Raw genomic sequence first — 57,671 nt, forward strand, 5'->3', positions numbered from 1 at the left:
TATAGTCGCCACCTTGACAGGTAATAATGACATCCATCTGCTTCAGACTGTTAATATCTGATGCATCCATAAGTGCTGGGGCAGTCTTACCACCAAATGCTGGCGCTTCACCGCCTGCATTACTGGTAGAGAAATAAAATGGCTCAAAATGAGCAAAATCATTCTCTTCAACCATACGTTGCATTAGGACGGAACCGACCATCCCGCGCCAACCGACCAGACCTACTCTCATGTCACTTTGCCTCGGTGCGTTAAAAATTCTAAAGGGATTCGAGTGTATCAAAAAGGGACTCAACTGCAAGTGCTACACAATCAAAACATCAATATTCTTGAGCGAAATATCTGCTTTATGATACATACAAAATTGATAACGTCATTTTTCTTTCAGAAAAAATAATAACTTAATTAAGAGCACGCTTTATGATATGGGTTATCCAAATTGTGGCAATCATTGTCATTTGGTTAAGTTTCTGGTCACTGATCCCACGCGATGAATGGTGGATTCGAGGTGCGGATTTTCCACGCTTACAAATTCTGGTCTTGGGCTTTATTGCCTTTGTGCTGTTTTTGGTGGTGGAACATCCCTGGACTGTCTTGAATCAGCTGATTTTTGTGGCCCTGATTGCGGCTTTGGCTTATCAGCTAAAAATGGTATTGCCCTATACCTTTATCTGGAAAAAACAGGTCAAGCAGGTCAAACAGGATCAACTGGATCCGCAGCGGCAAATCTCCCTGATTGTTTCGAACGTACTGACCACCAATACTCAATATCATCGATTGATTGAACAGATCCAGACCCATCAGCCAGACTTGGTGTTAACGCTGGAAACGGATCAAACCTGGCAAAATGAACTGTCGGTGATTGAAGCAGATTATCCTTATCGTGTGCCTGTGCCCTTGGATAACCTGTATGGCATGCACCTGTATAGTAAACTGGAACTTCGTAATACCCAGGTCAAGTTTATTTTAAGTGACGAGATTCCGTCCATTCATACCACAGTGATTTTAGGCTCGGGACAGCCGGTGCAGCTGCACTGTCTGCACCCGAAACCACCGAGCCCAACTGAAGCCAAGGATTCTACTTTACGTGATGCGGAATTGTTAATTGTCGGGGATCAGATCAAAGATTTAGATGAAAGTTGCATCGTCATGGGGGATCTGAATGATGTGGCCTGGTCTCGTACTACGCGGCTGTTTCAGCGCATTAGCGGACTGCTGGATCCACGCGTCGGACGTCATTATGTAAACACCTTTCATGCAGATTATCCTTTTTTTCGCTGGTCGCTCGATCACGTATTTCACAGTACCGATTTTGCTCTGGTCCATATGGAGCGTCTGCCCCATATCGGTTCTGATCATTTTCCGGTCTTTCTGGTTTTACAAACTGGTCGGGTCTTTGAGCATATTCAGGAAGAATTGGAGCAAACCGATGAAGATGAGCAGGAAGCACAAGAGGCCATAGAAGAGGGGATTCAAAAAGCAGAGAAAGAGGAAAAAATGGTGACCGATGAAATTGCCATGGCTTATAAAGATGGCGGCAAAATTTCTTAACCTTTTAAGAGAAAAGTGTAAGAGATTGCTTACATCAGTTTGCGCTTCTTGCGGATGGGCAATCATGAGCAATCCAGGTATTCTAGGTTTATCAGCACAGGGAGTCGAGAAAGGATATTCTCATAAGGAAGACGAAGCTGAATGAAAACATCATGGATATGATGCTGAAAGGGAAATCACAAAAAATAGAACCAATTATAATAGATGAAAGCACAACCTCATTAACCCGGGTTTTACAGGATGTAGAACTCGGGTTAAATTATTTTTAGGATGAATTTTTTTAAATATTTAATTGATTGTTAAAGATAATTTTAGGTTTAAAGCTATATTTTTACAGTGCAGAATGGAAAATGTTATTGCCAGTGATGACTCAGTGAATGGATCAGAAATACTTCAGCTCTATCGTGCCAATCCATGGTCTGGTCACTGCACGTATAAATGGTCAGCTGGTCGGACTGGCGAATGCGATTTCAGATGGCTCTCTGGGGGTGTATTTCCCGCATTTATTGGTTGGTCTAGACTGGCAACGACAAGGCATTGGTCGGCGGATCATGCAAAGTATGCTGCAATATTATTCAGGATTTCATCAGCAGATTTTAGTGGCCGATCAGCAGACAATAGGAATTTTATCAGGCTTTAGGCTTCACGCGTGCGGGACTAACGGAAGCTATGTAGATCTATCAAGGTACAGATCATGAACAGGATTTTAAACTGTAGGAGCTGTAGCGATTTAAAGTCCGGGATCAAACAGATTTAGTAAATTTCCTTATAACCTTCAGGGCGAGTTTTAAAACGGCGGTGGAACCACATATATTGGGTCGGTGCGATGCGTAGCTGCTGTTCAATTATCAGATTCACGCGAGTAGCATCCTCGACTTCATTCTCACTAGGAAAATTCTCCAGTGTCGGTTCAATCAGTACATGGTAGCGTGGATTTTTGATATCGCCATGACGATAGAAATATAAAGGAATCGCGGCAGCTTTGGTCATTTTCAGTAAACGACGGTGCGCGGTGACGGTTGCCGCCGGTACACCAAAGAAAGGTGCCATCACCCCTTGTTTTAAACCATAATCCTGATCCGGACTGTACCAGATTGCATGGCCTTTTTTCAGATTACGTACCAGACCGCGCATATCATCATGATCAATTTGATGGGCATAAATCGTGGCGCGACAACGGTAAATCAGCATGTCCAAAAGTGGATTATTCTGTGGGCGATACACCACATCCGGTTCAAAATATTGTGCACACAGATATCCACCAGCATCCAGTAAGGTCGAATGCGTGCCTAGTAACAGCATACCCCGGCCTTCGGCTTGAGCATTCTGAATATGTTCCAGTCCTTCAATACTGACGCGATCCTGAAACCATTTCGGACTGTACCAGGCATTTAAGGTTTCAAAAACCCCCAGCATTTGATCGATAAAAACCTGACGCGCATTGTCCTGTATTTGCTCGGCAGACCATTCAGGAAAACAGACTTCCAGATTGCGCAGTGTGGTGTCGCGACGTGAGGGCAGATACTTAAAAGACAGATGGCCCAGCAGATAGGCCAGACGATACTGAATGGCCCATGGTAAAATCGCCAAAATCATCAGGAAAATAATACCCAGCCAATTGCCCCAGTATCGAGGTAACAGGAATGACCATTGAAATTCGCCGGGTTGATATGCAGGCTGGGTACTCATAGAACAATATAGGGCTAAAAGATTAAGTGCAGTCTAACAGAGAAGATTCTTGAAATAAAAAAAAGCATCTGTACGAATACAGATGCTTGAGCAAATACTCGTGGAATATTTAGCCGTTGCTAAGGTTATCCAGCTCTTCCCAACGTTCTAATTTTTCCAGTAACAGTTCATCAATTTCTGATAAACGCTGAGACAGTTGCATGGCTTTATCGGAATCACTGACAAATAAAGAGCCATCAGCCAGTTGTGTATTGATCTCGGCTTGCTCTTTTTCCAGCGCTTCCATTTCAGCCGGAAGTTGCTCGAGCGCGCGTTGATCTTTGTAGCTGAGTTTGACTTTTTTGGCAGCAACGGGTGCGGCTTCAGCTTTGGCCATGGCTTTTTTCACGGCACTTTTTTGATCGACCACGGTTTGATCCGGACGCTGTTCAAGATAATCCTGATAACCACCGACATATTCGTCGATATTGCCTTTACCATCAAAGACCCAAGTTGAGGTCACCACGTTGTCCATAAAGGCACGGTCATGCGAGATCAATAACAAGGTGCCTTTGTAGCCACCGAGCATTTCTTCCAGTAACTCTAGGGTCACCATATCCAGATCGTTGGTTGGTTCATCCATCACAATCAGATTCGATGGTTTCAGCAACAGTTTCGCCAGCAAGATACGGTTGCGTTCACCACCAGACAACGCTTTGACTGGGGTACGTGCACGTTCTGGCGAGAACAGGAAGTCTTGTAAATAGCTATAGATATGACGACGGTTACCATTCACATCCACGTGGTCAGAGCCTTCAGAAACGTTATCTTTGACCGACTTTTCCAGATCCAGTGCATTACGCAGTTGGTCGAAATAGGCTACTTCCAGCTGTGTACCGGTTTTCACCGTGCCGCCATGCTCAAGCTCGCCCAGAATGGCTTTAATCAGTGTGGTTTTACCGACACCGTTATCACCGACCAGACCGATACGGTCACCGCGTAAAACCAGTGCCGAGAAGTTGTTAATGATCGGTGCATTGTCACCGAATTTCACACTCAGGTTCTCAATCTCAAAGACCAGTTTGCCGGAACGGTTGGCATCCTGAGTCGCCATCGCCACTTTACCTTGTTGCGAACGGCGCGCTTTGGATTCTTCACGCAGTGCTTTTAGAGCGCGAACACGACCTTCGTTACGGGTACGGCGTGCTTTGATGCCCTGACGGATCCAGACTTCTTCTTCCGCCAGCTTTTTATCAAACAGCGCATTCTGCTTTTCTTCAGCTTCCATTTGCATGGCTTTGAGTTCTAAGTAACGTGAATAGTTACCTTCATAACTGCGCAATTGACCACGATCCAGTTCCACAATACGGGTGGCGATGCTATCGACAAAGGCACGGTCATGCGAAATGAATAACAGAGTTAAATTGTTTTGATCGAGCAGGAATTTTTCCAGCCACTCGATACTTTCAACATCTAAATGGTTGGTCGGTTCATCCAGTAATAAGACATCTGGCTGAGTCAGCAAGGCACGTGCCAATAGGACACGACGCTTACGACCACCCGACAAATCGGCAAGATCTGCATCTGGGTCCAGCCCCATTTTGCTTAAAATCGAATTGACCTTGGTTTCCAGCGCCCAGCCATCGAGCTGGTCCATTTTGTGTTGCAGATTGCCCATGCGGTCACAAGCGTCCATATCGCCCAGCACACAGGCTTCACTGGCTGCATGGTAGGCACGCAAAACTTCCGACGCTTCACCGGCACCGTCAGCCACGATATCCGCCACTCGGCCTGAGTCCATCGGTACATCTTGCGCCAGCATCGAAATCGTGATGCCATTTTGTAATGAAACTTCGCCGCTATCCGGCAGTAAACTTCCTTCAATCAGCTTAAGTAAGGTAGACTTACCCTCACCATTACGGCCAATCAAACACACTCGTTCGCCGCGCTCCAAGTTAAAATTCGCGCCGTTGAGCAGGGCGGGTCCACCAAACGCAAGTTGGACATCCCTAAGGGTAATATAGGCCATAATGTTTCCTGAAATCCCCAATGAGGACTTTAAATGACTAAACAACAAAATCTAAATGATCAGGCGTCATTTTCCGCACCCATTGAAGATTTGCAAGTGCGAATTGCATTTTTAGACGATTTAGTTGAACAGTTGAATGATCAGGTGGCTAAACAGACTCTGGAAATTGCCGATCTGAAAAAGCAAATGAGCCTGTTATATCAACGTGTTGAGTCCTCAGACCGCTCTGAAGGAATTGCGGATTTTGATCCAGTTGCTGATCGTCCGCCACATTATTAATTTGCAAGCAATCATTTAATAAAACCCTTATATGCGATAAGGGTTTTTTTATTACAGCTGCTATTTCACCGATGATTCGATTCATTTAATCAGCTCTCAGCCTGGAATCTAGCGATTTCTGACCTGCTTGCAGCAAGATCAAATATGTAATCTTCCACTCGGTTGGAATCTGGTAAATCCGCTGCAACCTGAATATTCACCATGAAATTATTTGACCTTTCACTCACTTCCTACTCTAATACTGGCTTTCAGGTACATTTCAGAAGCTTGTCCCATGCATCCAAAAGTTGTTCTACTCGACCTCGAAAATAATTTTCCGACGGCCAAGTTACTGCGTGAAATTGTGACGCATTATTCCAGCCTGTATCTGTTTAATTGTGCCGGAACATTTGAATTCTCCTTAGAGGATTTAACCGAGCTGGCCGGCTGGATTGCGAGTGGACAGATCATCATTCTGGATACACCTGAATCGCCCCAGAAAGAATATGAATATGCGGTCATTGTCGGTCAGCTGATGGCGTTGTTGGAGCCGGAAACCGAAGTCGAGTTGATCTCGGCGATGGACAGCAGCGAGATGTTGCAGCAGATGCTGCAAGCCTCTGATATTAAATGTAGCCTGATTCAGATTCAGCCCGATGAAGTCTCTATTCCAGCAGAGCATGTTAAAAATTACCTGCCTAGTCTGGAGGCGATCCGCAACAAACCGGCCTTGCAACTGGTGAAAAAGTACTGTGATGCTCTAGGGAAAATGAGTGGTAAGCCAAATACCTTGGAAACCTTAAAAAATTCAGTTGCCAATATTCTGCACGTCATGCCCGTGAAGGCCCAGCATGTGGTCGGCATGCTGATTAACCTGAAAATTGTCAAACGCTATGATGAGCAGATCAGCTTCCGTAAAAAAGTCCTGAAACAGTGGCTACAGCTCAATCTGGATGAACAAGATCCGCTTGAAAATCCAAAACTGGATCAGGTCATGTCCCGGCTCAAAGTTGATGATGCTCCAGTTGAAGCATTGCAAACTCCGATCCAGTCAGCCCAGCAAGACCTGTTTAAAAACTTTAACCGGATTGATCCGGTGCAACTGGAAGTCGCACGTAAACTGCGTGAATTGCAGGGCGATAAACCCAAAGACATTTATGAGTTACGTGATTTACTGGAACAGTTATTTCCAAAATCGGACATTCGCTTGCTGCTGAAGGAGCTGATCGAGAAGGGTTATATTTACTGGAATGGTCACGAAGTTTTATATAGTCATGAAATGTTCTTGAATTAATTTTATCGTGCAAACTTGCGTTTTATATTGTGCTTATGCAACTCTAATAATAGAACATAAAGGTTGAACTATGGAAAACACTGGAATTTGGGTAGCGGTGATCATCATCATTTTTGTCATGGGGTCAATTTTTGGCTTACGTGTCAGCCCAAGAGAAAAAGCGCTTGGCATCATGCGTGACAAAGCCCGCAAAATGGGTCTGCATCCACGTTTGGTGGTTGCACCCGACTGGACCAAAATTCCAAAGGCCACTGAAAGTCGTGCCAGTATGGTTGCGTACTACAGCGTACTCATGCCAGATGCGCGTTTACCCTTGATGCGTGCCCGTGTTGTCGATAATAAATTCGAAATTGTGCAGGGTGATGAGAAATTTAAAGATTTTCCCATTGCATTAAAAGGCATTTATGCTATTGATATGCAGGCCAACTGTGTCGGATTGTATTGGGATGAACATGCTGATTTAAGAGCAGCCCAACTCAACGATATCAAAGCACTATTACACGCTTTGGCTGAACTTTAATTTAGAAATAAACAGGATTAACGGTTAATTATGGCGAACGCTCCTCGGTCCACATCAAAAAGCAGCACAGCAAAGTCTCCCGACGCTGGAAGTAAGCGTGCCTTAGTGATTGTGGAGTCGCCTGCAAAAGCGAAAACAATCAATAAGTACCTTGGTCCAAACTACATCGTAAAATCATCAGTCGGTCATGTCCGTGACTTGCCAACAGGCGGCTCTGCCAAATCGACAGAGAAAAAGCCGGCGACACGCACCAAACTGACAGATGAACAGAAAGCTGAAAAATCACAGAATGCGTTGATTAACCGCATGGGTGTCGATCCGGAACATGACTGGAAAGCCAAATACGAAGTGCTTCCTGGCAAAGAACATGTGGTTGCCGAACTGAAAAAACTGGCAGCGCAAGTCGATGAAGTCTATCTGGCAACGGATATGGACAGGGAAGGGGAAGCGATTGCCTGGCATTTAAAAGAAGTGATTGGCGGCGATGAGTCACGTTATCAACGTGTGGTCTTCAACGAAATTACCAAAAATGCCATTCAGGAAGCCTTTAAGCATCCTTCACGTCTGGACACCAATAAAGTCAATGCCCAGCAGGCACGCCGTTTTCTGGACCGCGTGGTCGGCTTCATGATTTCACCACTCTTGTGGGAAAAGATTGCCCGTGGCCTGTCAGCCGGCCGTGTACAGTCGGTTGCGGTGAAACTGGTGGTTGAGCGCGAACGTGAAATTCGGGCCTTTATTCCTGAAGAATACTGGCAGGTGTTTGCCGATACCAAATCGAAAAAAGATGACATCCGTCTGGAAGCAGTCAAGCAACATGGCAAGACTTTAAAGCTTCGTAATAAAGACGAAACGGATGCACTTTTAAACCTGATTAAAGATGCGGATTATACCGTTTCTGCCCGTGAAGATAAGCCAACCAAAGTCAATCCAAGCGCGCCCTATATCACGTCAACGTTGCAACAGGCGGCCAGTACCCGTCTCGGTTTTTCTGTGAAGAAAACCATGATGCTGGCACAGCGCCTGTATGAAGCCGGTTTCATTACCTATATGCGTACCGATTCGACCTTCCTGAGTGATGATGCGGTAAGCATGGTCCGTGGCCATATCGAATCAGAATTTGGTGAGAAGTACCTGCCGGCCAAACCCAACCGCTATGGCAATAAAGCCGGCGCGCAAGAAGCGCATGAGGCAATCCGTCCATCTACTGTGGGCCTCAAAGGTGACAGTCTGGTCGGTGTGGAGCGTGATGCACAGCGTCTCTATGACCTGATCTGGCGCCAGTTTGTGGCCTGTCAGATGACACCGGCTGAATACCTGTCTTCAACCATTTTAGTCAATGCCAATGGCGTAGAACTGAAAGCCAAAGGCCGGACGCTGGTCTTTGATGGTTTTACCCGGGTGCGTGGTGCCAACAAAGCGGATGACGATATTCTGTTACCGGCAGTGAAAGTCGGTGAAGTGCTGAAACTTGAGAAGCTTGATCCATCTCAACATTTCACCAAGCCACCAGCTCGTTTTACTGAAGCCTCACTGGTCAAAGAACTCGAGAAAAAAGGCATTGGCCGTCCATCGACCTATGCTGCAATTATCTCGACCATTCAGGATCGTGGTTATGTGAAGCTCGATAACCGTCGTCTCTTTGCCGAGAAGATGGGTGAGATCGTCACCGACCGTCTGGATGAAAACTTCAATAACCTGATGAACTACGCCTTTACCGCAGATCTTGAAGGTCAGCTGGATAAGGTGGCAGATGGTGAACGTAATTGGAAAGAGCTGTTAGACAGCTTCTACGGCGATTTCAAGCAGCGTTTGACTACGGCACAAGGTGAGAACGGTATGCGCCGTAATCAGCCAGTGGAAGTGGATGCGGTACATTGTAAAGAATGTGAGCGCCCAATGCAGATTCGTACCGGAACCACAGGCGTTTTCCTGGGCTGTTCTGGTTATAACCTGCCACCGAAAGAACGTTGCAAGGGAACCTTGAACCTGACCCCAGTCGAGTCTTTGGCTGCACTGTCTGATGATGATGCGGCCGAAACCGCTGACCTGATGTCGAAGAAACGTTGTCCGGTGTGTGAAACGGCAATGGACAGCTATGTGATTGATGGCGGTCGTAAACTGCATGTTTGTGGCAATAACCCGGACTGTGATGGTTATGAACTCGAAGAAGGAGAGTTCAAGATCAAAGGTTATGATGGCCCAACCATTCCATGCGACAAATGTGATGGCGAAATGCAGCTTAAAACGGGTCGTTTTGGTCCATACTTCGCCTGCAACAGTTGTGACAATACCCGTAAAGTATTAAAGAGTGGTCAGCCGGCACCTCCGCGTGTCGATCCGATCAAGATGGAACATTTGCGCTCGACCAAGCACGATGACTTCTTTGTGCTGCGTGATGGTGCGGCCGGTTTATTTTTGGCTGCCAGCAAGTTCCCGAAAGTGCGTGAAACACGGGCACCGAAAGTTGCCGAGATTCGCTCTGTGGCTGAACAGCTAGATCCGAAATATCAGTTTATCTTGCAAGCGCCTGATGCAGATCCGGAAGGTAACCCGACTTTGGTGAAATTCAGTCGCAAGAACCAATCGCAATATATTGGCTCTGAAAATGCGGAAGGCAAGCAAACCAAATGGTCTCTGGTTTACCAGGATGGAAAATGGGTTGAAGCCTAAATAAAGTTTAAACTTGAAAAAAATGCTGACGAAAGTCGGCATTTTTTATTTATGATGTGTCGATATTTTAAAAAAAATAAATAAGGTTGCTTGGGGATATGTGGAAAAAGATTCGGATTCTGATTTTATTAAGTATTTTATTGATCGTTGCAGTCAATGCCTATCGTGATCAAAATCAGAACTGGTCAAAGCCGGTCATGGTTCTGTTGCATCCGATTAATGCAGATGGATTACCGACCACACAGCAATACATCCAGCAACTGTCAGTTCAGGATCTAGAAACGGCAAGAGACTTTCTACAAAAATCAGCACAGCAATATCGGAATCAACCCACTTATTTTTATTTTAATTTGGGTCGTGAGCTTAAAGTTTTACCGCCTAAAGTCCCTGAGCAGGCCTCAATTTTCGATACTGTTGTATGGAGTTTAAAGTTTCGATTTTATGCCTGGAAACAGCAACAAAGTTCGGACCCTTCTGCCAGTCTGACCCTGTTTTTAAATTATTATGATCCGGCACAAACCCGGCAATTAAAGCATTCAACTGCCTTGCAAAAAGGCCGGATTGGTTCGGTCAACCTGTTTGCCTCTCAAAAGCAGTCTGAACAAAATAAAATTGTTTTGGTACATGAGTTACTGCATGCCTTTGGTGCCAGTGATAAATATGATCTGGCCACAGGTCAGCCGATTTATCCAATAGGTTATGCATTTCCAGATCAGCAACCTGTGTTCCCACAAGCCAAGGCAGAACTGATGGCAGGACATATCCCGCTGTCCGAAACCACGAGTAAAATGCCGGGATCTCTGGATCAGACCCTGATTAATGAGATCACAGCAATTGAGTTGGGCTGGAAATAAAGACTTGTAGATTCTCTTGGATTTATCCAGAATCTAGACTTTATTGATAGATAAAAATAACCATATGCCGCTTACTTTTGTTCTTGCTCCAGATTCCTTTAAAGAAAGTATGAGTGCTGAACAAGCCTGTCAGGCCATGCAGCGTGGCATTCAAAACGTGTTGCCTGATGCTTTGTGCATTCATGTTCCTATGGCGGATGGAGGGGAAGGCACGGTCGATACACTGATCTCAAGTTCAAAAGGACAGCGCATTCCCTGTGAAGTGACAGGGCCATTGCCTGATCAGCGCATCCAGACGTATTTTGGCGTAATTGATGCAGGAAAAACCGCAATCATTGAAATGGCCAAAGCCAATGGCATAGATCTGCTGGAAGCTGCAAGGCGTAATCCTCTGCTGACCTCAACCTGTGGCACAGGAGAAATGATCAAGTCTGCGCTCGATTTAGAGGCCAGTAAAATCATCATTGGCTTAGGTGGCAGTGTGACGAACGATGCCGGTGCGGGAATGATACAGGCCTTAGGCGCTCGGTTTTTAGATGCCCAAGGATTAGAAATACAGGTTTGCGGTGGAAACCTGGATCAAATCATAGCAATTGATTTATCCGAACTGGATTCACGGCTGGCGGATATTGAAATTATCATTGCATCGGATGTGAATAATCCGCTGTGTGGACCCAATGGTGCTTCAGCGATCTTTGGCCCACAAAAAGGTGCGACACCGGAAATGGTCAAGCAACTGGATCAAAACCTCAGTCATTTCGCCGATCTGGTTGCTCGGCACATTGGACGTGATCATCGTCATGTTGCAGGTGCGGGTGCGGCAGGTGGACTCGGTTTTGGCTTAATGGCATTCACAGCTGCTTCTATTCGATCAGGTGTGGAACTCATCATTCAGCAGACAGATTTAGCCAATAAAATAGCTCAAGCCGATTATGTTCTGACCGGTGAAGGCAAGCTTGATCATCAAACTAAATTAGGCAAAACCCCATTTGGCGTGGCACAAGTAGCGCAAAAATTCAATAAACCGGTGCTTGCATTTGCTGGACTGGTGGGTGATGGGATTGAGTCACTATATGAGTCTGGATTTAGTCAGATTATCAGGATTAATCCACCAGATTGTAGCCGGGAAGAAGCCTTAAAAAATGCGGAAGTGAATCTGGAAAAAGCAGTGTCCAAAACAATTAAAAATATTGAGGAACAGCGTATTTAGTTTTCTTTTACAAGATCGTCATTGCTGCACAAGCTTTACGTAATGGCAGATAATAACGCATAAGCAGATCTTGCTTTTCATGGATGAGAAGCACTGCTTCGCAAGGTAACTGAGGGTATGTCCCTATATCTCAATCCAGCAGACGGCATCCATGCTGTCGACCCTATAGCAAACAAATCAAGAGATAAAATTTGCTGCTGTTTCAGGGCGGATGAAAAGCCATAATTATAAGAGCGATCTGCTAAACTACAGCCATCCACAAAACGATGAGTGAAAATGAGTTTAGCCAACCTGATTGATGAATTAAATCCCCAACAAAAGCAAGCAGCGACCACAGAAACAAAACATAGTCTGGTGCTGGCCGGGGCAGGTTGTGGCAAAACCAAGACCATCGTGGCACGTGCAGCTTACCTGATTGAGCAGGGTGTACCCGCCAACCAGATTCAAATTCTGACCTTTACCCGCCGTGCAGCCAGTGAAATTGTAGCGCGGGTGGAATTAGCCTTGGGTGATCAAGCTAAAGGTCTGCGTGCCTCGACCTTTCATACGTTCTGTATGTATCTGTTGCGCCGTATTCCGAAGGCCTTTGGTCTAGAACAGTTCTCGATTATTGATCGTGATGATCAGTTGATGATGTTCCGTCTGATTCGGGGTCGTGATGACAAAAAAAATCCCAATCATCTGCCCAAGCCACAAGAACTCTGCGATTTATATTCCTTTGCACGTAATACTCGGCAGAAGCTCAGTCTCGCGCTGGAAAAGCAGATGCCGGAATATCTGGCCTTAAAAGACCAGATTGCCGAGATTATGAAAGAGTACGAAGCACGTAAGCAGGCACGCAGCTTTCTGGATTATGACGATATTCTGGCAGTGGTGGCGACAGCTTTGGCACAATCAGAAGGTTTGGTCGATTATGTGGCGTCAATCTGTCGACATATGCTGGTCGATGAAATGCAGGATACCAATCCATTGCAATGGGCTTTGTTGGAGCCACTGAAAGACCGGATCAGCCTGTTTTGTGTCGGCGATGATGCCCAGTCGATTTATGGTTTCCGTGGCGCAGACTTTGAAAATATTCATCATTTCAAAGAACGGGTACCAGATGCGCAGATTTTTAAACTGGAAAAAAACTACCGCTCGACCCAGGAAATTCTGGATCTGTCCAACTGGCTGCTGGATCAGTCTGAAATCAAATATGACAAACGTCTGGAAGCTTATCGTGGCGAGGGTGTAAAGCCGCGCATGCATATATTTCCGAATGAGTTTGATGAAGCCAAATGGATCGCGATTGATATTAAAGAGCGTCATTATTTACAGGGCAGCAAATGGGGCGAACATATGGTACTGGTGCGTTCCAGTTTTGCTGCGCGGCATATTGAAGCGGCCTGTATCGCGGCCAATGTACCGTATCGATTTATTGGCGGTATGAAGCTGCTGGAAACGGCACATGTCAAAGATTTACTCAGCATGCTGCGTGTGGTCGCCAATCCGCTGGATGATATCGCCTGGATGCGTTTCTTGACCCTGTGGAATGGTGTCGGTGATGTCGGTGCAAGCAAGTTGGCGCAACACATTTTGCTGGAACCTGAAATCGATAAAATCTCCGATAAACTGGAGAAATTTGGCAAGATACCTCTAAATGCGATTCTGATCATGAAGCAGATGAGCGTGCTGAAAGGCGAAGTGCAGGCCTGTGTCAGTCTTGCGATTCAGGCAATTGAAACACAACTGGCAGAGAACTATAAAAAAGACTGGCCACGTCGTCAGGGTGATTTTGAACTGGTGAAACAACTGGCCTCCAAGCATTCACAACTAAGTGAATTTTTAGAGGAATATGTGCTCGATCCAGTGTCGATTTCGGAAATTGAACGCCAGTCCGATCATGATGTGGTGACCCTGATTACCATTCATTCAGCCAAAGGCACCGAACAGAATGTCTGTTATGTGGCCAATGTCACGCCGGGAAATTATCCGCATGCACGCGCCCAAGGCGACTTTGATGATGTTGAAGAAGAACGTCGTGTGCTGTATGTGGCGCTGACCCGAGCCAAAAATGAATTGATTCTAACCAAACAAAATCTGAATCACTGGGCGCGGGAAACGGTCGATGCGCAGGGACGTAAAGTCGCAAGTTATTTCTTGAATGATCTCACCCGGCATTTATGCACCACGGAAACCCATTACAAAACCCGGCAGCAGACCGTGAAAAGTGCCTTAATTGAACGTCAATCGATTAATTTAGATTTTGGCATTGATCTCGATTAAACTATAGCAAAGTTGTTGCATACAAAAAGTAGAGTAGGCGCGTGCTTTTTGATATTTTTTGCCTATCTTCTTAAGGTTATCAGATGAAAATTTTAGTTCGTAATTTAGAACGTACGGTCACAGAAGCCGAGTTGCTGAAGTTGTTCCAGGAATATGGCACAGTGAATACTTGTACTTTGGTGCTCGATGCGGCAACCGGGAAATCAAAAGGTTTTGCCTTTGTAGAAATGCCGCATGCACGTGAAGCCATCAAAGCCATTAAAGGCCTGAATACTTTGCGCTTGCACGGACATGGAATCCGGGTAAAACAAGCAGAAGATAAGCCCGAGGCTTAAACTGGAAAAGGAGCACTTGATATGCTCCTTTTTTATGGCTGAAATTTAACCTTGTTGTGCTCATGGTTGTACTCGTGCAGGCAGTTAGATTTTCTGGATTTCAGTACTGGATGGATTCAGTTTAAACATGTTTTGATTGCGAAATGAAAGCGAACCTTTTACTTTATAAAAGCCAAAATTTGTTTAAAACCTTAGGAAATATCAATGACCCGTGTTGCTCGCTATCATGCGGACCGTACCAATCAAAAACTGTATTTTGCCCGTCTTGCCTGCCAGCAGGCAGAGCAAACCCAGCATGTGCAACAGGCTCAGGCACAACGTGAGGCGACTGTATTTCATTTACATGGCGCTTTATTGGCATTTTTGCAGGAACTGGTGCGTTACTATCGCCTGAATGATGCCAATCCGACGCTGAAATCGATCGAAGAACTAATGGCAGCCAAAGGCCAGATTTCACCCGAAGTAGCCGTATTACAACACTTATCCAAGAGCGGTTTCATTGCTGAACTGAAACGTGCCTATCGTCTGTGCCAGTATGCGCCTGAACCGAGTACACCGGAACCCGAAGACGAAACCTCCTCAAATCTCATCATTAAAGTCACACAGTCTCCACAAGCATGGTTACCTGATCCTGCTATATTAAGAGAATGGCATCGTGACTTAACACAACTCATCGATGGTTTTCGCAATGAGATGATTGAATTTTAATCGGATCGACCGTACTTGAAATTAGAATTTTTAACCCTATATCAATTACTCTAATGATGCAAAGTGCACCCGGCTCTTTGCCACCATGTTGAACATGGAGGATATATGTCTATAGAACAGTTGAAAGACTTATTTGGTAATCAAGACGCGATTTTAGAACTCGTTCAACTTGAAGGTGGTGCCTTGGCTTTACGCAATGCAGGTTCGCATAAACAGCCTTTGGTCATGATTCAGTTTAATGACGAGGTGAAGGCTCTACTCGGAGAGCAGACGCCTGTGATTGCGCAGCAGATGATTCAGGCGGCCCTGTATGGCTTGCTGGAACAGCAGGTCAATGAATGGCAGGCTGAAGTCGTAGATGAAGAGCCGAAGTATATGAGTTAAGATTACAATGTATTCAAAAGCACACTATCGGTGTGCTTTTTGATTTTAAAGGGTTGGGGAATAAGTTAGATTTTAAGTACGAGCTCAAGGTGAGTTTCAAGAAATGAAAACCTCGTTTCTTTGATTTTACTCCTGATGATTTGAAGTCAGCTTATTACAAAAAATCTTGTGATTATGCATAAAAAAAGTTACCACATTGGGCAACTTTTTTTATGCAGAGAGATTAATGAGAAGGGGGATGCTGATGCGCAATTTCGATCTGGTTTAAAATATGATTACTCATATTTTTCGCCATTTCTTCTTTGGCATAATACACCGCGCCGATATTATCACGACGGATCGCTTCAGCTTCTTCCTTGCTTTCGGCACAGACCAATACCTGAATTTTCGGATTCAAGGTCTTGGCAATATCTACAATTTTATGAATATCGATGATATCCATAGGGGAAATGACCAGTAAGCGCGCATGTTGAATATGCGCCTGGATCAAAACACCGGCTTCAGTCGCAGCGCCTGAAACCGCGGCAATACCTTTTTCACGCAGATTTTCGACAATATCGCGGTTTTCTTCTGCAATAACCACCTTGATATTTTCTTCCATTAATGAGCGGGTAATACGACGACCCACTTCACCATGACCAATCAGCACCACCTGATCACGCAAGTAATCCTGTGAAACTTCATCGGGTAACATTGCCAATGGATCACCACTGCGTTCCAGTAAGCGTGCCAGGGTCGAGCGTTCCCGAATCCATTTTTGTACCGGTTCAATCGCGGAGAAGATAAAGGAATTAAGAGTGATCGAGATCAATGCACCCGCCAGAATCAGGTTTTGACCTTCTAGTGAAAGCAGATTCAGTGACACCCCAAGTGCTGCCAAAATAAATGAAAATTCACCAATCTGTGCCAGCGAAGCGCCAACAGTCAGCGCGGTATTGATTGGATAGCGGAAGAACAATACCAGTGCCATTGCTGCAAGAGTTTTACCAATCAGAATAATGCCGACGACTGTCAGCACATGGAGTGGCTGTTCCAGTAAAATACGCGGATCAAACAGCATGCCGACAGAAACAAAGAATAAGATTGAGAAGATTTCACGCAGCGGCAAGGTTTCTTGTTCCGCGCGATGACTGAAATCTGACTCTTTCACCACCATCCCGGCAAAGAAAGCCCCCAGCGCCATAGATACCCCAAAAACCTTATAGGCCCCAAAGGCAATCGAGATGGCCGCAGCGACCACAGTCAGGGTAAACAGCTCACGAGAACCCAGACGTGCCACGACTTGGATGATCATCGGCACCAGACGTTTACCAATAATCAGCATAAAGGCAATAAAGCCTGCGACTTTCAGCAGGGTAATGCCTAAAGTGGCCCAGATATTGTCATCGCTCGCACCTTCAAGTGCTTGTCCGCCTAGAAGTAAGGCAGTGGCCGGCAATAATACCAAGGCCAAGACCATGACCAGATCTTCGACCAAAAGCCAACCGACGGCAATCCGGCCATTAATTGAATCGAGCAGACCACGATCACCGAGTGCTTTGAGTAGAACCACCGTACTGGCACAGGATAGGCTTAAACCGAATACGAGCGCAGAGCCAAAGCTCCAGCCCCATAACATCGAGACTCCCACTCCGAGCAGAGTGGCGACTGCAATTTGCAAAATTGCACCGGGCAATGCAATCCGCCGCACCTGCATCAGATCACTTAGCGAGAAATGCATCCCGACCCCGAACATCAGGAACATGACACCTAATTCTGCCAGCTGGTTGGCCAGATGAATGTCGCCGACCACACCAGGCGTATTGGGACTAATCAGAATGCCGGCCACCAGATAGCCGATGAGTGGGGGGAGGCGCAGACGTGCAGCGATATAGCCAAAAACCAGGGCTAAGCCAAAACCAACAGCCAATAATATAATGAGTTCTACGTCATGTGGCACTAAATACTCCTTTAGTTAGGTTTGCTGGGAAATAAGCACAAAAAGTGCCAAAACATGTAGAAAGTTTATCAAGTGGGGTAAAAAAAATGCAAAAAAAAACGACCTGAAAGGGTCGTTTTTTTTAAAAAGCCAAAATTACTTGATTTTAGCTTCTTTGAAGATTACGTGTTGACGGATTTTTGGATCAAATTTTTTGATTTCCATTTTTTCCGGCATAGTACGTTTGTTCTTAGTCGTGGTATAGAAATAACCTGTACCAGCTGAAGAAACTAAGCGAATTTTATCACGCATGGTTCAGACTCCTTAGATCTTTTGACCTTGAGCACGTAGGTCAGCAACAACCTTTTCAATGCCCAATTTGTCGATAATACGCATACCTTTAGTGGTTAAACGAAGACGTACAAAACGTTTTTCGCTTTCTAACCAGAAACGGTGGTGGTGCAGGTTCGGCTCGAACCGGCGTTTAGTTTTGTTGTTGGCGTGTGAGACGTTGTTACCAACGACTGGACGCTTGCCGGTAACTTGGCAAACCTTAGACATGGTGTAACTCCATTGATTTAGCCAACAGCAAATCTGTATGGCCAGTCAAAAATAAACGGATTGAAATCATTCAAGGGGCGTTTTATATCAAAAATGCGCTTAAAAGACAAGCGATTTTCGTCAAAACGCAGCACGAGCTATATCGATAGCTCATGCCTTGATCATTTAACGGAGAAGTGTCTTCGAAATCAGCTTGTGAATCGGTTTATTGAACGGCGGCAGAATGTATTTCAAGCTATACAGCTTGGGATTCGACATTACCGAGCGTTCATGCGACAAACTGAAGAAGCCTTCTGGACCGTGATATTTCCCCATACCTGATGCACCGACACCCCCAAATGGTAGATCGTCTTGTGCAACATGGGTTAATACCGTATTTTGCCCGAAATGCCCTGAATGGGTACGCTGTGCGACATAATCGGCACGCGCTTGATCAAAGTCGAAGTAGTATAAAGCAAGTGGGCGTGGACGGCTATTAATAAAGTCGATAACTTCATCAATTTGATCATATTCCATGATTGGCAGCAGTGGACCAAAGATTTCATGCTGCATGATCTGCATGCTTGGTGTGACATTGGTCACAATGGTGGGGGCAATTTTACGCAGATCAGCGGAATTTTCATGGCGCGGATTGATTTCAATAACATGAGCACCCTGTTCACGTGCATCATCCAGATAGCCTTGCAGACGGTTGTACTGTTTGTCATTCACAATCGAGGTGTAATCCTGATTATGGGTAATATCCGGATACATACTTTCTACGCAGGCTTTAAAATGATCAATAAATTCTGCCGTTTTGCCACGAGGCAGGAACATATAGTCCGGTGCAACACAGGTTTGACCGGCATTCCAGAGTTTGCCCACCGCAATCCGCTGCGCGACATCACGCAGATCAATCGATGGATGCACCAGCACTGGCGACTTGCCCCCGAGTTCCAGAATCACCGGAACCAGATTTTCTGCTGCGGCTGCCATCACGGTTTTACCCACAGCAGTCGAGCCGGTAAAAATCATTTTGTCGAAGGCTAGACGACAGAAAGCATCTGAGATCACACCGCCACCATTGACCACTGCGACCAGTTCTTTCGGAAAGGCTTCTGCCAAGGCTTTTTCAAGCACTTCACCAAACGCAGCCGATGCGCTAGAAATCTTGATCATGGCGTGGTTGCCGGCAGCCAATGCACAAATGAGTGGGCCAATGGACAGCAACAATGGATAGTTCCACGGTGCAATAATCCCAATCACGCCCAAAGGCTGATATTGCACCCAAGCTTTGGCCGGTTGATGAATAATGCCGACATGACGCTTGGAGGGTTTCATCCATCGGGTCAAGTTTTTGCTATAATATTTGATATGTTCCAGACAGGTGAGCAGTTCACCAATTTTGGTTTCCCCAATCGAGCGGTTACCATAATCCTGATTAATTGCCTCTGCAAATTGATCTTGATACTTAACTAAGATACGCTTAAGTCGAGCTAAACGATCGATGCGTTCCTTTGCCGTCGGCAAAGGATAGTTTAAGTAAGCATGTTTTTGTTGTGCCAAAAGCTCATTTAAGTATTGGCCATCAAAAAAATGTGGTGTCATTGATATTGTTTTTGTGTGACTGTTCATGCCGCACTACCATTATTCAAAAATCGATTAATTAATTTTTAGAGCAAATACTCTAATTAGTCAAGTGACTTTGTGTGTTAGCCTGCTAATGCACGAACTGAATGGTTATTTTAGGATGTCCCAAACCAAAACCTTAAAAACTAAAGAGCGTATCTTGCAGCTCAGTTTGCAGCTGTTCAATGAGCGTGGCGAACGCTCTGTGACCACCAATCATATTGCGGCTGAACTCGGGATGAGCCCTGGTAACCTGTATTATCATTTCCGTAATAAGAATGAAATTATTAAAGAACTGATGGAGGAGTACCAGCAGCAAACTCTGGAAATGCTGGCGCTGCCGGATGATCGTGCTCTGGATGCCAATGACAAGATTCATTATTTTCAGGTACTGAGCAGTCAGCTGTGGGCTTATCGTTTCCTGCATCGCGATGTCTATCATCTGGTCGAAAATAATGAAGATTTCCGCAAGATGTATCCACGCTTTGCCGGCGAGGTGATGCAGCAAGGTCAGAAAATCTATAAGGCTTTTGTGAATGCTGGCTTGATGGACATGACCGATTCAGAAATTGAAGCACTGATCATTAACCTGTGGATTGTACTGACCAACTGGACCAACTTCCTATATATGTCAGGTCATCTGACCGATTCCAATACGCTGGAAGAAAAATGGGTCTGGCAGGCATTGCGTCAAATGGTGTTCCTGGAAGGGGCCTATTTACGCGGTGAAAGCCGTCAAACTTATGAAGGTTTGCTAAATAGTCTGGGTTCTTCGGAACTTTTTGCCAGCCTGTCATCTGCAAAAAACACAGAAGTCGAGTCGCCTATTCAGAATATCTCGGAAACGCGCTAGAATACTCGGCTTATTTTAAATTTAACTGATTAGTGACTTAAACCAACATGAATATGACGACTGCTAACACCGCACGTTTATTGATTACTTGTGAAGACAAGCCGGGCATCGTGCAGGCTGTTTCGAGCTTCTTGTATCATCAAGGTGCCAATATTACTGCGCTTGACCAATATGCGACAGCAGCGCAGGGCGGCCGTTACTTCATGCGCGTTGAATTTGAACTGGATCATCTGCAAAGCCGTAAAGAAAGCATTACCCAGACTTTTGCGGTAAATGTCGCAGAGCGTTACGGCATGCAATGGCGTCTGGCTCTGGTCAGCGATGTGAAGAAAGTCGGTATTTTGGTGTCTAAGGTCGATCATGCCTTGCTTGAGCTGTTATGGCGTCATGCCCGTGGTGGGTTGCCATGTGAAATTACCAAGGTGGTATCGAATCACGAGACTTTACGCGAAGCGGTTGAAAACTTTGGGATTCCATTTGAAGTGGTGCCGGTGACCAAAGACAACAAGCCTGAAGCCTATGCAGAAATTGACCAGTTAATGCAGGGCAATGACCTGTTGGTATTGGCACGTTATATGCAGATTCTAGATGAAGAATTTGTAAGTAAGTGGGAAATGAAAGTGATCAATATTCACCATTCATTCCTGCCCGCATTTGTCGGTGCAAATCCGTATAAGCAGGCGCATGAAAAAGGTGTCAAGCTGATCGGTGCGACTGCACACTATGTTACTGCCGATCTGGATCAGGGTCCGATCATCGAGCAGGACGTAGAACGTGTCAATCATGACTTTACCGTTGAACAGTTGCGTGAACTCGGTCAGGATGTAGAACGTAATGTACTGGCACGTGCAGTGAAATGGCATCTGGAAGACCGTATTATTGTCGATGGCAATAAAACTGTGGTGTTCCAATAAAACTTGCATCCCTATTTAAAAAGGCATACTTTTAGTGTGCCTTTTTTGTTTTGATGCAAAAAAAGTCAGTGAAAGGCATGATTAGTAGTTGCAAATGAAAACACTTCTCATTTATTATTGGCGTACTTTAATTGTGCTAACCGATGAGCTTGATTGTTTGTTTCACATCATCTCCTCAAGGTAATAGATTTAATGAGTCAAGTTGCTGCTCCCATGCCACCTACACCGCCCAACAAGATGAAAAAGAAAGTCATCTCGATTCTGGCGGCCGTGTTCGTCGGACATGTGGGCCTATTGTGGGCAGTGAGCCAGATGGACGCACCGGAGCTCAAGCCTGTAGAGAAAGAGCCGCTTAAAGTGCGCTTTGTAAAATTGCAGGAAGCACCCAAACCTTTACCGCCAAAGCCGAAGGCCGAGCCACAAAAAGAGCCGCCTAGGCCCAAAGAAGTCAAAATTGTAGATAAACCGCTGCCACCACCACCAAAAAAAGTTGAAAAAATAGAACAGGTGAAGAAGGCAGAAGCACCTAAAGTCGTGAAAGCACCACCCGTTGAAGCTAAACCAACCCCAAGTCCGGTGGTACCGACAGTGGTCACCGAAACCAAAGTGCAACCGGCACCAGCTCCAGTCGCGCCACCTGCACCTGTAGCACCGCCAGCACCTGCTGCGCCGCCATCACCAAAAAGTGTCTCGATTGGGGGGGGAGTGAGCTGGCAGCGCGCACCGAAAGTTTCCTTGTCTTCAGGTGAGTTAAGAGCGACTTGTTCGATGGTGGTCGATGTGGCGGCAAATGAGCAGGGTAAAGTGGTTTCTGCGACTGCACGTAATTCGGATTGTAGCTCGGCAGTGAACCGTAAAGTTGAAGCAGCGGTACGCCGCGCGCAACTAACCAAATATGTGGAAAATGGTGTGGCTTATCCAACCCGGGTTGAGCAGCCTTTCGATTTTCAAATTACCAAATAACGGCTAACCCATTAGGAGTTCGAAGATGAACTTTTCAGTTTATTGGCAACACGCTGATGCAGTCAGTAAAACGCTGTACTTCGTGTTATTGGCAATGTCGATTGCGACATGGACCATTTTTGTGCTGCGTTTAATGGGCACTCGCCAGCTTAAACAAGTTGCTTATACCCAGCTGTCTCAAGCATTGGAGCAACTGAAAACCAAATTGGCTCCTTTGGGCTTTGAACAGCGTAAGGCAGTGGCAGAACAGGCGTTGTTACGTCAGATTTCAGCCGAAAAAGCCAATGCTGAGAAAGGGGTATCCGTCCTCGGTACGATTGCTTCGATTTCACCATTTGTCGGTTTGTTTGGTACCGTGTGGGGTATTTTCCATGCGCTGGTTGCAGTGGGTAAAAGCGGTCAGGCTGGTCTGGCACAAGTGGCAACCCCAGTCGGTGAAGCCTTGATCATGACGGGTCTAGGCTTGGCCGTCGCGATTCCTGCGGTACTGGCTTATAACATCTGTGTGCGTTTCAATCGTGGTTTGGCGCATGAGTTACAAGATCAGGCACATGGCTTGTTGATTGACACCATGTTGCAACAGGAATCTGCTACAAAAAAGTCTGATGAAAAAGTAACACAACAGAGTTTAGTGGGAGGTCAAGCTTAATGGCTTTTCAACTGGGTGAAGACAACGATGTAGGTATGAATGAGATGAACCTCATTCCCCTCATCGACATTATGTTGGTATTGATGATCATCTTCTTGGTGACAGCGACCGTTGCGAACCCATCAATTCCATTAACCTTGCCACAAACCACCGCGGAGATTATTGATCTGCCGCCTGAAAATGTCACAATCAGCATCAATGCGGAAGGTGAGATTGCCTGGAATGGCAATGTCCTGACCCTAGACGAATTGCAGACCCGTTTTAATGAAGCAGGTCAGACCGAACGTCAGCCGACGATTGTGCTGAAAGCAGATAAAGAATCCCGTTATGACACGGTAGCTCAAGTCATGTCGCGTGCGAGTGGAGCCGGACTCAGCGACATTGCCTTTGCAACCGATAACTAAGATTCAGCTAACAAAAAAAGCGACTGATTTCAGTCGCTTTTTTTATCCCCATTTTTTATGCAAATTAATGGGTTTTTAACAAAGTCATAAATTTACTGCGTAATTTATTCAGTTTTGGCGGAATGGCAAAATTGCAGTAACCTTGGTTTGGATTTTTCGCAAAGAAATTTTGGTGATATTCCTCAGCAGGATAGAAGGTCGGCATCGGGCTGAGTTCAGTCACAATATTCAGGCCTTCATTTTTTAAAGCATCCATGGCTGCTTCTGCCTGAGTTTTTTGTTCAGCATTCAGATAATAAATCACGGAACGATATTGGGTGCCGACGTCATTGCCCTGACGGTTCAAAGTGGTTGGATCATGCGTCGCAAAAAACACCTCAAGGAGCTGGGCATAGCTGATCTGGTTTTCGTCGAAATCAACCAGAATAACTTCAGCATGGCCGGTTTCACCGCCGCACACGGCCTCATAATTTGGCTCAGGGGTATGACCGCCGGCATAGCCACTCAGGACTTGCTGAACGCCCTGAATTTGTAAAAATACCGCTTCGGTACACCAAAAGCATCCACCACCAAAAAGTGCTTGTTGCATGGCTGATTCCTCATTCGATTGAACTGGGCTGATGGTTAAATCCTGGCCCATCAGTATGAAAGATAAAAAAAGCCCGCCAATACAGGCTTTTTGTAGGGAAGTCTTAACGTGGCTGAACTGCACTTTCCAGCTGAATTAACACATTACCATGACGATCCAATAGTTTTAGGGTTTTACCAAATACCTGATAATGCGTCACCTTGGCTAAAGCTTCATTAAATTTTTGATCAAGCTGATCATTATGCATACAGGCCATGCGTGTTGTTGCCATCTGGCTTAAATTCAAAGTATCTTTGCCCGCCGTATAGCTGCCCATGATCCGGTTACAACCATCTGAACCGGAAACACGCTGGGTGCTGGCATCAAATTGCAGACTTGGAAGATGAGGTGCAGTAGCTGCGGTCTTGATTTCAGTATTGCCAATCTGTGTGGCAATCCAGGTGCGATTTTGCAAAAGTTGTAAATGATTCGTGGTTTGTGTGGTGGCGGTATTCGGCACGGTTTCGCAGCCCATTACAGCCAATACTGAACCCAATAGGGCGATTGCAGTTAATTTTTTTAGCATGAAAGATACTCTGATTATTGACTAGCTATTTGTATATAAACAAAAAAATGATCCGGGTTCCAGTCGGTTTTGTATCTTTATTTACAGTAATAAAACGCCAGTTAATGCGTCTGAGGTGCAGGCAGGCCTTGACGAAGTCGCTGCGAATATTCCTGGCTGGACAGATCGGCGCTCTGTTTGACTCGTGGATTCACATGCGCCCGTTGGTACCAGGTGTGCATATCCCAAGATTGATCCAGCACTTTCAGATCATAGAGATAATTCGGTAAATAGCCGGACGCTAACAGTCGATAATCTGAAGGCAATTGTTGTTGCGATACTGCCTGAACCATATCAAAGACCAGAGTGGTGCAATTACTGGTCAGGGTGTTATACCACTTGGGTTCTCTGGCCAATTCATCGGCCTGGGCCAGATATTCTTTGAATAAGGCTTTGGCCTGAGCTTGTGGCATATTTACCGGAAAGAAATACACCTGCTCTCCGCGAATATTACTACGTGTATACACAATATCTTTTTCGTCCGATGCCACCAGACTCAATTCATATTTACGGAAAAACCCACCAATTGCAGAAAACTCTTCATGTTTTTCCTTGCGGATTTCAATCGAGAAAGTGAGAGGTTTTTGATTGGCAAAATCGAAGCTGACCAACGTGTGGGCAATTTTCGGACCCATCCAGTAGGAGGTAATGATATTCACCCCGCTAATCTGGTTCAGGTCAAAACTGCGGCTTTCCCAACGTTCGATATAACGACCATCAGCTTGCCAGTCAAAGTTCCGGATATTGTGCAGGGTGACCTGATCGCCTTGTTGTTCATAGTGCAACAACTGAGCCACTTCAGGATTCCACTCCCGATCCTGACGCGCTTGCAGACTAAAATAGCCCAGCAGACAAAACAGAAAGACCAGAAGATATAGAATGCTATCGACTTTACGCGAGATCAGGTGCCGGGTGAAGTAGATCCCGAGTACCAGCAGGGAAAACGTTAACCAAACACCAATCAGGATCAAGCTGCCAATCTTGCCGAGAGGTTGCTGAACCCAGAGCATCAGGCTGAGCCACAGGCTCGACAGAATAACAAAGAGGGTAAACAGGCTGCCCAGCAGCCACAGACTCCAGTGCTTGGAAATATATTCTCGTCCCTGCATGGTCACTTTTTCATGAGAAATAGGCTTTATTTTCTGTAGGTTGCAAACTCAAAAGCAATCCCGGTTTTGTCGTCAATATGTTGCTCGGTCGCGACTTTTTTGAATTCTGCCGGAATTTCAGGATAATAGGCATGACCTTGTACATCCAGGTCGACATGAGTCAGTTCCAGACGGTCGGCAATGTCCATGGTCTGTTTAAAGATTTCACCGCCACCAATAATAAAAATAGACGTCGGTTTTTCTGAGCTGTGTACATCAGTAACTGCCTGAATAAGCGCATCTTCAATGTTATGAGCAACTTTAGTGCCTTGAAAAGACCAGTCAGGATCACGGGTAATGACCCAGTTCACGCGTTTAGGGAGCGCACGCCCCATCGACTCAAGGGTCTTGCGGCCCATGACAATTACACCGCCCTGAGTGATTTCTTTAAAATGCTTGAGATCGGCTGAGATATGCCAAGGCAGGTCATTGTCCTTACCAATACAGCGCTGCTGATCCATTGCAACGACATGAACGACTTCTAAATCCTGAAATGCCATACCTACACTCAAAAACAAATAAAAATTTGCTCCTATTAAAATGCAAAATCCCACTTTAAGCAAAGTGGGATTTTGATTTTCTTTGGTTTGGGAACATTTACACTGCAACGGGTGCCTTAATCCCCGGATGTGATTCATAACCAATAATTTCAATATCTTCAAATTTGAAGTCGAACAGGTTTTTGATTTCAGGATTCAATTTAAGTTGGCACAGGCCCAAGGGCTCACGGCTGAGTTGTAATTGCGCTTGCTCGAAGTGATTGCTATATAAATGTGTATCGCCACCGGTCCAGACAAAATCACCGACCTCCAGCTCACAGACTTGCGCGATCATATGTGTCAACAGGGCATAGCTGGCGATATTAAATGGAACACCGAGAAAAACATCGGCGCTACGCTGATACAGCTGACAAGACAATTTGCCATTGTGGACAAAGAACTGGAACAGGGTATGGCAAGGCGGTAATGCCACTTGGCCCGCTTCATTCGGATTCCAGCCAGATACAATCAGACGGCGCGAATTCGGATTGGTTTTAATTTCATTAATCAACCATTTGATCTGGTCAAAACCATCCTGATTATAGCTATTATCTGCATTTTTGCTGGCACCAAAATTACGCCACTGGTGACCGTAAACTGGCCCCAGTTCACCTTCAGGGCGGCCAAAACGTGCGGTCTGTTCGGCGGTTGCCCACTCATCCCAAATCGAAACTTTATGATCTTTTAAATATTGAACGTTGGTGTCGCCTTTTAAAAACCATAATAATTCAATCACGATAGAACGGAAATGAACTTTTTTGGTGGTGAGTAAAGGGAAACCTTGGGAAAGATCAAAGCGCATCTGATGACCAAATATCGAACGTGTCCCTGTACCGGTACGGTCGCCTTTATCGCCGCCGTTGTCGAGAATGTGTTGTAAAAGGTCAAGATATTGGCGCATAGGTCTCTCTATTTAAATCTGTTGAAAATCGCCGTTTTAACAGCAGTATAGATTATTTCAAAAATAATTTGCTGTCGAAAGGGACAATTTAAATTGCGCATATCATAGCATTTTTTGATGAGCTTTCATCGCTCAAACCAGAATAAAAAAGACCTCCTGATAGAGGTCTTTGTACAGTAAATTAAGCCGTTTTATGGCCAGTATGCACGGTGTGAATCAGATCGGACAGATCATAACCCAAGGATTCTGCATAGCTTAAATATTCACGTTGAGTGGCTTCATCTAAAGTCGTCCCGCGATGTAGCAGCCATAAGTATTCTTTACCAGGTTCGCCCACAAGGGCCGTCTGATAATCCGGATCGATTTTTAATACCCAATAATCGCCCTTGGTAAACGGAATCCAACGCAGGCCTTCAGGTAAAAAACTGACTTCGAGCTTGGCATGTTCTGCATCGACAATGGTCGCTTCAGCAATGGCTTCATCCAGCTTACCCTCACCATCCAGACAGCGGTTCTGAACCCGAACCTTGCCATTTTCATTTAAGCTATATACCGCAGAAATATCGGTGCTGTTCTCGGGTTGGTGTTTCATCGGCAAACGTGCAATTTCATACCAGGTGCCTAAATATTGTTCTAAATTAAAATTTGAAACGGTACTTAAAGTCTGACTCATTTTTCTTCTCCGTTTAGTTCAATATTTAAAAATGCCGAATCAGTGTAATACAGGGTGCAAAGCTCAAAATGATGTAATCATGTAGTGAAATGTTGTCTGAAAATGGCCGAGCTACAGCTTAAAGTCACACGTTTGAGTAGAAAAAAAATAAGGACTCATTTTGTGTATTTCAGGCTGAAAAGACTTTGCAAGGCGTCGGAGTTGGCTTTGCTTTACATTTTTTTTGCAAAGATGATGGGTTTTGTAACTGTATTAGAAAGAACGGCTTAATTTGAATGCCGCAAAAATAGACAAATTTATTTACATTTTTAATGTGAAAGATAACATTTAAACGACTAGTATTCTCGGCTTGTTAACAATATGAAAGCCTAAATTACAGGCGAGGAGCGGTTGGTAAGGCATGATCTATGATCATCAAGTAAACATGAGCGAAGTACATGCTCCTGTCCAAGCGAATATCATGGTGCGTTCCCAATCGCAGCAAAGACCTAAAAAGTCATCACAGCCAGCCACTACCCGTAATGTTTCAGGCCTCAGCAATGGCCATCGGATTAATATCGAGAAATTTACCAGTTATCTGCAAGGCATTACCCGAAATACCAGTACACAAAAATGTGCGCGCAGTATTCGTGTCGGCTTGCAATCCTCGGGTGCGAAAATTGTGAATCATCCGGTGGCAGCGGCAGATTGGGGAAGTACCCTGATGCAGCTGGGCTATAAGAAAATTAATGCTTCTTTTGATCGGCCGAAAAAAGGCGATATCTATATTATTGACCGTACTCAGGGACATAAATATGGACATATCGCGGCTTATTCAGGTAGTGCCTGGGTATCGGATTTCAAACAGCGAGATCATGCGGTTTATCGCAATAAAAACGTGACTTATAGTTACTATCGTCTGGAAACTTACTTCTAAGAAAATACTGCGAAGTGATCAGTCCTCAAAACGCTTCGCACGGTTTTCATAGACCGATACGATAAATAATCCAATCGCGGCAAAGCCAAGACATTGCAGACCCAAGGCAAATTTGCCCCATTGCTGGTGCTGTTCTGGTAAATAGCCAAACAGGGTAATTAAGGCAATGATGGGAATCACCCGGCTCAAGGCGCTAAAGCCATTTGCATAGGGATTGGATTTTGAGATTTTCAGGCGGAAATGGTGCAGTAAATGCACGACAACTCCAATCGCTAAACTCACCCCAACAAATACCGGATCTAACTGGGCCACAGTCGATGCCGCATAAATAAAAATACAGGTCGCGATGATGACGATGAGTTTGATTTGACGGCTACAGCGTTCGGAATACCAAAATTCAAGCATGGGGTGAACCCGAATCTGATTTGTTTTGATTGAGCAGGGACAGTGGAGAAAACAGACAAATTGCCAGTGCCATAAATGCAATGCCTTGTGCACCCGGAATCAGGATTTCGCCCTGTCGCATATTCATAAAAACTAAAGCAATCAATAAGGCAATTGGAATCCAGGTCAGTAATCTATACAGCAACCCGGTCGGTTTTTTGCTGGCAAAGTGGATTTTGCAGTAACGACAGATCAGAAAAATGATGCCAGTACCGACAAACATCAAAATTGAATCTAAGGGCAGTGGTTCCATCCAGTACAAGCCTGCAGCTGTCGCTGCAATCACAATAAAGATCAACAGTTTTTTGAGAATAGATACCTGCGGATTAAACCAGAACTCAAGCATAATGATGAAAGAATAGAAGAGATAATCGGCACTTTAGCATATTTTGAGTATAAAAAAGCGAGGCCTTGGCCTCGCTAAATTACGCGATTTTCTCAGCTATTTTTGTTTGGACCCCAGTCATAGATTTTCTTTTGGTAGGCATACCACATCATCCACAAGCCAATCAGGATCATTGGCAGGCTCAGGAATTGGCCCTTGCTCATCCAGCCAATAAACAGCTGACCATTGTCCGGCTCACGGAAGAACTCGACCACGAAGCGTGCCAGACCATAACCGATCAGGAACAGTGCAGAGACCGCCATACGTGGACGCGGCTTGGAACTGAACCACCACAATACAATAAACAGAATCAGGCCTTCACACAGCGCCTGATACAATTGTGATGGATGACGCACCAGCTGCAAAGGATCGGTCGGGAAAATCATGCCCCAGGCAAAGTTGGGATCGGTCACCTGACGGCCATACAATTCACCGCCAATAAAATTACCAATCCGGCCAAACATCAGCCCCGTTGGTACGCAGGGTGCGATAAAATCCAGGGTCTGGAACCAGGTCATCTTGTATTTCCGGCACCACCACAGCATGGCCAGAATGACACCGAGGAAACCACCGTGGAAGCTCATACCACCGGTCCAGATCTGGAATAACCATAAAGGATCTGCGAGGAACTGAGAAAAACCATAGAACAAGACATAACCGACACGGCCACCGATGATGACACCAAGCGCACCGAAGAAAATCAGGTCAGAGACCATATCTGGCGTCCAGCCGCGTTGTTTGGCTCGAAACGTTGCCAATCCCCAGGCAAATAAAAATGCCAGTAAGTACATCAGTCCATACCAGTGGACTTGCAGGGGCCCGAGCGAAATCGCGACGGGATCAATATTGGGATAGGTGAGCATTCCTGTTCCTTGTGATTCTGTTTTGCACAGATTTTAGCTGAAAGCAAAGAAAAATGTTGTACATTCAATGTGTAAAGATCGAGAGCGTAAATTATGTGTATCGTGGCACTGGCTTGGCGGGTTGTGGATGAGACCCCATTATGTCTGATTTCAAATCGGGATGAATTCTATCAGCGGCCTACACAGGCATTGCATGAATGGGAAGATAGTCCGATTATTGCCGGGCAGGATTTGCAGTCGGGCGGCACCTGGATGGGTATCACGGCCTCAGGTCGCTGGGCAGTGATTACCAATTTTCGCAACGGGCAAGATCGGACAGATTATCCGACTTCACGTGGTCATATCATCCAGGATTTTTTAAATTCGGACTTAACGCCGATTCGTTTCGCACAAGATCTGGAACAACGGCAGTGTGACTATGCCGGTTTTAATCTTTTTATTGGAAATCAAGATCAGGCCGTATATATGAGCAATCGCGGTGAAGCACCACAAGTACTGGCGCATGGCGTCTATGTGGTTTCCAATGGTCTGATGAGTGAAGACTGGTACAAGACCCGACATTTGCGCAAACGCTTTACCCAGGAATTTTTACCGATGCTGCAACAACAGTCAGTTTCGGAAGCTGATCTGTATCATGCAGTCTGGGATATTCTGGAAGATGAACGTAAAGTGATTCCTGAACTGCTGCCAGATACCGGCATTTCGGTTGAAATGGAACAGCTGCTATCGTCGACATTTATTCAAAGTCTAGCCTATGGAACCCGCTGTTCCAATTTTTTGAGAATGACCAACGATAAATGGCACTGGATCGAAAAGTCACAACAAGGTGCAACCGCAGGTCATACTATTGAGAAAATAATTAGCCTGAAATAATCACCGGATATGAAAAATGCCGACAGATGTCGGCATTTTTTTAAATCACTTCAGAGTTTAAGCTTTAGGGGTTTCTAACGATTCACCTGCAATGACACCACCATCTTTACGGGTAATCACGACTGTTGCTGAGCGTGGACGTGAATATGCACGACCAGTACTGATTAAATTTTCAGCTTGGTTGGCAGGCCAAGTACCACCCGGATGTTGCACGTTTACAAAAATGGCTTTGTAGTCAGGTGTCATGGTAACCCCTGTAATTTCACAGCCAGCAGGACCAACCAAGAAACGGCGTAGCTTCGAGTCATCTAGCTTCGCACCCATAGGTGTTTTTTGTGTGCCTGTGCCCGCTGTTGCGGTTTGTACAGAACCATCGCTCACTGAACCAGGAAGTGCTGCAAGCATCATGCAGTTGGTTGTATCCGTATATGCACCATCGTCAGTTTGTAACCATAATACGCCACGGTCATCAAACCACATACCATCTGGGCTAGAGAAATCATTTGCATCCGTCAAGCCAGAAAGATTTACACCTGGGATTGAATCTGCTTCGGCACCGAATAGGAAAATATCCCATGTAAATGATGTTGCAGTAACATCGTCACCTGTTTCACGGAAGCGAATGATATGGCCGTTGATGTTACCGCTCAGACGGTTCGTTGCATCATCATCGTCCGAGTACTGACGTGGGTTAGCTGCATCAATGGCATGACCGGTACCACGTTGTGAGTTATTGGTTAAAGTCACATAAACTTCACCATTTTCAGGATTTACGGCAACCCATTCAGGACGATCCATTTTGGTCGCGCCCGCTGCATCGGCAGCTAGGCGTGCATGCACCAAGATATCGGCCTGGTCTTTAAACTGATATTTGTCATAACTCGTAATTTTCGGGTTATTCATGGACAGTTCAAGCCATTCACCACGCGCTTCACCGGTAGCTTCATTAAAATCAAACTTGGCGACATAGAACTTACCTTTGTCCATGTATTTGTCACCAGCTGCATAGCCACCATTGATATCACTTGGATTCCAATTGGTTGCTGACACAAACTTATAAATGTATTCGCCCTGAGAGTCATCGCCCATATAAAATGCAAGTGGCTTACCTTCGATGGCACGGCTAACACGACAGTCTTCATGAGCAAAGCGACCTAAAGCGGTACGTTTTACTGGGCGACTACGGTTATCGAATGGATCAATTTCCACGATCCAACCGAAAGTATTAATCGAGTTGCGATAATCTTCTTGAGCTGTGTTCGCTAAAGCGGCAGTGTTCCAACGGCTGAACATATCTACAGATGAAAGTGTTGGAGCTGTAATACTCTGCCAGTTATAACCGCTTGCCTTATTGTTCACTTTATAGCGAGAGATGGCATGTTCAGTCATGGCATCACGTATATCTCCAGCGTCACCTTCTTTTTTACGTGCGATGTATTGGTTAAAGTTTTCTTCAGTGGTGAGATAGGTTCCCCACGGAGTATAGCCATTACCACAATTATTGATCGTACCGCGTGTAATCAAGCCAGTTGGGCTGAATGCTGTCTGTACCAAGGCATGACCTTTTACAGGGCCTCTAAATTCAATTTCACTTGCTGCAGTAATACGACGGTTAAATGGTGAGTCCAGATTCACGCTAACAGCTTGAGTGGCTGGGTCTTTTTTCAAGTGAACAATTGAAACACCATGTGCATATATTTCACGGAGCGCTTCATCTTCAGTAATATCTTTTGGATCAAAAGCATTACCGCGAGGGTGTAGATCACCACGTTGCAGATATTCATGGTTCATGACCAACAGACCTTGATCAGATACTGTTGCATCATAATTTTGCTTAGCGGCATTCATACCGAAAAAGGTCATGCCGTCATGGTTATCGCCAACACGACGCTCATATGAAATACCACTTGGAATATTGTTTTCATCCCAAACTGGCAGGCTTGAATTCAGAGGATCGCCTACAGCGTGCAAGATTTTGAAATCGTAGCCTTCAGGCACCGAAAATTGTTCTAAAGTGTTTTTCTCGACTGCCTTAAATTTTAGCGAGCTTGGTTTCGCTGTTAAATCTGGTTCAGTTGATGGTGGAGTAGGATTGTCTGAGTTATTTGGTTCATCATCGTCATCACTACAACCGGTTAAAGAAGCTGCCAAAGTTAAGGCAACTGCACCACCAGCTGTTTTTTTGATCAATTCGCGGCGGTTAATATTTTTTTGCAAAATTTGAGTGAATTCTGCATTCCCCGAGTTGTTGCTGTCATAATCGTCATTGAAATCTAAATAATCTGTCATTTTTTAGTTCCTGGCAAAAAAGGCTTGGTTATAAAGTTATGAACAAAATAGACTTAAAGTATGACAATCTGGTTAAGTCAATATTTCAATAAAGTTAAATAAATCAATGTCTTTATTTGTATAAAACAAAAAGACAGCCTTGGCTGCCTGAGTTAAATATGATTCTTTTTGTTTTTGGGTTGTAGTTATTATTGATCGGTTAAACGACGCTTTTCAATCAGTTTTCCTGCCAACAAACCCAGTTCAAACAGCAGCCACATCGGTACAGCCAACATGATCATCGACAGTGCATCTGGTGGTGTCACGAACATCGCGACAAAGAAACAGCCGACAATAATAAAGCGCCGTTTCTCCACCAGGGTTTGTGTTGAAACTGCCCCAATCAGGATTAAAACCAAGGTAATAATCGGGATTTCAAAGGTAAAACCAAAGACCAGAAACAGCTTTAAACAGAAGCTAAGATAACTGTTAATGTCAGTCATCGGTGCCACAGTTTCCGGCGAGACACTGATAAAAAAATGCAGGATCGAAGGCAAGGCCACAAAGTAGGCAAAGCTGATCCCGGTATAAAACAGCACAATACTGCCGATCAAAAGCGGCAGCGCCAGACTCTTTTCTTTGGCATATAACGCCGGTTTAACAAATGTCCAGAGCTGATACAGAATAAACGGCATTGTGATCATCAGCGCCACAAAGAAATTCAGCTTAAACGGTGCCATGAATGTTGCCGTCACATCCGTGGCAATCATGGTCGAGCTGGCAGGCAATTGTGCCCGTAAAGGTTCAGATAACCATTGATAGGTCTGATTGGCGAAAGGCAGCAAACAGAAAAACAGGCCAATCAGGACAGCAACCACTTTAAACAGATGTTTTCTTAACACCACCAAATGCTGGGTAATCGGCATCTCTTCAAGGTTCAGCGCTGCAGCATCATTTGAAGCAGGTGTGGTCGGTGAAGACGTCATACGGCCACCTTCATTTCTGTATAGCGTTGTTGGGAAATCACTGCTTGAGTTTGTGCAGGCTGAGGTAAATACACCACTGATACGGGCTGTACTACAGGCTGATAGCGAAGCACGGGCTGGGCAGCCTGAGGCTTTACTTTTAATTCATCAGTTGCAATCGGCTGCTGCAAATCTGCCATTTGTGCCTGCATCTTGGCTTCGAGTTGCTGGATCCGCTGCATTTCGGCCTGCATCTGTTCTCGCAGTTCGGACAAGCGTAATTCACGATCCAGATCGTTCTGAACATTGCTGACCATGCGCTTGATCTTGCCATACCATGTTCCGACAAAACGGACTGCCTCAGGTAACTTGTCTGGCCCAAGCACCAGAAGTGCAATAATCCCGAAAATCAGCAGCTCGGTCATTCCGATATTGAGCATAGCGGACTCTTAACTCTTGATTGAGGTTTCAGGGGTTTTGACTTGTGCATCAATCGTTCGCGGTTCTTGCAGCTTGGCCATTTCTGCTTCTTCATCTTTGACTGATTTTTTAAAGTCTTTAATTGCACCGCCGACATCTTTACCCAGGTTTTTCAGCTTCGATGTACCAAACAATAAAATCACCACAATTGCAAAAATCAGCACATGCCAAATTGATAATCCTGCCATTATTTTATCCTCTATATTTCATGCCCCTATCTCAGCAGGCTTGTATGACAATGCAGTGACGCTTTAATGACAGTTTGCCGACACGGCAGCAGGGTAATGAGTAATTCATATGAAAAATCTATCATTAGATGAAAAGGATGCTGTGCTAGCATATAACCTGATATGGAAATCTCAGCAGCACTGTCATGGCCTTGATTCTTCCCCTGCTGTCTTTTTTGATTGGTTATTGGGGCGTGCAATATTTAAAACCGGTTCGACCTGTCTTGGCGGCTTTACTGGCACGTGTTCTGATTCCTGTGCTGATTATTTACAATATGGTGTTTTATAAAGCGGGCAGTCTGTGGCTGATGGGCTTTAGTATTTTTAGTTCAATTGTGTTGTTTAGCCTGTTTTATTATTTTGCCAAAGATAAATTGCGTGCGCTGTGTTTTAGCTATTTGAATGGCGTATGGCTCGGTCTGCCGTTTGCCTTAGCAGTGTTTGGCACTGACGCAATGTCGACCATGATTGCACTTTATATTGGTGGCTCATTATTTGGGAATGTCAGTGCTGTCATTGCCGTGAGCCAAACTCGCCAAGATTGGACATTTATTCTGAAAAATGTCCTGCAATCACCACCGGTGATCGCACTCAGTATTGCAGGGGTTTTATCATTTTGGGACTTTAGTCATTATGAGTTTCATCCCATCCTTCAATGGGCATATGCAGCCAATAAATTTTTAGTCACTTTTGCAGGAATGTGCATTTTGGGCATGTGGCTTCGTCATGTCCGTATTCAGCTGAGGGATTTAAAGCGCAGTCTGGTGCTGATCAGCGGGCGCTTTATTTTTGCATTAGGCTTGGCTGGTATTGCCTATATATTCTTGCCGATTCCACATCAGCTCCTGACTTATAGTGTAATGATGATGTATTTCTTATTGCCACCGGCAGCGAACATCGTGGCTTTAGAAACCCATTATCAGGGCACAGGGCATTCTGCCAAATATATTGCTTCGGGGACGATTGCGAGTGCAATTTTGATTGGGATCTATGGGCTGGTGTTGCATGCGGTGATGCCTACGCTATAAAGTTTCCTTTTTTGGAGAGAAGGCTAGAAAGAGTTATAAAGTCCCCCCCTTTGAAAAATGGGGATTTAGGGGGATTCTTGATAAGAGGTAAATTTGAATCCCTCCCGACCTCCCTTTGGAAAAGGGAGGGGTAAAACAAATTATTTCGCCAAACTGGCTTTAAACAGCTGCATGGCCTGACCACGATGACTGATTTTATTCTTTTCTTCTTTGCTCATTTCTGCACTGGAAATACCGAGTTCCGGCAACCAGAACAGCGGGTCATAACCGAAGCCATTTTCACCGCGTGCTGCTTCTAAAATTTCACCCGTCCAGATGCCCTGGAAAATTTGTGGCAGTGGATCTTCAGCATGTTGAACCAGTGCCAGTACACAGACAAACATGCCTTCAATCGCTTCGCTATCTTTACGCAATGGTTTCAAATCTGCCAGCAGTTTCTTATTGTTGGCGGCATCATTGCCATGTTCACCGGCATAACGTGCTGAGTAGATCCCAGGAGCTCCGCCAAGAACTGGCACACAAATGCCTGAGTCATCGGCAATCGCAGGTTTACCTGAGATTTTAGCCGCGTGGCGTGCCTTGATAATGGCATTTTCAACAAAGCTTAAACCATCTTCGATGGCATCTTCGATATTCAGTTGACCTTGAGGAATCACATCTACCGGCAGTTGCAGTTCCGCAAACATTTTCTCAAACTCGGCAATTTTACCTTTGTTATTACTTGCCAATACCAGTGTGCCTTGGGATAACCAATCTGTAGAAGCCATATGTCACTCATTCTCTAAATATCAATCGTGCTATTTTAACTGCCATTGCGGATTTGTAGGCAATAAAAAAGCACCCGAAGGTGCTATTTATACCATTCAGCTTATTGTGCCTGAATCCATCTGTCGGCACGGTCACGCGCCTGACGGATCTGTTCCTGGGTCAAGTTGGCCGCCAATGCTGTTTTCTTGCCTTCAGAAAGGGTAATCACTTTATTGTCGAGCATGCCATCACGGGTAGACAGTTCATACCACTGATAAGCACCCATGTAGTTTTTCTTTTTCTCTTCCATCATGGCCAGGTTAAAGCTGGCACGGTTATCACCACGGCTGGCTGCTTTTTCAAAATACTGACGTGCCAGCGCTTCATCTTTTCGGGTGCCCATGCCATCTGCCAGCATACGGCCGACATTTAACTGCGCCACAGCTAAACCTTGATCGGCAGCAGCTTTGTACCAGGCAAAGGCCTGTCGTTCATCTTTTTGAATGTCTTTGCCATACTGGTATTTGGTGGCCAGATAAAACTGTGCACCGGCCTGACCTGCTTTAGCTGCTTTGATCAGACTGTTGATATCCATTATTGAATACTGAGCCGCTTGACTGGCAACAGAAGGACTTGGAGCAACATAGTCTGCATGGGCTTGCATGCCAAAAAGTCCCGCCAGTAGCGTCGTACTTAATAATAATTTTTTCATAGCGCGCTCACTCGATAAATTGCGACTTCACCAAATAGATTAGGGAGATGCTTGCTCAGCAAACTATCTTCTTGATTCCCGTTCACAGCGAGTCGATTAATAATTTTGATATTATTTTCCGCACAAAGTGCTTCAAAATCACGAAATGTACATAAGTGGATATTCGGGGTGTTATACCACATATACGGCAAGGCTTCAGAAACCGGCATTCTCCCTTTGATTGCCAAGAAAGAACGGGTCTTCCAATGCGCAAAGTTCGGAAAGGTAATAATGGCCTGTTTCCCTACACGCACCATATCACGCAATAATACGTCAGGTGCATCTACAGCCTGCAAAGCTTGTGCCATGACCACATTGTCAAAAGACTGGTCGGCAAAGCGGCTTAAACCGAGGTTTAAGTCTTGTTGGATGATATTTAACCCGCGACTGACCGCAATTGCAATCTTTTCCTGATCAATTTCTAATCCGTATGCGCGAATATCGTGTTTTTTACTCATTTGTGCCAGCAGTTCACCATCGCCACAACCCAGGTCAAGTACGCTAGAACCGGGCTTAATCCACTTTTCAGCGAGTTGTTGATCGATACGCATTATACGGCCTCCTTCGGTGTGGCTTTCAGGTGTTCTTCACCACCCAGGAATGCACGCAAAGATTTTACATACAGGGGAATCGGGAACAGGAAGGAATCATGACCCTGTTCGGCATCAATATCTAAATAGCTCACCGGTTTATGATTGCTAATTAAGGCATCCACAATTTCCTGCGAGCGGGCAGGGGTAAAACGCCAGTCAGTGGTGAAGGACACCACCAAAAATTTGCACCGGGTATGGGCCATGGCTTTTTTCAGTGACTGTTCATATTCACGTGACGGATCAAAATAATCCAGTGCCTTGGTCATGATCAGATAGGTATTGGCATCGAAGTTACGGCTGAACTGTTCACCTTGATAACGCAAATAACTTTCGACCTGGAATTCGACATCAAAACCATACATAAATTTGCCAGATTTCAGATCACGGCCAAATTTCTGCTTCATGGCTTCTTCGGACAGGTAGGTAATATGACCGACCATACGCGCCAGGATCAGGCCACGTTTGGGATAGCTGTCATTTTCCAGATAACGGCCGTTGTGGAAGTCAGGATCAGACAAAATTGACTGACGTGCTACTTCATTAAAGGCAATATTCTGTGCTGAAAGTTTTGGCGCACTGGCAATAATCACACATTTTCTTAAACGGTTCGGGTAATCCACTGACCATTGCAGTGCCTGCATGCCACCGAGTGAACCACCAATGATGGCATCCCAAGTCTGAATGCCTAAACGATCGGACAATAAAGCCTGAGTTTTAACCCAGTCGCGGACCGTGACCAGCGGAAAATCTGGACCATAAGGACGGTTTTCATTTTCAGGATTTGGTGACGTTGGACCGGTAGAACCGCTACAGCCCCCAATATTATTCAGTGATACCACAAAGAATTTTGCAGTATCAATGGCTTTGCCGGGACCAATACAGGCGTCCCACCAGCCGGCCTTTTTATCATCTTCATGATGATAGCCAGCGGCATGATGATGACCAGAAAGGGCATGACAAATCAGAATGGCATTGGACTTGTCAGCATTTAAGGTACCGTAAGTTTCAACCATCAGTTCAAAACGGGGGAGGATACGACCGCATTCAAGCTCTAACGGCTCTTCAAATTGGAACTTTTGTGGGACAACAATGCCCACTGAGTCAGCTGGAAAAGACACGGGGAGGATTCGCCTTAAAATCTTGAGTATGAATAATAAAAGGATACCACTAGCGGATATCCTTCTAAAGTCATTTTAGTGCTATGAATTATCGCTAATTCTAATACAGCCGGTTAGACCGCAGCAGCGATTACCTGATCAGTGCTTAATACACCTTGATCAATCAGACGGTTGGTCGATGCAAGAATTGCTTCGATCGAAGAGGTCACGATGTTGTCATGCACACCCGCACCAAAGGCAGACTTGCCAGTGCCTTTGACTTGCAGTTCAATCAAGGCCAAAGCTTTGGCATGTGCACCAGAACTGATGCTGCGCTCTTCATAGTTCACCACATCAATCGGTAACTGAAGTGCATCCAAAATCGCAGAAATTGGACCATTGCCTTCACCACGAACACGACGTGACTGGCCATCAATTTCAAGATCAAGCTCAATCACCTGATTGCCATTGTCATCCGATAACTTGTAGTTCTTAGTTGAGTAATGTACATGTTTAACATCGACATAAGTCTCTTTAAACAACTTCCAGATCTCGGTTGCAGAAATTTCAGTGCCTTGTTCATCGGTACGTTTTTGTACAATTTGCGAGAACTCGATTTGTAAACGACGTGGTAAAGTCACGTTGTAATTCGATTCTAACAAGTAGGCGATACCGCCTTTACCTGACTGTGAGTTAACGCGAATCACCGCATCATAGTCACGGCCCAAGTCTTTTGGATCGATTGGTAAATATGGCATATCCCACATTTCTTGGTCTTTCTGGAATTCGAAACCTTTTTTGATCGCATCCTGATGTGAGCCGGAGAATGCAGTAAAGACCAAATCACCTGCGTATGGATGACGTGGATGTACTGGCAAACCGGTACATTCTTCTACAGTCGCGATAATTTCATTGATATTGGAGAAATCCAGGTTTGGCGCAACACCTTGGGTATACATGTTCAATGCGATTGCTGCCACATCGACATTACCGGTACGCTCACCGTTCCCAAACACACAACCTTCAACACGATCGGCACCAGCCATAATCGCCAATTCAGATGCCGCGATGCCGCAACCACGGTCATTATGACAGTGCACTGAAATAATCACGCCGTCACGACGCTGAATGTTGCGGTGCATCCATTCGATTTGATCGGCATAGATGTGTGGACCTGAAACTTCTACCGTTGCTGGCAAGTTCAAGATCACTTTATTGGTCGGTGATGCTTCCCAGATTTCAGTCACAGCATCACAGACATCTTTTGCAACTTCTAATTCAGTCGCAGTGAAACATTCCGGGCTGTACTGGAAGACAAATTCAGTTTCAGGCTGTTTTGCGGCATATTCTTTGACTTTTTGTGCTGCATTGACGGCTAATTGTTTTGCGCCCGCTACATCTACATTTAAGACTTTCTCGCGGAAAGTCGGTGAATTGGAGTTGTAGATATGCACAATGGCACGTTTTGCACCCTGTAAAGATTCAAAGGTACGAGCAATTAAATGATCACGGGCTTGAACCAAAACTTCGATATAAACATCTTCAGGAATATGATCTTCTTCAATCAATTTACGAGTGAAATCAAAGTCAATTTGCGATGCTGAAGGGAAACCAATTTCAATATGCTTGAAACCGATTTTCACCAACATCTGGAACATCTTGAATTTTTGCTCCATGTTCATTGGCTCGAAGATCGCCTGGTTACCATCACGCAGGTCAGTACTCATCCAGATTGGCGCTTTGTTGATTTCATTGTTCGGCCATTGACGGTCTGGTAAGTCCACACGTTGATACATGCGACGGTATTTTTTACTTGGATCAGCCAACATCATGAGAGAGCTCCTTGTGTAACCTGATAGAGTCTGCGCTTGGTTGAAGCACTGGCAAAGGTTACCGAATAGATTGTGTCTATAATCGTCTACATACAGATTGGAACCAGCATTAAAACTAAAAATCTTCTGGAATATTTGGGATTTAGTTTTAATCAAAAAAACCTGCATGATCAACTTATAACTTTAAGTTTAATCCAGTTAAACCGAAAAGTTTTTGCTTTTTTAATAGATTTTAGTCGTATCTTAATAAAGATTTTCTTATAAGCTTTAAGTTTTGAAAAATATTCCCATATATTTTAAGTATAGTGTTTTATATTTTCTTGATTTTGAAATAAGCCGTTATTTTTTACACCCAATCATGCCATATCAGCCTATATTTTTAGAAAAAATAGCCCTAGATGGCTAAAGGCATTTAATCCGGGCAAGCTTTTAAAGCTCGGCCCATTTGCGCATGAGGTTGTGATACAAATTGGTCAGTTTCATAACTTCTGCATGCTGATCGCCCAGTTGCATTCTCAAGTTTTGAATGCTTTGATCCAGATTAAACAGCATATGCCGTTCTGCATCATCACGAATCATGCTTTGTATCCAGAAAAATGAGGCAATTCGGCAACCTGAGGTGATTGGGGTGACTTCATGCAAACTGGTGGATGGATACAGAATCATATCCCCGGCAGGCAGTTTTACTTCGTGATAGCCATAGGTGTCTTCAACCACCAGTTCACCACCGGCATATTCTTCAGGTTCACTCAAAAAAACCGTACAGGATAAATCTGTTCTGAGACGTTCATTGCTCCCACGAATACGACGAATCGAATTATCGACATGAAAGCCGAAAGATTCATTATTTTCATAGCGGTTAAACAGGGGAGGAATAATATCCAGAGGAATTGCCGCTGATAAAAATAAAGCATGCTGTCCCAGAGATTCCAGAATAATATTGCTGAGATGATGAGTGAGTGGATGATCTTCAGGCAATTGCTGATTCTGTTTCACGCTGGCAGAGAGTGTACCCGCGGTGACTTTGCCATTGACCCACTCAATCTTCTTCATCTCCTCACGGAAATATTGCACCTGTTCTTTGCTCAGTACATTTGGAATATGATGCAGCACTGGAAACCCTCGAATAATTGCATTTTCAAAATAGCATAGCCTCCCATCAGGAGGCTATGCGCTTATATCGAATTAATATTTAAAGTTGACTGCCAGCACTGCACTGCGGCCTTCTGCTTCAGTGGCATAGTGAGAGGCATAAGCTTTAGTGAAGTAACGTTCATCAGACAGGTTGTTGACGTTTAATTGCAAATCAACATTTTCATTCACGTTATAACGCGCCATGGCATCATAACGGACATAACCTGGAACCCACTTGGTATTGGCTGCATCACCATAAACTTTATCCATTGCAACAGCACCCGCTCCTAAAGTTAAAGCAGGTGTTACAGCATAGGTAGTCCAAAGGGTTGCAGAATTTTTAGGTACATTCTGCATTTGCTTACCTTTGGCAGGATTGTCAGGTGTACATACCCCTTGACGGTTACAGGATGGGCCCGGGTTCACAGTTTCACTGTCGAGATAAGTATAACCAGCAGATACAGCCCATTTATCCGTAATTTGGCCATTTACGCCCAGCTCAAGACCGTCTACTTGGGTTTCGCCGCCATTGGTATATGTAGCAGCATCCAGTTGAATCCGTGTATTTTGTTTTTCAGTACGGAACACGGCAGCGGTTAAACTCAGTCTTTCATTTAATACATCCCACTTTGTACCGATTTCAAAGGTACGGCTCTCTTCTGGATCTAAGTCCATATAGACTTGGCCAATTGCTTCTGAACCATCCCCGCCATCTACACCGACCGGATTGGCAGAAGTCGCATAACTTGCATAGATAGAACCATTTTCAACAGGTTTAAAGATTAATCCAGCCTGATAGGTCAGGAAATCGGTATTATTTTCAATAGAGTCGCCAGTCGCGTTTGTGGTTTGCTTGGTATCAAATTTATCCCAACGTAAACCCAAATCTAATAACCATTGCGGGCTAAACTCGATATTATCTAAGAGATAGACAGATGTAGTCTCGGTCGTGGTTGTCGTGAGATTTTTGTTGGCTGCGGAAGAGCCCAACCATTGATCACGTGAGTCTGGATTAGTTAATGATGTACACCATGCATCGTTGATAGCACAGTCGCTGTTGAAACCACCTGTGGTGGTACCTGGATAGCCTGGATAACTTGTTAAGTAGTTACCTTTGTCAGATTTTTGATCTGAGTACTCTGCACCTATATTAAAGCTATGCTTGAATGCACCTGTATTAAACTTACCTGTCAAAGCAAGCTGGTCGGTAAAGATGTTGGTATCAGTAATACGTGAGTTTATACGATGCCAGACTTTATCATTCAGCACGTTCCCTTTGGAGTCATCTGGCTGGGTCCATAAGTAGTCATTTTTGGCAGTGCTATATACCGCTGTATTACTCAGGGTCAGGTTATCCGTTAAATCGTGTTCCAGTTTGATGGTACCGATCTGATTTTCCTGTTTCTGGAAATCACGACTTAATAAACCATAATAAATGCCCTGTTTTACATCGACAGGTTTACCGACGGTGGCTTTTTTTGCCGCATCATACTTATAAGGAACCCCTGAATCCGGCGTGTCATCCGATTTTAAATAGTAATAACTTAAAGTCGCACGGGTAGGGGTGTCCAGACCAAATACAATACTCGGTGCAATACCGGCACGTTTATATTCGGCACCATTTTTCTGGCCAGCTTTTTCATTATGGTGACCCATCACGGCCACACGTGCTGCTATACCATTTCCAAAATCTTTATTGCCATCCAAGGTTATGCGTTGATAGTTGTCAGTACCACCCGCGACAGAACCTTCTAGAAAGTCACCCGCTTTAGCAACTTTAGAAATCATGTTGATACTACCACCAGTCGTTCCTGCACCGCCCATGGCAGATGCAGAACCTTTGGTGACTTCAACCTGTTCGACAGCAAACATTTCACGGTTCTGTGAAGTGGCGTTGCGTACGCCGTCTACATACATGGAGCTTTCAGAATTATAACCCCGAATAAAAGGACGATCACCGTTTGGATTGCCACCTTCACCCGCGCCCAAGGTAATCCCTGGAACTGTACGCAAGGCATCACTTAAGGTAGTGACTTGTGTATCTTCAATTAACTGTTTTGAAATGAGCGCAACTGACTTGGGGGTATCGAGTAAAGGCGCTACAAATTTGCTGTTTGCAGATTGGCTTACTTTGAAGCTAGGTGCCGGTTCAGCTTTGACTTCTTGATGAATCGTCTCTAACTGGATCACCTGTTCTTCTGCCATCGCAGATCCAGCCACCATTGATAAAGATGAAACAATTGCAGAGGAAACGATTTTTTTACGTGTTTTAATGAAAGTCATGTTAAACCTAAAAAATGAATATTAAAAAAGTATGAGAATAATAATGATTCTTGTTTTTATTTTTATCCTTTTGTCATAGGAATTCATGATCTTTAAGAAAATATTAAATGAGATTTCAAATGTAATGTTATATCAATACTTGATTAAACAATTGATTTTAATAAATATTGATAAATAAAGCTGATTGTTAACTTTTTATTGAGAATAATGATGTTTATTAGAAGGGCATGAATTAGCAATGTTTTGGAAAGTATTGATCGCACGATAAGAAAAAAACCCTGCCAGGGCAGGGTTTTTTTAAGAGATGTATTTCTTAGAATTTAAAAGTTGTACTTAACTGAACGCGACGACCTTCTTGGGTATTGCTATATAAGTTATAGGCAGTACCATCAACGATTTCATACTTATTAAAGTCTTTATCGAAAATGTTGTAGAGTGCAACACCAATATCCCAGTTATCATTCACGGCATAATTTGTGCCTAAGTGCATTAAACCATATGCCTCATAGTCACCCAACGTATTATAAACAGTAAGATCATCTCCAGTTAAGTTTGTGGTTTTGAAGCGAGAGCGTTCGGTACGGTATTCACCACGTAACCAAAGATCAGCATTGTCAGCGACATTCCATTTTACAGTTGCATTAAACATATGCTCAGGGGTGTCTTGTAACTTTTTCCCTTTATCTTTACCTTTGGTAACCTCAGTTTCAGTCCAAGTGTAGTTAAAGTTTAATTTCCAATCTTCAGCAAAGCCCCAATTAATACCTAGCTCTGTACCATAAATTTCAACTTCATCAACGTTGTCAGGTCGAGTGATCATAAAAGCACGATCACTGGATTGATTAAGCCACTGCCATGGAGTGCCGAGACCAGTTAAATAGTCTGCACAAGTTTGGTTTACTAAACATTCACCTGGATTGCCACCTGTATTTACCGAAGTATCTGTGATTGCACCTGAAACAATTTTATCTTCAACGGTACTGATAAAACCTGTCAAGTTAATATTTAAGTCATTATTAGGTGTGAAATAAATGCCAAGCTCATAGTTATCGCTAGTTTCAGGTTTTAAATTTTGATTACCAAAAATAGGTTGAGCACCTTGACGTCCAACGTTTACTACACCATTTGTCAACTGTTCTAAACGAGGAGCTTTATAGCCTTCTGAATAACCGCCTTTTAGTGTCCAAGTATCGTTAACATTCCAAACAGCATAAGCACGAGGAGTAATGAAATCACCAAAAGTATCGTGATCATCATAACGCAGACCTAATGTTAAGGCGAAGTTTGGTAAGATATTCCATGTATCTTCTGCAAACAAACCAACTTGAGTAAAGTTAACCTCAGGTTTAGATGAACGTAGGCCATCTGAAATGCTGGCATCCCACCATTGGCCACCTAAGATCAAGTTATGATTTGCTATTGAATTTACAGACAGTTTAGTATCAAAAATAGTATCTTCACTTTCAATTAGTCGCGGGGTTTTAGTAACTAAATCGCCACCTTGCATACGTGATGGAATAAGACGACCAACAGTTTCACTTTCATTACGGGTAATGCTGCTGTCTAAAGTACCAATGTCATTACGCCATTGATGAGCTAGCACATATTTATCACGATTAAATTCCATCTCATTATCATAGCCACCTGCTGGGCCTACAGTACCTAATTGGAAACCGCTGGTATTTTTCGGATTTTCATATGATTGGCGCTGAGACTCTGCATCAATAGATATGTCATGCTTGTCTGTGGGTGTTAATGTTAAACGTGCACCTAGGGTATCAATTTTACCTTCAGATGGATTATTACCTGTACCTAATGTTGTTTGGTCAATATCTCTAGTTACATTCGATTCGTCACGTTCCCAATGTTTTGCGCGAATTTGTAAGCCCAAAAGGTTTTGTACTAAGGGACCAGTTGCATACAAATCGATACTACGTTGGTTACCAAAATCAGAGCTTTTCGGCAAGATTGATCCTTCTAAACCAATCGAACCGGTCCATTCGCTGCTTACTTTTTTAGTAATAATATTTACGACACCTCCCATTGCATCCGAACCATATAAGGTAGATGCCGGGCCACGAATAATTTCGATGCGTTCAATTGCAGACAATGGAGGAATAAAATTATTTTTTGTTTCACCAAAGCCATTCGGTGTAATATCGCCGGTACTGTTTTGACGGCGACCATCAATGAGTACAAGTGTGTACTCAGATGGTAAGCCACGAATGCTAATATCTAGACCGCCTGTTTTACCAGCCGTAGGACTAATATCAATACCTTCTACATCGCTTAAAGCATCTGCTAAAGAAGTAATACGTTTTGTTTTAAAATCTTCTTCGGTGAGTACAGTAATTGAAGCGGGTGCGTCCTTAATCTTTTGTTCATAACCCGCCGCTGAAACCACAATCGTAGACAATTGTGTTACTGGTACAGTGGTATTATTTGTTTCAGCATGTGCAGAAGCAGCTGTAACCCCAAGAATAGCCACTGCAAGTGGGCGAAGATTAAAATTACGCATAACCGAAATTCCGAGATGGAGAAAGTTAAAGATTCAAATCAAATTTCAGGAATATTAATGATAATATTTATCATTTGCAATAAAAATATACAATTCCTTCATTTCAATTTAATCACCTGAATATTTGAAAAGATGCCAATTCAAGTAAAAAAAGGGTTTAAAAACTGGAACTCGCGCGTATTTTTTGTATATCCTTAAATGTTGTCATATAATGTGGCACATTTTTATAAACCTGTTATAACCTAATATATAGAGGAAGCCATGCAAGTAACTTCTGAAGCGGTTTCGGGCGTTGCCCGTCGTTTAAATGTTTCTGTACCGACGAGCCGTATTAATGAGCAATTTGAAGCTCGTTTAAAACGCACTGCTAAAACTGCGAAGATCAACGGCTTCCGTCCAGGTAAAGTGCCTGTAAACGTAGTTCGTCGTGAATACGGCGCGGGTATCTACCAAGAAGTGGTAAACGATATTATTCGTGACACAGTTTTCGAAGCAATCCAGCAAGAGAAAATCAATGCTGTGGGCATGCCAAACATCGAAAAAACTGAAATGAAAGACGACGCGCTGGTATATACAGCGACTGTTGAAGTTTATCCAGAAGTTGAAGTGAAATTCGAAGGTCTGGAAGTTGAACGTAAAGCAACTGAAGTCAACGATAAAGACGTTGAGAAGATGATCGAAAATCTTCAAAAACAACGTGCTGCTTGGGCTGAAACCAAAGGCATGGCTAAAAAAGACATGCAAGTGACTTTCGATTTTGAAGGTACGGTTGATGGCGAGAAATTTGAAGGCGGCGCTGCTGAAGACTTCAAACTTGTACTCGGTTCTGGCCGTATGATTCCTGGCTTCGAAGACGGCATCGTTGGTATGAAGAAAGGCGAAGAGAAAGTGATTGATGTAACTTTCCCTGAAGATTACCAAGCTGAAAACCTTGCTGGTAAACAAGCTCAATTCAAAATCACTGTGAAGCTTGTTGAAAAACAAAAACTTCCAGAAATTGATGCTGAATTCCTGGAAATCTTCGGTGTATCTGAAGAAGAAGGCGTTGAGAAGTTGAAAGCTGACGTTCGTAAAAACATGGAACGTGAAGTGAAAAACGGCCTGCGTAACCAGGTAAAAGGTGCGACTTTTGATGCGCTTGTTGCTGCAAACGAAGTTGAACTTCCAGCGGCTATGCTTGCTCAAGAAATTGACCGTCAACGTCAACAAATGATTCAGCAGTTCACTCAACAGTTCGGTGCTCAAGGTGCGCAAGCATTTGATTCAAGCATGCTTCCAGACGAATTGTTCAAAGAACAAGCTGAAAAATCTGTAAAACTTGGCGTATTGGTTAGCCGTGTTTTAGCTGATGCGAAAATCGAAGTAGATGCTGCACGTGTTGAAGCGTATATCCAAGACATGGCATCTTCTTATGAAGATCCAAACGAAGTGATCGAATACTTCAAAAACGATGCGCAACAACGTCAACAAATCGAAGCTGTTGTACTAGAAGACCAAGTTGTTGATTACATTTTGGCTTCTGCTAAAGTAACTGATGCGACTGTAAGCTATGAAGACTTATTGAAAGAGCAGCAAGCTCGTCAACAAGCTTAATTTTAGCTTTCCATAAAAAAGGCGCTTGATGCGCCTTTTTTTCATCGAACTCTCTGTGGAAACCACCTCTCTTTAGGGGTGGAGGAAACGGAGGATTTTTTTAGAATACAAGCCAAATAAACTTGTTTTTCAAAGCATTTCAATTAATGATAAAGTTATGAAAAATGATACCCTCGTAATAACTGCTAAAGTGCAGATATTCCCGAACAAGCAACAAGTTCTTGAGCTTAAACAAATGTTTGAGCTGTATTCGCTTGCTTGTAATTGGTTGTCAAAAAAAGTTTTTCAAAATAAAATTCTCAATCAAGTTAAATTGCACTATCTTGTTTATGACCAAATGCGGTCTGAATTAGGCACAAAAGCCCAATTTACTCAGTCTGTGATTAAAACCGTTGTTGCTCGATATAAGTCTGCTAAGTCAAATGGTCACGATTGGTCATTGGTGAAATTTAGTGGTAACGATTACGACCTTGTATGGAATCGTGATTACTCACTTGTAGGTAATCAGTTTTCGTTAGGTGTAAGCTCAGGGCGCATCAAGGTTAATTTCGCTAAAAAACCTTTAAATCAATTTCAGAAAGCTAAAACCAAGTTTGGTTCTGCCAAGATGGTTAATAAATTCGGGAAATGGTTTTTACATATCCCAATGAGCAAGGAAGCCCCTGCTTTAACAATTGATGACGTTACTAATGTGGTCGGTGTTGATCTGGGCATCAACCATCTTGCAACCACCTACGCTAGTAAAGGAAAAACTGACTTCTATCGGGGTGGAATAGTTAAACAGAAGCGTGGCATATTTAAAGCAATACGCAAATCTTTACAGGAGAAACAAACTTCGTCTGCAAGGCATAGGCTTAAGCAGATTGGGAGTAGAGAAAACCGTTATATGACTGATGTTAATCATCAGATCACAAAGGCACTCACTCAAAAGCATCCAAAAGGCACTGTATTCGTTCTTGAGGATTTGACAGGTATAAGGCAGGCAACCGAAAAGGTACGTCTGAAAAACCGCTATGTCAGTGTATCGTGGGCGTTCTATCAGTTTAAGCAATTACTCTGCTATAAAGCCAAAGAAAATGGTCAGTCTGTTATTTTGATTGACCCCAAATACACATCACAAACTTGCCCGAAATGTGGACACCGTGAAAAATCAAATCGTGATAAGAAAAAGCATCACTTTGACTGTAAGCGTTGTCATTATCAATCAAATGATGATCGTATTGGCGCAATGAATATACATCGCAAAGGCATTGAGTTTGTTTCTCAATCTGACCCTTCGATGGTAATAGAACAAGCTTCTATTGCTAAGGTTGAAGTCAATCAACCTGATATGCCGACAGCCTAATTTTAGGTAAAAAAGGTGGGAGTAGAAATACGCTTGCACCACTTGTCAGGCATGAGCCTAGTAAACACCATGATTGGTGTGGCAAACCTCCTCATTTATGGGGAGGTCATTGATATTGATGCCTGAAAAAAAGCATTTCTGATTTTCACAAAACTAATGCAAAAAATATGATGGATTTATTGGCGAATTTTTTGCAATTTCAGTGATTATCCCTCATATTGTGATTATGGGTTAGGTCACAAAAAATTTAGGAATAAATAAACGTATGTATGTTCCAACGATTGAAAACGCTTTAGTGCCAATGGTGGTAGAACAATCCTCTCGTGGTGAGCGTTCTTTTGATATTTATTCACGCCTTTTGCGTGAACGTGTAATTTTTATGACGGGCGAAGTTGAAGACAATATGGCGAACCTTATCGTTGCGCAAATGTTGTTTTTAGAGGCTGAAAATCCAGATAAAGATATTCATTTATATATCAACTCGCCAGGTGGTTCAGTGACTGCAGGTATGGCAATTTATGACACCATGCAGTTTATCAAACCTGACGTGGTGACCTATTGTATGGGGCAGGCAGCATCTATGGGTGCCTTCCTGCTCAATGCCGGAACTAAAGGTAAGCGTTACTGCTTAGAAAATGCCCGTGTTATGATTCATCAGCCACTCGGTGGTTTCCGTGGTCAGGCTTCGGATATTGAAATTCATGCCCGTGAAATTCTATTTATTAAAGAACGTTTAAATCGTTTAATGGCTGAACACAGCGGTCAGGAATACGAGAAAGTAGCACGCGATACAGACCGTGATAACTTTATGACTGCTCAGCAAGCGAAAGAATACGGTCTTGTGGACGAAGTTTTAACTAAACGTCCATAAGTTTTAAAGATTCAGATAGTGGAGTAAATATGTCCGAACATCCTCAAGGACAAAAGCATTGTTCATTTTGCGGTAAAACGCAGTCTGAAGTCGGGAAGCTGATTGCAGGCGAGGACGCATACATTTGTAACGAATGTGTGGACGTATGCTTAGATTTGGTTCAAACCAGTCAACAGGTGGAAACCAATGACTGGGCCAATCGTCCTTTGCCGAAACCACAGGAAATCCGTGCGGCCTTGGATCAATATGTCATTGGTCAGGATATCGCAAAAAAGACCTTGTCGGTTGCAGTGTATAACCATTACAAGCGCCTGAAAGTGCAGAATAATGGCAAAAAAGCTGACGATTCAGTTGAACTTTCAAAAAGTAATATCATGCTGGTCGGCCCGACGGGCTCAGGCAAAACCTTGTTGGCACAAACGCTGGCGCGCCTTCTTGATGTACCCTTTGCCATGGCAGATGCAACCACACTGACAGAAGCAGGTTATGTGGGTGAAGATGTAGAAAACATTGTACAGAAGCTTTTGCAAAAAGCCGATTACGATGTCGAGAAAGCACAGAAGGGCATTATCTATATCGACGAGATCGACAAGATTACCCGCAAGTCTGAAAATCCATCGATTACGCGTGATGTATCGGGTGAAGGCGTACAGCAGGCTTTATTGAAAATGATCGAAGGTACGGTTGCTTCGATTCCGCCCCAAGGTGGCCGTAAGCATCCGCAGCAAGAATTCATTCAGATTGATACATCCAACATTCTGTTTATCTGTGGTGGTGCATTCTCTGGACTTGAGAAAATTGTGCAGCAGCGTCAGGAAAAAGGTGGCATCGGCTTTACCGCAGAAGTGCGTAAAAAAGATGAAACCAAGAAGCTGTCTGATCTGTTCCGTCAAGTTGAAGCAACTGACCTGGTAAAATTTGGTTTGATTCCAGAATTTATTGGTCGTTTGCCGGTGATTGCCACTTTGGATGAGTTAGATGAAGAAGCATTGATGCAGATTCTGACTGAACCGAAGAATGCATTAACCCGTCAGTATCAACATCTGTTTGATATGGAAGACGTGGATCTGGTCTTTGAAGAATCCGCATTACGTGCCGTGGCGAAAAAAGCGGTTGAGCGTAATACTGGCGCGCGTGGTCTACGTTCGATCCTGGAAAATTCATTACTCGAAACCATGTATGACCTGCCAAGCCGTAGCGATGTCGGCACGGTGGTCGTCAATGAAGCGGTGATTAAAGGTGAAGCAGAGCCAGAATATCGTGCCGAGCGTCAACCGCATGAGCAGCAAGAGACAGCGACAAAAATAGATTTAAAAGTGGTGAATAGCAAATCTGCTTAACTGCTATTCATCCGAAACCTGCGAAAACTCCGTGTTTTCGCAGGTTTTTTATTTCCAAAAATAAAGCTGGGTGTTAATCTGATTGACTAGGCGTGGATGCCTAAAACTTATAAAAAATAAATCGCAAAGCACTTGCATATAAAAGAATAAAGACGCAGTGAGGGATAAGCATGCGTGGAGTCGCAATTGTACTCATCAGCAGTTTGGCATTGCTGGGGTGTCATGGTAAGAAAGCCGTCGTTGAGCCTACACAGTCACTCAGCACTCTAAAAAATATTGATCTTGAAAAAAAACCGGGCTTTGTGGAACAGCATCGTATTGGTATGTTTACTATTGGTGGCTGGGTCAATCAAAAGCAGGGCAATCAGTTTCAAACGGTGAAACCACAACATGATCAAGCCGCCATCGTGTATTTATACCGTCCTGATTCCAGATGGAACCGTCAGGAAATTGTCGCTGCCAGCCTGTTTATCAATCAAGAACATATTCCAAGTCTTTTGCATAATCATTATTACTGGATTGAAGTTCCTACAGGAACATATCGTTTAAGGGTGGTGTTTCAAAAAGTATGCTGGCGTTAAACAAATCCGTTATTAAGGTAAAAGAAAGTCAAATCAAAGGCTTTAAAATGATTTTCAAGCTTTTTAGAAAAGTTGCAACTTCTCCTAAATCCACGCCTGATTCGATGGCGAATTCTACAATTGTTACCTTCAATACCGACGGTAAAAAACTTACCGATCACTTGCTTGCAACATTGAAATGCTGTGATAAAACTATCCCAATGATCACTCGCAATTCGAGCATATTGAACCCCAAGCTTTTTAAGTCTAGCTTTAAGACGTTGAACCGTTGCTAAATCCCGCTTACCCCAAACATAAGCAACAATTTCTCCAGATTCTCGATGGTAGGCATAAATAAGCCATTGTTTATTTTGCTTATTCCCTACAAAAGTCCAAAGTTCATCGACTTCAAGACATTCGTAGTGGCTTTGTTTAGGCTGAATCTGATAGATCGATTCACTTAAGGTTCGTAATACCTTGCCAATGCTGATACGCTCGACTTCAGCAATATCTCTTACACCGCTTCCTCTGACCATCAAATGTAATATCTTGCCGGTAATACCTGAGTTACACCCTTGATAGCTTAATGCATGATCACCAATAAACTGACGTTTGCAATCTTTGCACTGATGGTTTTGTTTCCCATCTACTTTGATGCCATTTCTCTTTATATTGTTACTTAGACAGGTAGGACATTTGATTTGTAGCGTTATTTTCATACCTCTATTTTATCAAAAGCCATATTGTTTTTTTCAGCATACTTTTTGAAACACCACCATCGTTTAAGTACCAGTCGACCGTTGGGTGCTTTGCATTTTCAGAAGCCTAAATATCTGGATTTTAGTGTGGAAGCAGGACAATCCTATTTTATTAAATATGATGAAGAAAATATCAGCACGCGGCGTAGTGTCTCGGGGCCCTTCATGCTCATGCCGGAAAAGGTCGGTCTGAATGAAATTGCTTTTACTCAGCTTAAATCTCACAGTTTTAACTTTGTGGCGCAAGATCAGGAAACTGGCCAGATTCGCAAAAAAGCCCAGAAAATTGAACCAACTGCTTATGATCCATCATTAGATGTACAGTTGAAGGCACCTTTTAAACTTTGGGATCCGCGTACTTGGTAATGGAACATTTTCTAGAATAAATATAATAAAAAAGCACCGATAGAGGGTAATGTTGATCAGTTAAGGAGTTTAGAAATAGACTCTTTAATTTTTTAGTCATTCACAGCGGAGTATTAATTTTATAAATCAAATTCTTGTAAATTATTTGTTACTTTGGTTTCGCCCAAATGAGAAGCTTCGCAAGGAAGGCATCTTGCGGAGCAACACTCCTCATCCGCAAAACTCGTCAGCCACCATCGACTAGGGTCTGTTGACATTTTCTGTTCAAAAAAATAGCGAGAAAGTAAAATTTAATCGCCAAACCAAATTTACTTCTCGCTATGCCTCGTACAATGCTGAATGATCAACACTAGTCTAAGTTACTTTCTATTTTCCGAAATTTTGATATCTATTTCAAATCTAATTTGAGAAATTTTGTCGAAGCAATACTTTATAGAATAAGAACAGGCTGCCCATGGCGTGATTTGCCTAAAGAATTTGGTTCGTATAACTCAATCTTTAAAAAATATAATCGTTGGTGTAAAAATGATAAGCTAATGAAAATATTTAAATTAATTTCTTCAAGTACTGATATGGAATGGGTTTTTATTGATGGTAGTCATGTTCGGGCACACCAACATTCTGCTGGAATAAAAGATCAGGATATTTCTAAAAGCATTGGTGGAAATAGTTCTAAAATACACTTAGCTGTTGATGCGGATGGCAATCCAATCGAAATTATTATCTCCGATGGAACGATACATGATGTCAAGATTGCTCCCAAAATGATTGAAAAACTTGATTTGAGTGAAACGGAAGTATGTTGTGCAGACAAAGGATATGACTCTGAATCATTAAGAGAACAAATATCTGCGAAAAAAACTAAAGCGAATATTCCAAGAAAATCAAATACTCAGTCAAATAATGATCATATGGATTGGTATTTATATAAAATCAGACACTTAGTTGAGAATGCATTTTGTAGGTTAAAGCAGTTCAGAGGAATAGCAACACGATATGATAAGCTAAAGTGTAGCTATGAGGGGGCAGTTGCATTAGCTTGTATATTTATTTGGCTACCTTTATCGGGTAAATTCTATACTTGAAATGTCAACAGACCCTAGTAAGTTTGTCGCAGAAACAATCATTTTTAAATCTTGCGGTGCAATACACCTCATGCCTCAAACAGTTGCGGATGACTTTTCTATCTATCAGATATAATCATGAATTTGAAAAAGAAAATGCCAGTCAATTCCTTAACTGACTGGCATTACCGATAGAGGGTGCTTTTTTATTGCAGTCAAAATTAGCCTGCAGCAGCGTCCACGACTGGAATCTTACCAATTTTTGCTTGCCAGATTTTAGGTGCAGTGGCGTGAATAGATGTACCATTCACATCAACTGCGACAGAAACCGGCATATCTTTCACGACAAACTTGTAAATTGCTTCCATACCCAAGTCAGCAAAAGCCACCACTTCAGCTTCACGGATCGCTTTCGATACCAAGTAAGCAGCACCACCGACAGCCATCAGGTAAGTTGCCTGGTTGTCTTTAATGGCTTCAACGGCAGCAGGACCACGGTCTGCTTTACCGATCATGCCGAACATGCCAGTTGCTTCAAGGACTTGACGTGTGAATTTATCCATACGCGTAGCCGTTGTTGGACCAGCAGGGCCTACAACTTCATCACCGACTGGATCGACTGGACCGACGTAGTAGATAAACTTACCTTTCAGATCAACCGGAAGTTCTTCGCCATTGTTAAGCATGTCGACCATACGTTTATGTGCAGCGTCGCGACCAGTATAAATCGTACCGTTTAGAAGTAATGTATCACCTGGTTTCCAAGCATTCATTTCTTCTTGAGTAATTGTATCGAGGTCAACACGTTTAGAAGATGAAGAATCCCAAGTGACTTCAGGATAGTCTTCAAGTTTTGGTGCGATGATGTTGGCAACACCCGTACCATCAAGTGTGAAGTGTGCATGACGAGTCGCAGCACAGTTCGGGATCATACCGACTGGCTTACCCGCAGCATGACATGGATAATCTTTGATTTTAATATCAAGAACAGTGGTTAAACCGCCAAGACCTTGTGCGCCAATACCCAAAGCATTCACTTTTTCGAAGATTTCGATACGAAGTTCTTCAAGTTTAGATTGTGGACCACGACGAAGTAATTCGTCCATGTTGATCTCTTCCATCAATGCTTCTTTGGCAAGCATCATGGCTTTTTCAGCAGTACCACCGATCCCAATCCCGAGCATACCTGGTGGACACCAGCCTGCACCCATCGTTGGAACAGTTTTCAGTACCCAATCTACGATTGAATCAGATGGGTTCAACATTGCGAGTTTAGATTTATTTTCTGAACCGCCACCTTTGGCTGCTACAGTGATATCTACTTTATTACCAGGCACAAGCTTGTGGTAAATCACGGCAGGAGTGTTGTCTTTGGTATTCTTACGACCAAAAGCAGGATCGGCCAGAACTGATGCACGAAGCACGTTGGAGTTTTCTAAATAACCCTGACGTACGCCTTCATTGATTGCATCATCCAGGCCCATGGTTAAATCGAATTTAACATCCATGCCCACTTCAACAAATACGTTGACGATACCGGTATCTTGACAGATTGGGCGGTGGCCTTCTGCACACATGCGTGAGTTAATTAAGATTTGCGCGATCGCATCTTTAGCAGCTTTGTTCTCTTCACGATCATACGCACGGCTCATCGCTTGGATAAAGTCTTGTGGGTGATAGTAAGAAATGAACTGAAGCGCATCTTTAACCGATGTGATTAAGTCATCTTGCTTGATAATAGTTGTCATACAAATATCTCTTGAGCGGGCTGATAGCTAGCGGGCTAAATTATAAGACAAAAGAATCGGGTTGTGGGCATTTTGGGCGAGCATTGGCCGAAAGTTTATAGTTTAAGCAATCTGAAGGACGACTTGAGCAGCTCAGCGGGTCAAATATGACAGTAATCGGTCATATTTAGTGTCATATTTCAGATAAAAAATACGCATAATTTTGCTTATTCCGTATTAAGCGATTGAATTTTATTAATTATTTTAAATTTAATAAAAAACCAGATTGTCATATAACTGTCATAAAACTTTTACATAATGCAGCTATTGAAACGGGAGATCTTAACAATGGTTACAGGTATTTTAATGGCAAGTGGTTTTTGTGTATATATCGCTGCAACTTGGATGTACGGTCAGAAAGAAGATCAAGCCTAAGCTTTATCTTCTTTTTTATTTTAAGACATAAAAAATTAACCTATCTTCAAATCTTCAAATCTTCAAATCTTCAAATCTTCAAATCTTCAAATCTTCAAATCTTCAAATCTTCAAATCTTCAAATCTTCAAATCTT

The 57,671-nt window shown here is 43.7% G+C and carries 55 protein-coding genes and 2 pseudogenes (1 of these 57 only partly in view); 27 read left to right on the top strand and 30 right to left on the bottom strand.

The window, feature by feature from the left end; translation table 11 throughout:
- Positions 1–232, bottom strand: partial view of an aspartate-semialdehyde dehydrogenase gene (gene asd / locus FTU87_RS04585; RefSeq protein WP_100329275.1) — the start only. The gene continues 887 nt to the left of window position 1, outside the view; only the first 232 of its 1,119 coding nucleotides appear in the window; its start codon is at positions 230–232; the stop codon falls past the left edge of the window.
- A 188-nt stretch (positions 233–420) separates the two neighbouring features.
- On the opposite strand from asd, the gene FTU87_RS04590 reads away from it, so the two are divergent.
- Both FTU87_RS04590 and FTU87_RS04595 read left to right on the top strand, forming a co-directional pair.
- Positions 421–1,551: an endonuclease/exonuclease/phosphatase family protein gene (locus FTU87_RS04590; protein WP_005095492.1), complete on the top strand. Its 1,131-nt coding sequence runs from the start codon at positions 421–423 to the stop codon at positions 1,549–1,551.
- 377 nt (positions 1,552–1,928) lie between these two features.
- Positions 1,929–2,249: a GNAT family N-acetyltransferase gene (locus tag FTU87_RS04595; protein WP_257220457.1), complete on the top strand. Its 321-nt coding sequence runs from the start codon at positions 1,929–1,931 to the stop codon at positions 2,247–2,249.
- Positions 2,250–2,304: 55 nt separating this feature from the next.
- Here the strand turns inward: FTU87_RS04595 and FTU87_RS04600 are convergent, their stop codons facing one another.
- Positions 2,305–3,240, bottom strand: a complete 936-nt coding sequence (locus tag FTU87_RS04600) for a lauroyl acyltransferase (RefSeq protein WP_180096739.1) — start codon at positions 3,238–3,240, stop codon at positions 2,305–2,307.
- Positions 3,241–3,349: 109 nt separating this feature from the next.
- Complete coding sequence (locus FTU87_RS04605) at positions 3,350–5,248, bottom strand: ATP-binding cassette domain-containing protein (RefSeq protein WP_005095500.1); 1,899 nt, start codon at positions 5,246–5,248, stop codon at positions 3,350–3,352.
- A gap of 33 nt (positions 5,249–5,281) precedes the next feature.
- Here FTU87_RS04605 and FTU87_RS04610 point away from each other — a divergent pair, with 33 nt between their 5' ends.
- From FTU87_RS04610 to FTU87_RS04655, 10 genes are all read left to right on the top strand, one after another.
- Complete coding sequence (locus FTU87_RS04610; RefSeq protein WP_005095502.1) at positions 5,282–5,527, top strand: SlyX family protein; 246 nt, start codon at positions 5,282–5,284, stop codon at positions 5,525–5,527.
- A 274-nt stretch (positions 5,528–5,801) separates the two neighbouring features.
- Positions 5,802–6,800 carry a hypothetical protein gene (locus FTU87_RS04615; protein ID WP_005095504.1) on the top strand — a complete coding sequence of 333 codons (999 nt, stop codon included), beginning with the start codon at positions 5,802–5,804 and terminating at the stop codon, positions 6,798–6,800.
- 70 nt (positions 6,801–6,870) lie between these two features.
- On the top strand, positions 6,871–7,320 hold the full coding sequence (locus FTU87_RS04620; protein ID WP_180082928.1) for an ammonium transporter: 450 nt from the start codon (positions 6,871–6,873) through the stop codon (positions 7,318–7,320).
- Positions 7,321–7,350: 30 nt separating this feature from the next.
- A complete protein-coding gene (gene topA, locus FTU87_RS04625) occupies positions 7,351–9,993 on the top strand; it encodes a type I DNA topoisomerase (protein ID WP_074383984.1) in 2,643 nt (880 codons plus the stop codon).
- A gap of 98 nt (positions 9,994–10,091) precedes the next feature.
- Positions 10,092–10,847 (top strand): hypothetical protein, encoded by a 756-nt coding sequence (locus FTU87_RS04630; RefSeq protein WP_005172813.1) that lies wholly within the window; start codon positions 10,092–10,094, stop codon positions 10,845–10,847.
- A gap of 64 nt (positions 10,848–10,911) precedes the next feature.
- Positions 10,912–12,057 (top strand): glycerate kinase, encoded by a 1,146-nt coding sequence (locus FTU87_RS04635; RefSeq protein ID WP_180096740.1) that lies wholly within the window; start codon positions 10,912–10,914, stop codon positions 12,055–12,057.
- 276 nt (positions 12,058–12,333) lie between these two features.
- Positions 12,334–14,322 (top strand): ATP-dependent helicase, encoded by a 1,989-nt coding sequence (locus FTU87_RS04640; protein WP_180096741.1) that lies wholly within the window; start codon positions 12,334–12,336, stop codon positions 14,320–14,322.
- 83 nt (positions 14,323–14,405) lie between these two features.
- A complete protein-coding gene (locus tag FTU87_RS04645) occupies positions 14,406–14,657 on the top strand; it encodes an RNA-binding protein (protein WP_005095517.1) in 252 nt (83 codons plus the stop codon).
- A gap of 204 nt (positions 14,658–14,861) precedes the next feature.
- Positions 14,862–15,365, top strand: coding sequence for a DUF6586 family protein (locus tag FTU87_RS04650; protein ID WP_005172799.1), 504 nt, complete (start codon positions 14,862–14,864; stop codon positions 15,363–15,365).
- Between the two features lie 105 nt (positions 15,366–15,470).
- A complete protein-coding gene (locus FTU87_RS04655) occupies positions 15,471–15,749 on the top strand; it encodes a hypothetical protein (protein WP_004278462.1) in 279 nt (92 codons plus the stop codon).
- A 223-nt stretch (positions 15,750–15,972) separates the two neighbouring features.
- Here FTU87_RS04655 and FTU87_RS04660 read toward each other — a convergent pair whose 3' ends face one another.
- From FTU87_RS04660 to FTU87_RS04675, 4 genes are all read right to left on the bottom strand, one after another.
- On the bottom strand, positions 15,973–17,688 hold the full coding sequence (locus FTU87_RS04660; protein ID WP_100357550.1) for a cation:proton antiporter: 1,716 nt from the start codon (positions 17,686–17,688) through the stop codon (positions 15,973–15,975).
- A gap of 135 nt (positions 17,689–17,823) precedes the next feature.
- Positions 17,824–17,979, bottom strand: a complete 156-nt coding sequence (rpmG, locus tag FTU87_RS04665) for a 50S ribosomal protein L33 (RefSeq protein WP_001205031.1) — start codon at positions 17,977–17,979, stop codon at positions 17,824–17,826.
- Between the two features lie 12 nt (positions 17,980–17,991).
- Positions 17,992–18,228 (bottom strand): 50S ribosomal protein L28, encoded by a 237-nt coding sequence (gene rpmB / locus FTU87_RS04670; RefSeq protein ID WP_000048256.1) that lies wholly within the window; start codon positions 18,226–18,228, stop codon positions 17,992–17,994.
- Positions 18,229–18,393: 165 nt separating this feature from the next.
- Entirely contained in the window at positions 18,394–19,842 is a 1,449-nt protein-coding gene (locus FTU87_RS04675) for a coniferyl aldehyde dehydrogenase (RefSeq protein ID WP_005172791.1), read from the bottom strand.
- 115 nt (positions 19,843–19,957) lie between these two features.
- On the opposite strand from FTU87_RS04675, the gene FTU87_RS04680 reads away from it, so the two are divergent.
- The 5 genes from FTU87_RS04680 (at position 19,958) to FTU87_RS04700 (ending at position 23,619) form a co-directional block, all read left to right on the top strand.
- On the top strand, positions 19,958–20,689 hold the full coding sequence (locus tag FTU87_RS04680; protein WP_034608773.1) for a TetR/AcrR family transcriptional regulator: 732 nt from the start codon (positions 19,958–19,960) through the stop codon (positions 20,687–20,689).
- A 47-nt stretch (positions 20,690–20,736) separates the two neighbouring features.
- The gene (purU, locus tag FTU87_RS04685; protein ID WP_005095527.1) at positions 20,737–21,603 is read left to right on the top strand and encodes a formyltetrahydrofolate deformylase; all 867 of its coding nucleotides are present in this window, start codon (positions 20,737–20,739) and stop codon (positions 21,601–21,603) included.
- A 192-nt stretch (positions 21,604–21,795) separates the two neighbouring features.
- Entirely contained in the window at positions 21,796–22,566 is a 771-nt protein-coding gene (locus FTU87_RS04690; protein ID WP_034608769.1) for a TonB-dependent receptor, read from the top strand.
- A gap of 25 nt (positions 22,567–22,591) precedes the next feature.
- Positions 22,592–23,215, top strand: a complete 624-nt coding sequence (locus FTU87_RS04695; protein WP_100534638.1) for a MotA/TolQ/ExbB proton channel family protein — start codon at positions 22,592–22,594, stop codon at positions 23,213–23,215.
- Positions 23,215–23,619, top strand: a complete 405-nt coding sequence (locus FTU87_RS04700; protein WP_005172785.1) for a biopolymer transporter ExbD — start codon at positions 23,215–23,217, stop codon at positions 23,617–23,619. The genes FTU87_RS04695 and FTU87_RS04700 overlap by 1 nt, the downstream gene beginning before the upstream one ends.
- A gap of 64 nt (positions 23,620–23,683) precedes the next feature.
- Here FTU87_RS04700 and msrA read toward each other — a convergent pair whose 3' ends face one another.
- From msrA to FTU87_RS04730, 6 genes are all read right to left on the bottom strand, one after another.
- A complete protein-coding gene (gene msrA / locus FTU87_RS04705) occupies positions 23,684–24,208 on the bottom strand; it encodes a peptide-methionine (S)-S-oxide reductase MsrA (RefSeq protein WP_005095533.1) in 525 nt (174 codons plus the stop codon).
- Between the two features lie 103 nt (positions 24,209–24,311).
- On the bottom strand, positions 24,312–24,773 hold the full coding sequence (locus tag FTU87_RS04710; protein ID WP_074383989.1) for an META domain-containing protein: 462 nt from the start codon (positions 24,771–24,773) through the stop codon (positions 24,312–24,314).
- Between the two features lie 101 nt (positions 24,774–24,874).
- Positions 24,875–25,921: a DUF4105 domain-containing protein gene (locus tag FTU87_RS04715; RefSeq protein ID WP_005095536.1), complete on the bottom strand. Its 1,047-nt coding sequence runs from the start codon at positions 25,919–25,921 to the stop codon at positions 24,875–24,877.
- A gap of 26 nt (positions 25,922–25,947) precedes the next feature.
- On the bottom strand, positions 25,948–26,460 hold the full coding sequence (locus tag FTU87_RS04720; RefSeq protein ID WP_180096742.1) for a dihydrofolate reductase: 513 nt from the start codon (positions 26,458–26,460) through the stop codon (positions 25,948–25,950).
- 97 nt (positions 26,461–26,557) lie between these two features.
- Positions 26,558–27,400 (bottom strand): thymidylate synthase, encoded by an 843-nt coding sequence (thyA, locus tag FTU87_RS04725; RefSeq protein ID WP_180096743.1) that lies wholly within the window; start codon positions 27,398–27,400, stop codon positions 26,558–26,560.
- A 181-nt stretch (positions 27,401–27,581) separates the two neighbouring features.
- Positions 27,582–28,073 (bottom strand): lipocalin family protein, encoded by a 492-nt coding sequence (locus FTU87_RS04730; protein ID WP_100329265.1) that lies wholly within the window; start codon positions 28,071–28,073, stop codon positions 27,582–27,584.
- A gap of 400 nt (positions 28,074–28,473) precedes the next feature.
- Between FTU87_RS04730 and FTU87_RS04735 the strand changes: the two genes are divergently transcribed.
- A complete protein-coding gene (locus tag FTU87_RS04735; protein WP_180096744.1) occupies positions 28,474–28,989 on the top strand; it encodes a CHAP domain-containing protein in 516 nt (171 codons plus the stop codon).
- An 18-nt stretch (positions 28,990–29,007) separates the two neighbouring features.
- Here the strand turns inward: FTU87_RS04735 and FTU87_RS04740 are convergent, their stop codons facing one another.
- The 3 genes from FTU87_RS04740 to lgt all read right to left on the bottom strand — a co-directional run bounded on the left by FTU87_RS04740 (position 29,008) and on the right by lgt (position 30,681).
- Positions 29,008–29,394 carry a hypothetical protein gene (locus tag FTU87_RS04740; protein ID WP_180096745.1) on the bottom strand — a complete coding sequence of 129 codons (387 nt, stop codon included), beginning with the start codon at positions 29,392–29,394 and terminating at the stop codon, positions 29,008–29,010.
- The gene (locus tag FTU87_RS04745; protein WP_180096746.1) at positions 29,387–29,779 is read right to left on the bottom strand and encodes a hypothetical protein; all 393 of its coding nucleotides are present in this window, start codon (positions 29,777–29,779) and stop codon (positions 29,387–29,389) included. The genes FTU87_RS04740 and FTU87_RS04745 overlap by 8 nt, the downstream gene beginning before the upstream one ends.
- A gap of 92 nt (positions 29,780–29,871) precedes the next feature.
- Positions 29,872–30,681: a prolipoprotein diacylglyceryl transferase gene (lgt, locus tag FTU87_RS04750; protein ID WP_180096747.1), complete on the bottom strand. Its 810-nt coding sequence runs from the start codon at positions 30,679–30,681 to the stop codon at positions 29,872–29,874.
- Positions 30,682–30,774: 93 nt separating this feature from the next.
- Between lgt and FTU87_RS04755 the strand changes: the two genes are divergently transcribed.
- A complete protein-coding gene (locus FTU87_RS04755) occupies positions 30,775–31,554 on the top strand; it encodes an NRDE family protein (protein ID WP_180096748.1) in 780 nt (259 codons plus the stop codon).
- A gap of 57 nt (positions 31,555–31,611) precedes the next feature.
- Here the strand turns inward: FTU87_RS04755 and FTU87_RS04760 are convergent, their stop codons facing one another.
- The 4 genes from FTU87_RS04760 to tatA all read right to left on the bottom strand — a co-directional run bounded on the left by FTU87_RS04760 (position 31,612) and on the right by tatA (position 35,455).
- Entirely contained in the window at positions 31,612–33,843 is a 2,232-nt protein-coding gene (locus FTU87_RS04760) for a PhoX family phosphatase (protein WP_180082939.1), read from the bottom strand.
- 188 nt (positions 33,844–34,031) lie between these two features.
- Complete coding sequence (gene tatC, locus FTU87_RS04765) at positions 34,032–34,808, bottom strand: twin-arginine translocase subunit TatC (RefSeq protein ID WP_074383997.1); 777 nt, start codon at positions 34,806–34,808, stop codon at positions 34,032–34,034.
- Positions 34,805–35,227 (bottom strand): Sec-independent protein translocase protein TatB, encoded by a 423-nt coding sequence (tatB, locus tag FTU87_RS04770; RefSeq protein ID WP_005095555.1) that lies wholly within the window; start codon positions 35,225–35,227, stop codon positions 34,805–34,807. The genes tatC and tatB overlap by 4 nt, the downstream gene beginning before the upstream one ends.
- Positions 35,228–35,236: 9 nt before the next feature.
- Positions 35,237–35,455, bottom strand: a complete 219-nt coding sequence (gene tatA / locus FTU87_RS04775) for a Sec-independent protein translocase subunit TatA (RefSeq protein ID WP_100355649.1) — start codon at positions 35,453–35,455, stop codon at positions 35,237–35,239.
- Positions 35,456–35,640: 185 nt separating this feature from the next.
- On the opposite strand from tatA, the gene FTU87_RS04780 reads away from it, so the two are divergent.
- The gene (locus FTU87_RS04780; protein WP_180096749.1) at positions 35,641–36,522 is read left to right on the top strand and encodes a permease; all 882 of its coding nucleotides are present in this window, start codon (positions 35,641–35,643) and stop codon (positions 36,520–36,522) included.
- A gap of 140 nt (positions 36,523–36,662) precedes the next feature.
- Here FTU87_RS04780 and rdgB read toward each other — a convergent pair whose 3' ends face one another.
- The 8 genes from rdgB to FTU87_RS04820 all read right to left on the bottom strand — a co-directional run bounded on the left by rdgB (position 36,663) and on the right by FTU87_RS04820 (position 47,477).
- Positions 36,663–37,289: an RdgB/HAM1 family non-canonical purine NTP pyrophosphatase gene (gene rdgB / locus FTU87_RS04785; protein WP_180075494.1), complete on the bottom strand. Its 627-nt coding sequence runs from the start codon at positions 37,287–37,289 to the stop codon at positions 36,663–36,665.
- 101 nt (positions 37,290–37,390) lie between these two features.
- Positions 37,391–37,981, bottom strand: coding sequence for a tetratricopeptide repeat protein (locus FTU87_RS04790; protein WP_100329259.1), 591 nt, complete (start codon positions 37,979–37,981; stop codon positions 37,391–37,393).
- Positions 37,978–38,571, bottom strand: coding sequence for a methionine biosynthesis protein MetW (gene metW / locus FTU87_RS04795; protein ID WP_004278415.1), 594 nt, complete (start codon positions 38,569–38,571; stop codon positions 37,978–37,980). Before metW ends, FTU87_RS04790 begins: the two co-directional genes overlap by 4 nt.
- A complete protein-coding gene (locus FTU87_RS04800) occupies positions 38,571–39,731 on the bottom strand; it encodes a homoserine O-acetyltransferase (RefSeq protein WP_100355652.1) in 1,161 nt (386 codons plus the stop codon). Before FTU87_RS04800 ends, metW begins: the two co-directional genes overlap by 1 nt.
- A 113-nt stretch (positions 39,732–39,844) precedes the next feature.
- Positions 39,845–41,542, bottom strand: a complete 1,698-nt coding sequence (leuA, locus tag FTU87_RS04805; protein WP_180096750.1) for a 2-isopropylmalate synthase — start codon at positions 41,540–41,542, stop codon at positions 39,845–39,847.
- 429 nt (positions 41,543–41,971) lie between these two features.
- Positions 41,972–42,655 (bottom strand): Fe2+-dependent dioxygenase, encoded by a 684-nt coding sequence (locus FTU87_RS04810; protein ID WP_180001634.1) that lies wholly within the window; start codon positions 42,653–42,655, stop codon positions 41,972–41,974.
- A 72-nt stretch (positions 42,656–42,727) separates the two neighbouring features.
- The gene (locus FTU87_RS04815) at positions 42,728–44,959 is read right to left on the bottom strand and encodes a TonB-dependent siderophore receptor (protein WP_180001635.1); all 2,232 of its coding nucleotides are present in this window, start codon (positions 44,957–44,959) and stop codon (positions 42,728–42,730) included.
- Between the two features lie 313 nt (positions 44,960–45,272).
- A complete protein-coding gene (locus tag FTU87_RS04820) occupies positions 45,273–47,477 on the bottom strand; it encodes a TonB-dependent receptor domain-containing protein (protein ID WP_180001636.1) in 2,205 nt (734 codons plus the stop codon).
- A gap of 261 nt (positions 47,478–47,738) precedes the next feature.
- On the opposite strand from FTU87_RS04820, the gene tig reads away from it, so the two are divergent.
- The 5 genes and pseudogenes from tig to FTU87_RS04845 form a co-directional block, all read left to right on the top strand.
- Positions 47,739–49,070 (top strand): trigger factor, encoded by a 1,332-nt coding sequence (tig, locus tag FTU87_RS04825; protein WP_005095580.1) that lies wholly within the window; start codon positions 47,739–47,741, stop codon positions 49,068–49,070.
- A gap of 157 nt (positions 49,071–49,227) precedes the next feature.
- A complete protein-coding gene (locus FTU87_RS04830) occupies positions 49,228–50,415 on the top strand; it encodes an RNA-guided endonuclease TnpB family protein (protein WP_218208810.1) in 1,188 nt (395 codons plus the stop codon).
- A 265-nt stretch (positions 50,416–50,680) separates the two neighbouring features.
- The gene (gene clpP / locus FTU87_RS04835; protein WP_005095582.1) at positions 50,681–51,286 is read left to right on the top strand and encodes an ATP-dependent Clp endopeptidase proteolytic subunit ClpP; all 606 of its coding nucleotides are present in this window, start codon (positions 50,681–50,683) and stop codon (positions 51,284–51,286) included.
- 29 nt (positions 51,287–51,315) lie between these two features.
- Entirely contained in the window at positions 51,316–52,626 is a 1,311-nt protein-coding gene (clpX, locus tag FTU87_RS04840) for an ATP-dependent protease ATP-binding subunit ClpX (RefSeq protein ID WP_005095585.1), read from the top strand.
- 170 nt (positions 52,627–52,796) lie between these two features.
- Positions 52,797–53,174 (top strand): annotated as a pseudogene (locus tag FTU87_RS04845) (DUF2846 domain-containing protein); the annotation flags it as partial.
- A 29-nt stretch (positions 53,175–53,203) separates the two neighbouring features.
- On the opposite strand, the gene FTU87_RS04850 reads toward FTU87_RS04845, so the two are convergent.
- Entirely contained in the window at positions 53,204–53,905 is a 702-nt protein-coding gene (locus tag FTU87_RS04850) for an IS1 family transposase (protein ID WP_004730370.1), read from the bottom strand.
- 57 nt (positions 53,906–53,962) lie between these two features.
- Between FTU87_RS04850 and FTU87_RS04855 the strand changes: the two are divergent.
- Positions 53,963–54,310: pseudogene (locus tag FTU87_RS04855) on the top strand (hypothetical protein); the annotation flags it as partial.
- Between the two features lie 368 nt (positions 54,311–54,678).
- The gene (locus tag FTU87_RS04860) at positions 54,679–55,395 is read left to right on the top strand and encodes an IS5 family transposase (protein WP_373683715.1); all 717 of its coding nucleotides are present in this window, start codon (positions 54,679–54,681) and stop codon (positions 55,393–55,395) included.
- A 200-nt stretch (positions 55,396–55,595) separates the two neighbouring features.
- On the opposite strand, the gene FTU87_RS04865 is transcribed toward FTU87_RS04860, so the two are convergent.
- Positions 55,596–57,122, bottom strand: coding sequence for a fumarate hydratase (locus FTU87_RS04865; RefSeq protein WP_074384007.1), 1,527 nt, complete (start codon positions 57,120–57,122; stop codon positions 55,596–55,598).
- Positions 57,123–57,671 lie beyond the last annotated feature (549 nt).

Origin of the sequence: Acinetobacter sp. YH12156 (genome assembly GCF_013418235.1) — a bacterium.
Taxonomy (GTDB): domain Bacteria; phylum Pseudomonadota; class Gammaproteobacteria; order Pseudomonadales; family Moraxellaceae; genus Acinetobacter; species Acinetobacter pseudolwoffii.

What these genes read in the sequence shown, in the direction of transcription:
- FTU87_RS04590 (WP_005095492.1), top strand. Translation starts at nt 421, where the DNA reads ATGATATGGGTTATCCAAATTGTGGCAATCATTGTCATTTGGTTAAGT.
- FTU87_RS04595 (WP_257220457.1), top strand. Translation starts at nt 1,929, where the DNA reads ATGGATCAGAAATACTTCAGCTCTATCGTGCCAATCCATGGTCTGGTC.
- FTU87_RS04600 (WP_180096739.1), bottom strand. Translation starts at nt 3,240, where the DNA reads ATGAGTACCCAGCCTGCATATCAACCCGGCGAATTTCAATGGTCATTC.
- FTU87_RS04605 (WP_005095500.1), bottom strand. Translation starts at nt 5,248, where the DNA reads ATGGCCTATATTACCCTTAGGGATGTCCAACTTGCGTTTGGTGGACCC.
- FTU87_RS04610 (WP_005095502.1), top strand. Translation starts at nt 5,282, where the DNA reads ATGACTAAACAACAAAATCTAAATGATCAGGCGTCATTTTCCGCACCC.
- FTU87_RS04615 (WP_005095504.1), top strand. Translation starts at nt 5,802, where the DNA reads ATGCATCCAAAAGTTGTTCTACTCGACCTCGAAAATAATTTTCCGACG.
- FTU87_RS04620 (WP_180082928.1), top strand. Translation starts at nt 6,871, where the DNA reads ATGGAAAACACTGGAATTTGGGTAGCGGTGATCATCATCATTTTTGTC.
- topA (WP_074383984.1), top strand. Translation starts at nt 7,351, where the DNA reads ATGGCGAACGCTCCTCGGTCCACATCAAAAAGCAGCACAGCAAAGTCT.
- FTU87_RS04630 (WP_005172813.1), top strand. Translation starts at nt 10,092, where the DNA reads ATGTGGAAAAAGATTCGGATTCTGATTTTATTAAGTATTTTATTGATC.
- FTU87_RS04635 (WP_180096740.1), top strand. Translation starts at nt 10,912, where the DNA reads ATGCCGCTTACTTTTGTTCTTGCTCCAGATTCCTTTAAAGAAAGTATG.
- FTU87_RS04640 (WP_180096741.1), top strand. Translation starts at nt 12,334, where the DNA reads ATGAGTTTAGCCAACCTGATTGATGAATTAAATCCCCAACAAAAGCAA.
- FTU87_RS04645 (WP_005095517.1), top strand. Translation starts at nt 14,406, where the DNA reads ATGAAAATTTTAGTTCGTAATTTAGAACGTACGGTCACAGAAGCCGAG.
- FTU87_RS04650 (WP_005172799.1), top strand. Translation starts at nt 14,862, where the DNA reads ATGACCCGTGTTGCTCGCTATCATGCGGACCGTACCAATCAAAAACTG.
- FTU87_RS04655 (WP_004278462.1), top strand. Translation starts at nt 15,471, where the DNA reads ATGTCTATAGAACAGTTGAAAGACTTATTTGGTAATCAAGACGCGATT.
- rpmG (WP_001205031.1), bottom strand. Translation starts at nt 17,979, where the DNA reads ATGCGTGATAAAATTCGCTTAGTTTCTTCAGCTGGTACAGGTTATTTC.
- rpmB (WP_000048256.1), bottom strand. Translation starts at nt 18,228, where the DNA reads ATGTCTAAGGTTTGCCAAGTTACCGGCAAGCGTCCAGTCGTTGGTAAC.
- FTU87_RS04675 (WP_005172791.1), bottom strand. Translation starts at nt 19,842, where the DNA reads ATGAACAGTCACACAAAAACAATATCAATGACACCACATTTTTTTGAT.
- FTU87_RS04680 (WP_034608773.1), top strand. Translation starts at nt 19,958, where the DNA reads ATGTCCCAAACCAAAACCTTAAAAACTAAAGAGCGTATCTTGCAGCTC.
- purU (WP_005095527.1), top strand. Translation starts at nt 20,737, where the DNA reads ATGAATATGACGACTGCTAACACCGCACGTTTATTGATTACTTGTGAA.
- FTU87_RS04690 (WP_034608769.1), top strand. Translation starts at nt 21,796, where the DNA reads ATGAGTCAAGTTGCTGCTCCCATGCCACCTACACCGCCCAACAAGATG.
- FTU87_RS04695 (WP_100534638.1), top strand. Translation starts at nt 22,592, where the DNA reads ATGAACTTTTCAGTTTATTGGCAACACGCTGATGCAGTCAGTAAAACG.
- FTU87_RS04700 (WP_005172785.1), top strand. Translation starts at nt 23,215, where the DNA reads ATGGCTTTTCAACTGGGTGAAGACAACGATGTAGGTATGAATGAGATG.
- msrA (WP_005095533.1), bottom strand. Translation starts at nt 24,208, where the DNA reads ATGCAACAAGCACTTTTTGGTGGTGGATGCTTTTGGTGTACCGAAGCG.
- FTU87_RS04710 (WP_074383989.1), bottom strand. Translation starts at nt 24,773, where the DNA reads ATGCTAAAAAAATTAACTGCAATCGCCCTATTGGGTTCAGTATTGGCT.
- FTU87_RS04715 (WP_005095536.1), bottom strand. Translation starts at nt 25,921, where the DNA reads ATGCAGGGACGAGAATATATTTCCAAGCACTGGAGTCTGTGGCTGCTG.
- FTU87_RS04720 (WP_180096742.1), bottom strand. Translation starts at nt 26,460, where the DNA reads ATGGCATTTCAGGATTTAGAAGTCGTTCATGTCGTTGCAATGGATCAG.
- thyA (WP_180096743.1), bottom strand. Translation starts at nt 27,400, where the DNA reads ATGCGCCAATATCTTGACCTTTTACAACACATTCTCGACAACGGCGGC.
- FTU87_RS04730 (WP_100329265.1), bottom strand. Translation starts at nt 28,073, where the DNA reads ATGAGTCAGACTTTAAGTACCGTTTCAAATTTTAATTTAGAACAATAT.
- FTU87_RS04735 (WP_180096744.1), top strand. Translation starts at nt 28,474, where the DNA reads ATGATCTATGATCATCAAGTAAACATGAGCGAAGTACATGCTCCTGTC.
- FTU87_RS04740 (WP_180096745.1), bottom strand. Translation starts at nt 29,394, where the DNA reads ATGCTTGAATTTTGGTATTCCGAACGCTGTAGCCGTCAAATCAAACTC.
- FTU87_RS04745 (WP_180096746.1), bottom strand. Translation starts at nt 29,779, where the DNA reads ATGCTTGAGTTCTGGTTTAATCCGCAGGTATCTATTCTCAAAAAACTG.
- lgt (WP_180096747.1), bottom strand. Translation starts at nt 30,681, where the DNA reads ATGCTCACCTATCCCAATATTGATCCCGTCGCGATTTCGCTCGGGCCC.
- FTU87_RS04755 (WP_180096748.1), top strand. Translation starts at nt 30,775, where the DNA reads ATGTGTATCGTGGCACTGGCTTGGCGGGTTGTGGATGAGACCCCATTA.
- FTU87_RS04760 (WP_180082939.1), bottom strand. Translation starts at nt 33,843, where the DNA reads ATGACAGATTATTTAGATTTCAATGACGATTATGACAGCAACAACTCG.
- tatC (WP_074383997.1), bottom strand. Translation starts at nt 34,808, where the DNA reads ATGACGTCTTCACCGACCACACCTGCTTCAAATGATGCTGCAGCGCTG.
- tatB (WP_005095555.1), bottom strand. Translation starts at nt 35,227, where the DNA reads ATGCTCAATATCGGAATGACCGAGCTGCTGATTTTCGGGATTATTGCA.
- tatA (WP_100355649.1), bottom strand. Translation starts at nt 35,455, where the DNA reads ATGGCAGGATTATCAATTTGGCATGTGCTGATTTTTGCAATTGTGGTG.
- FTU87_RS04780 (WP_180096749.1), top strand. Translation starts at nt 35,641, where the DNA reads ATGGCCTTGATTCTTCCCCTGCTGTCTTTTTTGATTGGTTATTGGGGC.
- rdgB (WP_180075494.1), bottom strand. Translation starts at nt 37,289, where the DNA reads ATGGCTTCTACAGATTGGTTATCCCAAGGCACACTGGTATTGGCAAGT.
- FTU87_RS04790 (WP_100329259.1), bottom strand. Translation starts at nt 37,981, where the DNA reads ATGAAAAAATTATTATTAAGTACGACGCTACTGGCGGGACTTTTTGGC.
- metW (WP_004278415.1), bottom strand. Translation starts at nt 38,571, where the DNA reads ATGCGTATCGATCAACAACTCGCTGAAAAGTGGATTAAGCCCGGTTCT.
- leuA (WP_180096750.1), bottom strand. Translation starts at nt 41,542, where the DNA reads ATGATGTTGGCTGATCCAAGTAAAAAATACCGTCGCATGTATCAACGT.
- FTU87_RS04815 (WP_180001635.1), bottom strand. Translation starts at nt 44,959, where the DNA reads ATGACTTTCATTAAAACACGTAAAAAAATCGTTTCCTCTGCAATTGTT.
- FTU87_RS04820 (WP_180001636.1), bottom strand. Translation starts at nt 47,477, where the DNA reads ATGCGTAATTTTAATCTTCGCCCACTTGCAGTGGCTATTCTTGGGGTT.
- tig (WP_005095580.1), top strand. Translation starts at nt 47,739, where the DNA reads ATGCAAGTAACTTCTGAAGCGGTTTCGGGCGTTGCCCGTCGTTTAAAT.
- FTU87_RS04830 (WP_218208810.1), top strand. Translation starts at nt 49,228, where the DNA reads ATGAAAAATGATACCCTCGTAATAACTGCTAAAGTGCAGATATTCCCG.
- clpP (WP_005095582.1), top strand. Translation starts at nt 50,681, where the DNA reads ATGTATGTTCCAACGATTGAAAACGCTTTAGTGCCAATGGTGGTAGAA.
- clpX (WP_005095585.1), top strand. Translation starts at nt 51,316, where the DNA reads ATGTCCGAACATCCTCAAGGACAAAAGCATTGTTCATTTTGCGGTAAA.
- FTU87_RS04850 (WP_004730370.1), bottom strand. Translation starts at nt 53,905, where the DNA reads ATGAAAATAACGCTACAAATCAAATGTCCTACCTGTCTAAGTAACAAT.
- FTU87_RS04865 (WP_074384007.1), bottom strand. Translation starts at nt 57,122, where the DNA reads ATGACAACTATTATCAAGCAAGATGACTTAATCACATCGGTTAAAGAT.